This is a genomic window from Apibacter adventoris, assembly GCF_002964965.1.
Lineage (GTDB): Bacteria > Bacteroidota > Bacteroidia > Flavobacteriales > Weeksellaceae > Apibacter > Apibacter adventoris.
In genome coordinates, this window is sequence record NZ_PSZN01000006.1 from 1 (window position 1) to 57,671 (window position 57,671).

54 protein-coding genes and 1 tRNA gene (1 of these 55 running past the window's edge) are annotated in these 57,671 nt (G+C 27.3%); 30 read left to right on the forward strand and 25 right to left on the reverse strand.

The window, feature by feature from the left end:
* The first annotated feature begins 432 nt into the window (after window positions 1-432).
* Window positions 433-1,626 (forward strand): phosphoglycerate kinase, encoded by a 1,194-nt coding sequence (locus C4S76_RS03730; protein WP_105192808.1) that lies wholly within the window; start codon window positions 433-435, stop codon window positions 1,624-1,626.
* Between the two features lie 73 nt (window positions 1,627-1,699).
* On the opposite strand, the gene C4S76_RS03735 is transcribed toward C4S76_RS03730, so the two are convergent.
* From C4S76_RS03735 to C4S76_RS03750, 4 genes are all read right to left on the reverse strand, one after another.
* Complete coding sequence (locus C4S76_RS03735; RefSeq protein ID WP_105192810.1) at window positions 1,700-2,512, reverse strand: class I SAM-dependent methyltransferase; 813 nt, start codon at window positions 2,510-2,512, stop codon at window positions 1,700-1,702.
* 84 nt (window positions 2,513-2,596) lie between these two features.
* Window positions 2,597-4,465 (reverse strand): tRNA uridine-5-carboxymethylaminomethyl(34) synthesis enzyme MnmG, encoded by a 1,869-nt coding sequence (mnmG, locus tag C4S76_RS03740; RefSeq protein ID WP_105192812.1) that lies wholly within the window; start codon window positions 4,463-4,465, stop codon window positions 2,597-2,599.
* Window positions 4,466-4,495: 30 nt separating this feature from the next.
* Complete coding sequence (ybeY, locus tag C4S76_RS03745; protein WP_105192814.1) at window positions 4,496-4,915, reverse strand: rRNA maturation RNase YbeY; 420 nt, start codon at window positions 4,913-4,915, stop codon at window positions 4,496-4,498.
* Window positions 4,916-4,936: 21 nt separating this feature from the next.
* Window positions 4,937-7,150 (reverse strand): patatin-like phospholipase family protein, encoded by a 2,214-nt coding sequence (locus C4S76_RS03750; protein WP_181044049.1) that lies wholly within the window; start codon window positions 7,148-7,150, stop codon window positions 4,937-4,939.
* 136 nt (window positions 7,151-7,286) lie between these two features.
* On the opposite strand from C4S76_RS03750, the gene C4S76_RS03755 reads away from it, so the two are divergent.
* From C4S76_RS03755 to C4S76_RS03800, 10 genes are all read left to right on the forward strand, one after another.
* Window positions 7,287-8,432, forward strand: coding sequence for a glycosyltransferase (locus tag C4S76_RS03755; RefSeq protein WP_245915786.1), 1,146 nt, complete (start codon window positions 7,287-7,289; stop codon window positions 8,430-8,432).
* A 40-nt stretch (window positions 8,433-8,472) separates the two neighbouring features.
* Window positions 8,473-9,009: an acyltransferase gene (locus tag C4S76_RS03760; RefSeq protein WP_105192974.1), complete on the forward strand. Its 537-nt coding sequence runs from the start codon at window positions 8,473-8,475 to the stop codon at window positions 9,007-9,009.
* Complete coding sequence (locus tag C4S76_RS03765) at window positions 8,984-10,132, forward strand: glycosyltransferase (protein WP_105192818.1); 1,149 nt, start codon at window positions 8,984-8,986, stop codon at window positions 10,130-10,132. Before C4S76_RS03760 ends, C4S76_RS03765 begins: the two co-directional genes overlap by 26 nt.
* Before the next feature lie 2 nt (window positions 10,133-10,134).
* Window positions 10,135-10,683 (forward strand): serine O-acetyltransferase, encoded by a 549-nt coding sequence (locus tag C4S76_RS03770; RefSeq protein ID WP_105192820.1) that lies wholly within the window; start codon window positions 10,135-10,137, stop codon window positions 10,681-10,683.
* Window positions 10,683-11,747, forward strand: a complete 1,065-nt coding sequence (locus C4S76_RS03775) for a glycosyltransferase (RefSeq protein ID WP_317045835.1) — start codon at window positions 10,683-10,685, stop codon at window positions 11,745-11,747. Before C4S76_RS03770 ends, C4S76_RS03775 begins: the two co-directional genes overlap by 1 nt.
* A gap of 115 nt (window positions 11,748-11,862) precedes the next feature.
* Complete coding sequence (locus C4S76_RS03780; RefSeq protein ID WP_105192824.1) at window positions 11,863-12,783, forward strand: dimethylarginine dimethylaminohydrolase family protein; 921 nt, start codon at window positions 11,863-11,865, stop codon at window positions 12,781-12,783.
* A 9-nt stretch (window positions 12,784-12,792) separates the two neighbouring features.
* Window positions 12,793-13,746, forward strand: a complete 954-nt coding sequence (gene ctlX / locus C4S76_RS03785; RefSeq protein ID WP_105192826.1) for a citrulline utilization hydrolase CtlX — start codon at window positions 12,793-12,795, stop codon at window positions 13,744-13,746.
* A 44-nt stretch (window positions 13,747-13,790) separates the two neighbouring features.
* A tRNA-Met gene (locus C4S76_RS03790) sits at window positions 13,791-13,864 on the forward strand.
* A 435-nt stretch (window positions 13,865-14,299) separates the two neighbouring features.
* Entirely contained in the window at window positions 14,300-14,770 is a 471-nt protein-coding gene (locus tag C4S76_RS03795; protein ID WP_245915787.1) for a hypothetical protein, read from the forward strand.
* Window positions 14,771-14,774: 4 nt separating this feature from the next.
* Window positions 14,775-15,308: a DUF4352 domain-containing protein gene (locus C4S76_RS03800; RefSeq protein ID WP_105192828.1), complete on the forward strand. Its 534-nt coding sequence runs from the start codon at window positions 14,775-14,777 to the stop codon at window positions 15,306-15,308.
* A 359-nt stretch (window positions 15,309-15,667) separates the two neighbouring features.
* Here the strand turns inward: C4S76_RS03800 and C4S76_RS03805 are convergent, their stop codons facing one another.
* Window positions 15,668-16,213 (reverse strand): threonine/serine exporter family protein, encoded by a 546-nt coding sequence (locus C4S76_RS03805; protein ID WP_105192830.1) that lies wholly within the window; start codon window positions 16,211-16,213, stop codon window positions 15,668-15,670.
* Entirely contained in the window at window positions 16,197-16,973 is a 777-nt protein-coding gene (locus tag C4S76_RS03810; RefSeq protein ID WP_105192832.1) for a threonine/serine exporter family protein, read from the reverse strand. The genes C4S76_RS03805 and C4S76_RS03810 overlap by 17 nt, the downstream gene beginning before the upstream one ends.
* Before the next feature lie 183 nt (window positions 16,974-17,156).
* On the opposite strand from C4S76_RS03810, the gene C4S76_RS03815 reads away from it, so the two are divergent.
* The 4 genes from C4S76_RS03815 to C4S76_RS03830 all read left to right on the forward strand — a co-directional run bounded on the left by C4S76_RS03815 (window position 17,157) and on the right by C4S76_RS03830 (window position 21,224).
* Window positions 17,157-17,714 carry a DUF4136 domain-containing protein gene (locus C4S76_RS03815; RefSeq protein WP_181044050.1) on the forward strand — a complete coding sequence of 186 codons (558 nt, stop codon included), beginning with the start codon at window positions 17,157-17,159 and terminating at the stop codon, window positions 17,712-17,714.
* 210 nt (window positions 17,715-17,924) lie between these two features.
* Window positions 17,925-19,268, forward strand: coding sequence for a sugar porter family MFS transporter (locus tag C4S76_RS03820; RefSeq protein ID WP_105192836.1), 1,344 nt, complete (start codon window positions 17,925-17,927; stop codon window positions 19,266-19,268).
* A gap of 19 nt (window positions 19,269-19,287) precedes the next feature.
* Complete coding sequence (locus C4S76_RS03825) at window positions 19,288-20,289, forward strand: LacI family DNA-binding transcriptional regulator (RefSeq protein ID WP_105192838.1); 1,002 nt, start codon at window positions 19,288-19,290, stop codon at window positions 20,287-20,289.
* A 29-nt stretch (window positions 20,290-20,318) separates the two neighbouring features.
* Entirely contained in the window at window positions 20,319-21,224 is a 906-nt protein-coding gene (locus tag C4S76_RS03830) for a carbohydrate kinase family protein (RefSeq protein ID WP_105192840.1), read from the forward strand.
* Window positions 21,225-21,300: 76 nt separating this feature from the next.
* On the opposite strand, the gene C4S76_RS03835 is transcribed toward C4S76_RS03830, so the two are convergent.
* From C4S76_RS03835 to C4S76_RS03850, 4 genes are all read right to left on the reverse strand, one after another.
* On the reverse strand, window positions 21,301-22,941 hold the full coding sequence (locus tag C4S76_RS03835) for a fumarate hydratase (protein ID WP_105192842.1): 1,641 nt from the start codon (window positions 22,939-22,941) through the stop codon (window positions 21,301-21,303).
* 168 nt (window positions 22,942-23,109) lie between these two features.
* Window positions 23,110-25,302 carry a glutamine synthetase III family protein gene (locus C4S76_RS03840; protein ID WP_105192844.1) on the reverse strand — a complete coding sequence of 731 codons (2,193 nt, stop codon included), beginning with the start codon at window positions 25,300-25,302 and terminating at the stop codon, window positions 23,110-23,112.
* Between the two features lie 409 nt (window positions 25,303-25,711).
* Complete coding sequence (locus C4S76_RS03845) at window positions 25,712-27,127, reverse strand: glucosyltransferase domain-containing protein (RefSeq protein ID WP_105192846.1); 1,416 nt, start codon at window positions 27,125-27,127, stop codon at window positions 25,712-25,714.
* 63 nt (window positions 27,128-27,190) lie between these two features.
* Window positions 27,191-27,679 carry a metallophosphoesterase family protein gene (locus tag C4S76_RS03850; protein WP_105192976.1) on the reverse strand — a complete coding sequence of 163 codons (489 nt, stop codon included), beginning with the start codon at window positions 27,677-27,679 and terminating at the stop codon, window positions 27,191-27,193.
* 27 nt (window positions 27,680-27,706) lie between these two features.
* On the opposite strand from C4S76_RS03850, the gene truA reads away from it, so the two are divergent.
* From truA to C4S76_RS03875, 5 genes are all read left to right on the forward strand, one after another.
* On the forward strand, window positions 27,707-28,456 hold the full coding sequence (gene truA, locus C4S76_RS03855) for a tRNA pseudouridine(38-40) synthase TruA (RefSeq protein WP_105192848.1): 750 nt from the start codon (window positions 27,707-27,709) through the stop codon (window positions 28,454-28,456).
* Window positions 28,446-30,233: an ABC transporter ATP-binding protein gene (locus tag C4S76_RS03860; protein ID WP_181044051.1), complete on the forward strand. Its 1,788-nt coding sequence runs from the start codon at window positions 28,446-28,448 to the stop codon at window positions 30,231-30,233. The genes truA and C4S76_RS03860 overlap by 11 nt, the downstream gene beginning before the upstream one ends.
* A 51-nt stretch (window positions 30,234-30,284) precedes the next feature.
* Window positions 30,285-31,634 carry a DUF6056 family protein gene (locus C4S76_RS03865; RefSeq protein WP_105192850.1) on the forward strand — a complete coding sequence of 450 codons (1,350 nt, stop codon included), beginning with the start codon at window positions 30,285-30,287 and terminating at the stop codon, window positions 31,632-31,634.
* Window positions 31,635-31,718: 84 nt separating this feature from the next.
* Window positions 31,719-32,537: a 2,3,4,5-tetrahydropyridine-2,6-dicarboxylate N-succinyltransferase gene (locus tag C4S76_RS03870; RefSeq protein WP_105192852.1), complete on the forward strand. Its 819-nt coding sequence runs from the start codon at window positions 31,719-31,721 to the stop codon at window positions 32,535-32,537.
* Between the two features lie 20 nt (window positions 32,538-32,557).
* Window positions 32,558-33,640, forward strand: coding sequence for a glycosyltransferase family 9 protein (locus C4S76_RS03875; RefSeq protein WP_146105679.1), 1,083 nt, complete (start codon window positions 32,558-32,560; stop codon window positions 33,638-33,640).
* Here C4S76_RS03875 and C4S76_RS03880 read toward each other — a convergent pair.
* Entirely contained in the window at window positions 33,614-33,997 is a 384-nt protein-coding gene (locus tag C4S76_RS03880; protein WP_105192856.1) for a DUF423 domain-containing protein, read from the reverse strand. The genes C4S76_RS03875 and C4S76_RS03880 overlap by 27 nt on opposite strands.
* Before the next feature lie 31 nt (window positions 33,998-34,028).
* Window positions 34,029-34,652: an endonuclease III gene (gene nth, locus C4S76_RS03885; protein WP_105192858.1), complete on the reverse strand. Its 624-nt coding sequence runs from the start codon at window positions 34,650-34,652 to the stop codon at window positions 34,029-34,031.
* A gap of 192 nt (window positions 34,653-34,844) precedes the next feature.
* Between nth and C4S76_RS03890 the strand changes: the two genes are divergently transcribed.
* On the forward strand, window positions 34,845-35,330 hold the full coding sequence (locus tag C4S76_RS03890; protein ID WP_105192860.1) for a GyrI-like domain-containing protein: 486 nt from the start codon (window positions 34,845-34,847) through the stop codon (window positions 35,328-35,330).
* A gap of 26 nt (window positions 35,331-35,356) precedes the next feature.
* Here C4S76_RS03890 and C4S76_RS03895 read toward each other — a convergent pair whose 3' ends face one another.
* Window positions 35,357-36,223 (reverse strand): AraC family transcriptional regulator, encoded by an 867-nt coding sequence (locus C4S76_RS03895; protein ID WP_105192862.1) that lies wholly within the window; start codon window positions 36,221-36,223, stop codon window positions 35,357-35,359.
* 171 nt (window positions 36,224-36,394) lie between these two features.
* On the opposite strand from C4S76_RS03895, the gene hemA reads away from it, so the two are divergent.
* On the forward strand, window positions 36,395-37,654 hold the full coding sequence (gene hemA, locus C4S76_RS03900) for a glutamyl-tRNA reductase (RefSeq protein ID WP_105192864.1): 1,260 nt from the start codon (window positions 36,395-36,397) through the stop codon (window positions 37,652-37,654).
* A gap of 8 nt (window positions 37,655-37,662) precedes the next feature.
* The gene (gene hemC, locus C4S76_RS03905) at window positions 37,663-38,574 is read left to right on the forward strand and encodes a hydroxymethylbilane synthase (protein ID WP_105192866.1); all 912 of its coding nucleotides are present in this window, start codon (window positions 37,663-37,665) and stop codon (window positions 38,572-38,574) included.
* 11 nt (window positions 38,575-38,585) lie between these two features.
* Here hemC and ribH read toward each other — a convergent pair whose 3' ends face one another.
* From ribH to C4S76_RS03930, 5 genes are all read right to left on the reverse strand, one after another.
* Window positions 38,586-39,068 (reverse strand): 6,7-dimethyl-8-ribityllumazine synthase, encoded by a 483-nt coding sequence (ribH, locus tag C4S76_RS03910; RefSeq protein ID WP_105192868.1) that lies wholly within the window; start codon window positions 39,066-39,068, stop codon window positions 38,586-38,588.
* Window positions 39,068-39,778, reverse strand: a complete 711-nt coding sequence (locus C4S76_RS03915; protein WP_105192870.1) for a tetratricopeptide repeat protein — start codon at window positions 39,776-39,778, stop codon at window positions 39,068-39,070. Before C4S76_RS03915 ends, ribH begins: the two co-directional genes overlap by 1 nt.
* Before the next feature lie 42 nt (window positions 39,779-39,820).
* Window positions 39,821-40,480, reverse strand: a complete 660-nt coding sequence (aat, locus tag C4S76_RS03920; protein ID WP_105192872.1) for a leucyl/phenylalanyl-tRNA--protein transferase — start codon at window positions 40,478-40,480, stop codon at window positions 39,821-39,823.
* Between the two features lie 72 nt (window positions 40,481-40,552).
* Window positions 40,553-40,936 (reverse strand): DUF3127 domain-containing protein, encoded by a 384-nt coding sequence (locus C4S76_RS03925; protein WP_105192874.1) that lies wholly within the window; start codon window positions 40,934-40,936, stop codon window positions 40,553-40,555.
* Window positions 40,937-41,079: 143 nt separating this feature from the next.
* On the reverse strand, window positions 41,080-41,919 hold the full coding sequence (locus C4S76_RS03930; protein WP_105192876.1) for an OmpA/MotB family protein: 840 nt from the start codon (window positions 41,917-41,919) through the stop codon (window positions 41,080-41,082).
* Window positions 41,920-42,023: 104 nt separating this feature from the next.
* Between C4S76_RS03930 and C4S76_RS03935 the strand changes: the two genes are divergently transcribed.
* Complete coding sequence (locus C4S76_RS03935) at window positions 42,024-42,791, forward strand: alpha/beta fold hydrolase (RefSeq protein ID WP_105192878.1); 768 nt, start codon at window positions 42,024-42,026, stop codon at window positions 42,789-42,791.
* Window positions 42,792-42,800: 9 nt separating this feature from the next.
* On the opposite strand, the gene tsaB is transcribed toward C4S76_RS03935, so the two are convergent.
* The 4 genes from tsaB to C4S76_RS03960 all read right to left on the reverse strand — a co-directional run bounded on the left by tsaB (window position 42,801) and on the right by C4S76_RS03960 (window position 47,217).
* Window positions 42,801-43,469 (reverse strand): tRNA (adenosine(37)-N6)-threonylcarbamoyltransferase complex dimerization subunit type 1 TsaB, encoded by a 669-nt coding sequence (tsaB, locus tag C4S76_RS03940; protein WP_105192880.1) that lies wholly within the window; start codon window positions 43,467-43,469, stop codon window positions 42,801-42,803.
* Window positions 43,470-43,675: 206 nt separating this feature from the next.
* A complete protein-coding gene (locus C4S76_RS03950) occupies window positions 43,676-44,776 on the reverse strand; it encodes an LptF/LptG family permease (protein WP_245915788.1) in 1,101 nt (366 codons plus the stop codon).
* Window positions 44,773-45,906, reverse strand: a complete 1,134-nt coding sequence (gene tgt / locus C4S76_RS03955) for a tRNA guanosine(34) transglycosylase Tgt (protein WP_105192884.1) — start codon at window positions 45,904-45,906, stop codon at window positions 44,773-44,775. The genes C4S76_RS03950 and tgt overlap by 4 nt, the downstream gene beginning before the upstream one ends.
* A gap of 120 nt (window positions 45,907-46,026) precedes the next feature.
* Window positions 46,027-47,217, reverse strand: a complete 1,191-nt coding sequence (locus C4S76_RS03960) for an endonuclease/exonuclease/phosphatase family protein (RefSeq protein ID WP_105192886.1) — start codon at window positions 47,215-47,217, stop codon at window positions 46,027-46,029.
* Between the two features lie 78 nt (window positions 47,218-47,295).
* Here C4S76_RS03960 and C4S76_RS03965 point away from each other — a divergent pair, with 78 nt between their 5' ends.
* From C4S76_RS03965 to C4S76_RS03980, 4 genes are all read left to right on the forward strand, one after another.
* A complete protein-coding gene (locus C4S76_RS03965) occupies window positions 47,296-50,088 on the forward strand; it encodes a carboxypeptidase-like regulatory domain-containing protein (protein WP_146105680.1) in 2,793 nt (930 codons plus the stop codon).
* A 17-nt stretch (window positions 50,089-50,105) separates the two neighbouring features.
* The gene (locus C4S76_RS03970; protein WP_105192890.1) at window positions 50,106-51,452 is read left to right on the forward strand and encodes a DUF5689 domain-containing protein; all 1,347 of its coding nucleotides are present in this window, start codon (window positions 50,106-50,108) and stop codon (window positions 51,450-51,452) included.
* Between the two features lie 14 nt (window positions 51,453-51,466).
* Window positions 51,467-52,093, forward strand: coding sequence for a hypothetical protein (locus tag C4S76_RS03975; RefSeq protein ID WP_105192892.1), 627 nt, complete (start codon window positions 51,467-51,469; stop codon window positions 52,091-52,093).
* Between the two features lie 90 nt (window positions 52,094-52,183).
* The gene (locus C4S76_RS03980; RefSeq protein ID WP_105192894.1) at window positions 52,184-52,951 is read left to right on the forward strand and encodes an SDR family NAD(P)-dependent oxidoreductase; all 768 of its coding nucleotides are present in this window, start codon (window positions 52,184-52,186) and stop codon (window positions 52,949-52,951) included.
* Window positions 52,952-53,246: 295 nt separating this feature from the next.
* Here the strand turns inward: C4S76_RS03980 and C4S76_RS03985 are convergent, their stop codons facing one another.
* A complete protein-coding gene (locus tag C4S76_RS03985) occupies window positions 53,247-53,981 on the reverse strand; it encodes a shikimate dehydrogenase family protein (protein ID WP_105192896.1) in 735 nt (244 codons plus the stop codon).
* Window positions 53,982-54,093: 112 nt separating this feature from the next.
* Here C4S76_RS03985 and dapF point away from each other — a divergent pair, with 112 nt between their 5' ends.
* On the forward strand, window positions 54,094-54,882 hold the full coding sequence (gene dapF, locus C4S76_RS03990; protein ID WP_221404982.1) for a diaminopimelate epimerase: 789 nt from the start codon (window positions 54,094-54,096) through the stop codon (window positions 54,880-54,882).
* A complete protein-coding gene (gene mltG / locus C4S76_RS03995) occupies window positions 54,879-55,901 on the forward strand; it encodes an endolytic transglycosylase MltG (protein ID WP_105192898.1) in 1,023 nt (340 codons plus the stop codon). The genes dapF and mltG overlap by 4 nt, the downstream gene beginning before the upstream one ends.
* A gap of 19 nt (window positions 55,902-55,920) precedes the next feature.
* Here mltG and C4S76_RS04000 read toward each other — a convergent pair whose 3' ends face one another.
* Window positions 55,921-56,814 (reverse strand): pseudouridine synthase, encoded by an 894-nt coding sequence (locus C4S76_RS04000; RefSeq protein WP_105192900.1) that lies wholly within the window; start codon window positions 56,812-56,814, stop codon window positions 55,921-55,923.
* 189 nt (window positions 56,815-57,003) lie between these two features.
* A protein-coding gene (locus C4S76_RS04005) for a UbiA family prenyltransferase (protein ID WP_105192902.1) crosses the window boundary here: on the reverse strand, window positions 57,004-57,671 show its 3' portion. Its footprint extends 229 nt past the window's final position; 668 of the gene's 897 nt are visible here — the last part of the coding sequence; the start codon falls outside the window, past its right edge; it ends in the stop codon at window positions 57,004-57,006.

A 57,671-nucleotide genomic window follows, 5' to 3' on the forward strand; every position in this document is an offset into this window, starting at 1 on the left:
AAAATAAAATTAAAAATATTTTCATAAAATATGATTTTTGATATTATTATATAATTTATTTTTTATCCAAATTTATTTATATATATTACTACTAAGTTTTGAAAGTTATTTATTTCAGTTATTAACATTAAATCTATAAACAAATAAGTTATTAAAATTTATAATTATTTGTTAAAATATATGTAAATTATTAATATACAAATTATTATACTTGTATACATGTTAATAAATAAGTTAATATCACCTTTAAAATTATTTTTATAAAATTTATTAACATATAAACATCTATATTATTACTATTACTATATATTTTGTTTTTAATTAAAAAAATTTATAATAATAATAGTACAAATGTGGATAAATTTCAGCCTTTAAAATTTCTATTTTACTTTCAATGAAACTATCTTTGTATTAAATATTAAAAGGTAAAATATGAAAACAGTTAATGATTTTAATTTTAATGGAAAAAAAGCATTAATTCGTGTAGATTTTAATGTTCCACAAGATGAAAATCTAAAAGTTACAGATTCTACTAGAATAATTTCAGCAAAACCTACAATAGATAAAGTATTAAATGATGGTGGATCTGTTATTTTAATGACTCATTTAGGAAGACCTAAAGGACAGGTTACTGATAAATACTCTCTAAAACATATAGTAGATAAAGTATCAGAAGTATTAGGTACAAAAGTAAAATTTGTTGATGAATGTGTTGGATCAAAAGCTGAATCTGCAGCTTTAGCATTAAAACCTGGTGAAGTTTTATTGTTAGAAAATTTAAGATTTCATTCAGAAGAAGAAAAAGGTGATGTAGATTTTGCTAAACAATTAGCAAAATTAGGAGATATCTACGTAAATGATGCTTTTGGAACTGCACATAGAGCACATGCTTCAACAGCTGTAATAGCTCAGTTTTTTCCAAATGCTAAATGTTTTGGTTTATTAATGGCTAAAGAATTAGATGCTATTCAAAAGGTGCTTAAAACAGGAGAAAAACCTGTTACTGCAATATTAGGAGGATCTAAAGTATCTTCAAAAATTACAATTATAGAAAATATACTTCCGGTAGTTGATAATTTAATTATTGGTGGCGGGATGACTTATACTTTTGTCAAAGCTTTAGGTGGAAGTGTAGGTAAATCAATATGTGAAGATGATAAATTAGATTTAGCTTTAGATATATTAAAAAAAGCTAAAGAAAATAATGTAAAAGTTTTCATTCCTGAAGATTCTGTTATTGCTGATGATTTTTCTAATGATGCTAAAACTCAGGTTGTTGAAACAAAGAATATTCCGGAAGGTTGGGAAGGACTTGATGTTGGTCCTAAAACAATTAAATCTTTTTCTGATGTAATTTTACATTCAAAAACTATTCTTTGGAATGGACCATTAGGTGTATTTGAAATGCCAAATTTTGCAGTTGGTACTAAAGCAATTGGGGATGCTATTGCAGAAGCTACAAAAAACGGTGCTTTTTCTTTAGTAGGAGGTGGAGATAGTGTAGCTTTTGTTAAACAAAATGGTTATACTGATAAAGTTAGTTATGTTTCAACAGGTGGTGGTGCAATGTTAGAATCTTTAGAAGGAAAAGAATTACCGGGTGTTGCTGCTATTTTAAACAATTAATTAAATATTTACATAATATAATAAAAAGAGACAATGTTATCATTGTCTCTTTTTATATAATATTTATACAATTTTATTTATTTAAAATATATATGAGTGAAGAATAATTTTTATTTTTCAAAGCTTTTATATTAGATAGTATACCAATAAATGGAAAACGTAATAAACTAAAATAGTTTTTAGAGTAATTTTCACTAATTAATGAAATATAAAAACTATCAAAGGGTAGGGGATAAGTGTGGATTACATCAAACTGATTTAAATTAAAAAAGTTTATAGCTCCTTCTTTAGAATAATGATAAATATGTCTTGGAACATCCCATGCTGCCCAATTTTCTTTATAATATTTTGCATCATAGGATTTATAATTTGGAATAGCTATTATGAGTATTCCATTTTTTTTTAATTTATTTTTTAATTCATTTAAAATTTTTTCTGGATTTGATATATGTTCTAATACATGCCAAAGTGTAATAATATCTATAGAATTATTTTCAATATCGTTTAATGAATTAATTGTATTTTCTTTTCCAATTTTATAAATAGCATTATTTAAAGCTTTAGAATTTGGTTCATATCCTATAATTGAATAATTATTATTTTTCATAAATTTCAGGAAAGACCCATCTCCACAACCATAATCTAGAATTTTACCAGTGTTTTTATATTTAGAAATTATTTTAAGTTTATATTTTTCATTTAATTTTTGAGTATACTGATATATTTTAGATTTTAATGAATTATCTTTTGAATGTGATAAGTATTTATTACTTTCATAATACTTTTCTAAATTTTCAGGTATATTTTGTGTTTTTAAAACACCTTTATATTGAGTTTCTTTAACTTCAAAAATTTCTTTTGTTAAAAAATGATCTTTAATTTTCATTATTTATTTTCCTTGAAATTTAAACTTAAAATTTAAATGTTTCACGTGGAACATTTAAATTATATATTTTTAATTTTTATTTTTTTATCTTCCCATATATATTAATAGTACATTAATATCAGATGGCGATACTCCACTTATTCTACTAGCTTGACCAATAGTTTCAGGTTTAAATTTTATTAATTTTTGTTTTGCCTCTGTAGAAATACTATTTAATTTTGAATAATCAAAATTAGATGGTATTTTTATATTTTCTAGTCTATTTAATTTTTCAACATTTTCAAGTTCTTTATCTATATATCCTTTATATTTAATTTTAATTTCAACTTGTTCTAATATTTCATCTGAATAATTATGTGTATATAAATAATTTTGAATATTATTAATTTTTTCTAAATCTTTTAATTTTATATTAGGCCTTACTAAAATACTATCTGCTTTTACCGTTTGTGTAATAGGAGTAGATTTTTTATCGATTAATATAGGATTTGTTTCCTCTTGTTTTATAGAAGTTGATTTTATAAAAGCTATACACTCATTAGTCTTTTTTAATTTTTCTTCTAAATTTTTCATTCTTTTTTCTGAAACTAAACCTATATTATAACCTAATGGAGTAAGTCTTTCATCTGCATTATCTTGTCTTAAACTCATTCTATATTCTGCTCTGGAAGTGAACATTCTATAAGGTTCTTCAGTACCTTTTGTTATTAAATCATCTATAAGTACGCCTATATAAGCTTCATTTCTTTTTAAAGTAAAAGAATTTTTTTCTTGAATTTTTAAGGAAGCATTAATACCTGCAATCAAACCTTGAGCAGCAGCTTCTTCATAACCTGTTGTACCATTTATTTGTCCGGCAAAATATAAATTATCTATTATTTTTGTTTCTAACGTATTTTTTAATTGTGTTGGAGGAAAATAATCATATTCTATAGCATATCCCGGTCTAAATAGTTTAGCATTTTCAAAACCCGGTATTAATTGTAATGCTTTTATTTGTATATCATCAGGTAAAGATGTACTAAATCCATTTATATAATATTCAATAGTTTTCCAACCTTCTGGTTCAGCAAAAATTTGATGTCTTTCCCTTTCAGAGAATCTATTAATTTTGTCTTCAATAGAAGGGCAATATCTGGGACCGGTACTTTTAATTGTACCATTAAATAAAGGTGATCTTTCAAAACCTTCTTTTAAAGTTTCATGTACTTTTATATTTGTATAGGTTATATAACAGCTTCTTTGTTTTTTTAATCTTGGTGTATTGGTATATGAAAATTTTTGTGGATATGTATCTCCTTTTTGTTCTTCCATTTTAGAAAAATCAATGCTTCTACCATCTACACGTGGAGGAGTACCTGTTTTCATTCTTCCAGATTCAAAACCTAATTTTATTAAACTTTCCGTGATGCCAAAAGCTTCCTTTTCACCCATTCTACCACCTCCAAATTGTTTTTCACCTATATGAATTAATCCATTTAAAAAAGTTCCATTTGTAAGTATTACAGATTTAGAATAAATTTTGACTCCCATAAATGTCTTAACACCCAAAATTTTATGTTGATCTGTGATTATTTCCGTAACCATATCCTGAAAAAAATCTAAATTAGAAATATTTTCTAATTGATTTCTCCATTCTTCTGAAAATTTCATTCTATCTGATTGAGCTCTTGGACTCCACATAGCTGGACCTTTAGATAAGTTTAACATTTTAAACTGAATCATAGTTTTATCAGTAACAATACCCGATATACCTCCTAAAGCATCAATTTCTCTTATAATTTGTCCTTTTGCAATTCCTCCCATAGCAGGATTACATGACATTTGACCTATAGTTTGAAGATTCATAGTTATCAATAAGGTTTTAGATCCTAATTGTGCTGCAGCTGCAGCTGCTTCACAGCCTGCATGTCCTGCACCAACTACAATTACATCATATTTTTCTAATATCATATTTTATAATGTTTCACGTGAAACAAATATTTATTGTAAATTTTTATATATGTTTAAATAATAATTTTCTTTTTCTCGCATTAATTTTGAGTCTTCAATTGATTTATCTTTATAACCAATTATATGTAAAATTCCATGTACTAAAATCCTATTCAATTCTTCTTCAAAATTTGATTTATTAATATTTGAATTTTCTTTGATTCTATCAATAGAAATAAAAATATCACCAGAAATAATATCATTTTCTCTATAATCAAATGTAATAATATCAGTATAGAAATCATGATTGAGATATTCAATATTAATTTTTAATAACTGTTCATCAGAACAAAAAATATAATTAATATTACCTAATTTTGTATTTTCATTTATAATGGTATTATGTATCCATTTTTTTCTTTTTCTTTTATTTCTTAGAATAAAATTATTTTCTGAAAAATAATGTATCATTGTATTTGTATTATATTTAATTTAAAACCAATAACCTAATCCTACGCTAAAAACTCCTTTTTTTTGATTTACAGAATAAGTGTATAATAAATTAATTGGGCCAAAAGGACTATCATAACCATAGCCTATTCCATAACTGGAATATTTATAATTAAAATATTTTATATCTTTAAAATAGTTTTCTACATTGGCATAATTAACATATAATTTAGCATAATGATTCTTTAATATTTTATAATTTATAGAACTGTATAAAGAAATAAGATGATTTCCATTTGTATATGCAAAAGGTAATCCTAAAAATCGTTTAAAATTATAGAGTTCTTGCTCAAAATATCCTCCAATGTAATATTTATATTGCATTGCCGGACTATTAAAAGAAGTTCCTAAAAAATCTTGGTTTTCAATAAATAATTTTTTTGTTATAGGTATTGAAAAGTTTAAATCTCCTTTTATAATGGTAAAGTCATTAAAATTTGGTGCATTAGAAACTAATATTTGCTTAGCAATAGCATTTATTTTAAAACCTCTAGAAGAGAAATTTGCGTTGTCTCTTGTATCAACTTTGATATAAAAATATGGATTTATAAAATAGCTTTCATCTTTTAAGAAAGTTGGATTAGATTTAAAAGGAGAAAAATTGATATAACTATATTCTAAACCTAATCCTACAGCATATTTTTCTTTAAGAGTTGATTGAAAATATATTTGCTGATCAAAATTTCGTATTCTGTTTATAATATATTTACTTTTCTTTAAATCAGAATAATTAAAATTAAAAGCATTAAAATTTGTATTAAACCCTATGCTAGGATAAACTCCATTATCAATAAAATAGTTAATATAAGTTCTAAAATTATTACTAAAAACTATATCTGTTGATAAGGAAGAATTTTTAAATAAAAGCTTATATAAAGTTATATTTGTAAGAATAGAAGCTTTATAAACATCGTCATAATGTATTCCTAATTTAAGTGAATTGTTATTTTTTTCATCTAAAAACAGTGTTAGTTTTATACTATCATTTTTTTCCTTATTATTTTGAATTTGATAATATACTCTATTAAAGTTTCCTGTTGAATACAAAGCGGAAATTCCTTTACTTATGTCTTTTATAGAAGTATTACCCGGAATTTCAATTCCAATTTTTCTCTTAATATATTTAGTATCATACGAGTTTTTACCTTCAATATTTAATGTAGTAACATATAAATTTTTATTAACTGGTATTTCTTTTGTATTGTTAATCGTATCTTTATTATTTTGCAGTTTAGCTATTTTTTTTAATTCTATATATGCTTTTTCTGCAGCAAGTTTACCTTTTAGTAATATAGAATCCTTCTTATCAAAATCTGTAACGCTATAATCTTTCAAGTCAGGTTTTATTAAAAGATTAACATAACTTCTTTCAAAGTCAGTTTTCATATTTATTCTATAACTAATAATTTGATTTATCACATTTATTAATGATTTAATATCTTCAGCTTTTTGTAATCCGGATCCTAAATCTACACCGATAATTATATCTATACCTTTGTCTTTTAATGCTTTAGCAGGGAAATTATCAACTATACCACCATCAATATATAATTTATTATTTATTTTAATAGGTTCTATCAAAGAGGGATAAGCTGCACTCGCTAATACACTTAGAGGTAAAAATCCATTTTCCATCTGTTCTTCATCTCCAGTTTCTAAATTAGTTGCTATGCAAAGGAAAGGAATTGGAAGTTTAGAATAATCCTTTATATCATGTACATTGCTTAATAAATTAGTTAATAACAATAAAGAACCTTGCCCTTTACTAATAGCTGTAGGCAAAGTAAATTTTAATTTATTATCAAAGGGAAGTGTAAATAAATATTTATCACGATATGATTTATCTATAAATGGAATGAAACTACGATCTTTTTCCTGAAGAAAAAGCCCAACAAAATCAATATTTTCAATAGCTTTTTTTATTTCTTTGGGAGAATATCCAGCAGCATATAATGAACCTACTATTGCTCCCATACTGGTTCCGCTTATATAATCGATTTTAATACCGGCTTTTTCTATAGCTTCAATAACTTCTACATGTGCAAAACCTTTAGCACCACCACCACTTAATACCAAACCAACTTTAGGATTTTTTTTGATATGTGTTTTGTCAATGATTAATGTCTGTGCTTTATAATTAATTAAAGCTATTAGAAAAACAATAAAAAAAATACTTATTTTTTTCCTAAAAATCATGATAGCAAATATATAAATAATAGTTTGAAGAATATAAGTTACAATAGTGTATAAAATTAATAATATTTGCATAGAACTTATAAAAAAGATGTAACTATATATAAATACTAATTTTTATCTTTGTTAATTATTTATAATGCAGAAAAAAAAAATAAAAGTTTTATTTAGATTAAGATCTATGGAAATGGGAGGGGTTCAAAAAGTAATTTTGGATCTTTTAAATAATTTATCAAAAGATAAATTTGAATTTACATTGTTACTTAATTTATATCAGGGAGAACTTAGAAATGATATACCGAAAAATGTAAAACTTTTATATCTAACAAAAGGAAAAGAAGATTTTAGTAAGAATCCATTATTAAAAAAGATTCAACTTGCATTTAGACTATTAAAATTATATTTATATAAAAAATTTCCTTCATTTCAACTTAAAGAAAAATATGATATAGAAGTAGCTTCAAGTTATTCAGAATATGATATGACTTTAAATAGTTCAAATAAAAATTCAAAAAAAATTGCGTGGTTTCATTCAGAAGTTACTTATGAAAGATTAAGATCGAAATCATGGGATTATATAAAAAAAATGAAAAAATTTGATTATGTAGTTTTTTGTGCCAATCAAATTAGGAATCTAATAGAAGAAAAATATGGTATAACTTTTTCTAATAGTTCGGTTATTTATAATGCAGTACATGTTGACGAAATAAAAAAAAAGGCAGAAGAATATAATGTAGATTACGGGAAATTAAAAAAACCAATTTTTTGTTCCATAGGACGTTTACATAGTAGAAAAGGATATGAAATACTTGTAAATGTTCATGCTAGACTTATAAATGAAAATTATATACATTCAATAGTAATAGTAGGAGATGGTGAAGAAATGGATAGATTAAAAAAGCAAGTAATTGCTTTAAAGGTTGAAAAAACATTTAAACTATTAGGAACGAAATTAAATCCATATCCTTACTTAAAAGCAGCAGATTATTTTGTTTTACCCACTAAATCTGAGGCATATCCTTTAGTTATAAATGAAGCATTAGCACTGGAAAAACCAATTATTAGTACTAGAGTAGGAGGAATACCAGAAATGATAGATAATAATATTAATGGTTTATTAGTTAATTGTAATGAAGAAGAAATATACCAAGGTATGAAGAAATTTATTCAGAATTCGAAATTTGTTGATGATATAAAGAGAAATTTAGAAAAACCTGAAGAAAAATTTAATCCAGATAGTATTTATCAAGAAGTTGAAGAATTGTTATTACAATTATTAAACTAGTCAATATACGATGAAAAATTTTATACAAGTTTTTTTTTATATGATTAGAAAAATACAAAAAAAATTTTCTGATGAATATTATATAAAAAAATCTATAAAAAGAGGTTTAAAATTAGGTAAAAATGTAATTTTTGTAGATATGCCCAATTTTGGTTCTGAGCCATTTCTTATTGAAATTGGAGATAATACAAAAATAACATCAGGTGTAAGATTTATAAATCATGATGGCGGTAATTATGTTATAAAAAATATGTTGAAATATGAGGATGCAAGAAATGTAGGTAGAATTAAGATAGGGAATAATTGTTTTATAGGGAATAATTGCATTATTTTACCCAATGTAAAAATTGGTAATAATTGTATTCTAGGAGCAGGTGCTGTATTGACTAAATCTATGCCTGATAATACAGTTTATGCTGGTAATCCGGCGAAATTTATTTGTACCATTGAAGAATATGCAGATAAAATGCTTAAAAACACAACAAAATATCCAAGAGAATTAGAAAAAAATAGAAAAGAATTGGAAAAATACTGGGCAGAAAAATTACCATATGAGTACAAAAAAGATACTTATTAGGATAGGTTCACTCCGTCATGGAGGCGCTGAAAAAGTATTAATCACTTTTTTAAAAAACATACCCAAAAATAAATATCAGATTGATTTATTATTAAATCTTAAATCAGGCAAATACCTTTCCGAAGTACCAGATTGGATTAATTTGTTTTATCTTAATGAAGGAGAAATGATTACAACCAATAAGCCTTGGGAAATACCCCAAAAAGCTTATAGAAAAATATATCAAGGAATTTTAAAATTATTTCCTAAGTTGCTTTATAAATTTATACTAAAAAAAGAAGATTATGACATAGAATTGATTGCAAACCACAGTTTACTACAAGAGGTGCTCAAAAGCCCTGTAAAAACATCTAAAAAAGTAGTCTGGGTCCATAATGATCTATTTAGCATACCAGAATATAAACCAAACAAACTTATAAAATTTTTTAAAGCTGATAAAATTTGGGTTATTTCAGATAAAATAAAAGATGATTTTCAAAAACTTGCAAGAAATTCCATAGAAAAAGAAAAACTAATTAAAATTTATAATCCCATAGATTCTGATGAGATAGTAAACAAAGCAAAGGAAAAAATTGAATTTGATTTTTCAGAATATCAAGAAAAAACATTTGTAGCCATTGGAACTGTTTTTCCGCAGAAAGGATTTGATAGACTTATAAAAGTGCATAAAAAATTATTAGAAGAAGGTTTATATCATAAAATAATTATAGTGGGCGATGGGTATGATTTTATAAAAATTAAAAATCTTATAAAAAAATTAAACCTAGAAAAAACAATAAAAATGGCAGAATTTCAAAAAAATCCTTATCCATTTCTGAAAAATACAGATTATTTTATTCTTTCTTCCCGATATGAGGGATATCCCACAGTTCTATTTGAAGCATTAACACTAAAAAAACCAATTATAGCAACAAATGTATCAGGAGTAAAAGAAATTTTACATAAAGGAGAATTAGGTATGATAGTTGAAAATTCAGAAGATGGAATTTATAATGGAATGAAGAAATTTTTGACAGATTCTCACATACCAGATCGATATATAGAAAAAATGAATAAAAAAGAATTACCATTTTCTTTAGAAAATGCAGTAAATTCGCTTTTAAAAATATTAGATAATCTATAACTATGACACGAACTATAATACAAAAAGATTATTATAGAATTCATGGAAAATGGCCAGGAAAGTTTATTTGCAGAGGGATGATAGATCCTAATTTTAGGTATTTATATATATTTAGGAAAGCATCAAAATATAGAAAAAAAACTGTGTTGGGAGTTTTTTATAGAATATTATTATACCATTATCAAGTAAAATATGGCTTTCAAATATATCCTGGGACAAATATTGGTGAAGGATTCTACTTAGGTCATTGGGGAACAGTAATAATAAACCCTAAAGTAAAAATTGGTAAAAATTGTAATATTGCTACAGGAGTAACTATTGGTCAAACAAACCGTGGAGATAAAAAAGGAGTTCCCATATTAGGAGATGAAGTATGGATAGGAACTAATGCTGTTATTGTTGGAGACATAAAAATAGGTAGTAATGTTTTAATTGCTCCTAATTCTTATGTTACAAGGGATGTTCCGGATAATTCTGTAGTTGTAGGAAACTTAGCCAGAGTCATGCAAAATGATGAAGCTACTTTAGGATACATTAATAACAAAGTATAGTGAAAGTTATTTTATTTATTCTTCCAAATATGAAAATGGGAGGAGCAGAAAGAATAATAATGACACTAATTAACTCTATTGATAAAACAAAATACAAATCTAAACTCCTTCTTATGAGAAAAGAAGGATACTATTTAAAACTTTTAGATCAAAATACAGAAATTATTGAGTTAAAAAAAGATAGGATTAGAAATGCTTTTTTCCCAGTAATAAAAGCTATTCGAAAATACAAACCTGCAATTGTATTTGGCGGTTGGGGAGAAATTTCTGCTTTTTTATCACCTATAATACCATTTTTTCCTAAAGCTCATTTTATCACAAGAGAAACCAATATAGTATCAAAACATGTAACAAGGCCGGAAATTAAATTTTTTTATAAATTTTACAATAACTTTTCTACAATTGTTGCCCAAAGTGAAGACATGAAATCAGATTTAATTAAAAATCTGAAGATAAAAGAATCCAAAATTGTTAAAATTAATAATCCGGTAGATTTTGATTTAATAGAATCCAAACTAAAAGAAAAAATTGAACTTCCATATTTAAAAGAAAATAAAAATGTTATTGCTATTGGCAATCTATCCAAAAGAAAAGGATTTGATAATCTCTTGAAAGTATTTATGTATTTAAAAGAAGAGAATATACATTTATATATAATAGGAGAAGGAGATGAAGAAGAAAATCTTAAATTACAAAAAGAACAAAATAAACTAAATAATGTTCATTTTTTAGGAAAAAAGACAAATCCTTTTCCCTTTATAAAAAATGCAGACTTATTTGTACTTTCTTCACGTTACGAAGGATTTCCAAATGTTTTGTTAGAAGCAGGAGCTTGTGGTATATTTTCAATTGTAAATAATTGTAAAGGAGGAATTAATGAAATTATACAACCTAATATTAATGGAAAAATAGTTAATATCGAGAATTTTCATTTATTTGCAAATGAAATTAAAAGAGAAGTTAATATTCAACATGAAAAAAATATAATAAAAAAGTCTATTAAAGATAGATATTCAAAAGAAAAAATCATTAGACAATATGAAGATCTCTTTTCTGTCATTTAAAATTATATTTTAAATACCACATAAAGTTTCTTAATAAAAAACATATTTACACAACAAAAATACCTACTTTTGGTATAATATTTCCTTATCTTTAAAATAATCTTGATTGAATTTTATGCAATTATTAAATATAAATGATGAAACATCAGAATTAGAAACTGTTGTATTAGGTCAACCTCATTCTATGGGTAAAACCCCTAATTTAGAGGAAACCTACGATGCAAAATCTTACGAAAACGTTACTAATAATTCATATCCTCAAGAAGACGACATTATTTATGAAATGACTTGTTTTGAAAAAATATTAAACGACCATAAAGTAAAAGTGTTACGTCCCAGAATACTAAAAGATTGCAATCAAGTCTTTGCAAGAGATGTCGCTTTTGTAATTGAAAATAAAGTTATTATATCTAACATAATTCCCGATAGAGCAGACGAGCAAGAAGCCTATAAAGAAATATTTGATATGATTTCTTTTCAAGATATATATAACTTGCCTGAAAAAGCACATGTTGAGGGAGGAGATATAATTCTTTGTAATGATACTATTTTTTGTGGGGTATATAAAGGGGATGATTATTCTTCACTTAAAACCGCAAGAACCAATGCATATGCTATAGACTTTCTAAAAGAATTATTTCCACATAAAACATTTATAGATATATCCTTAAAAAAAAATGACAAAGATCCTAAACAAGGAATATTGCATTTAGATTGTACATTTATGCCGGTTGGAAAAAACAAAGCAATTGTGTATAAAGAAGGTTTTATAAATCTTAAGGATTATCAATTTATAGTAGATTTTTTTGGAAAAGATAATATTTTTGAAATTACTCAACAAGAAATGTATTATATGAATACAAATATATTTTCAATTTCTCCGGAAGTAGTTGTTTCAGAAGAAAGATTCATTAGACTTAATAAATTTTTAGAAGAAAAATGGAATCTAACTGTAAAAAAAGTTCCATATTATGAAATATCCAAAATGGGAGGACTGTTAAGATGTTCAACATTACCTTTAAAACGTAAAAAATAAATAATGAAGATGAAAAATAAACAGATAACAAATACTGTATTAATGATTGAACCTATTGTTTTTGGATTCAATGAAGAAACTGCAACAAATAATTTTTTTCAAAAAAAAGATTCTGATCCTAAGAAATTGATACAGGACAAAGCTTTAGAAGAGTTTACTAATATGGTTGATAAACTTAGAAAACATTATATTAATGTTATAGTTTTTAAAGATACAAAAGAACCATACACTCCTGACTCTATTTTTCCCAATAACTGGATCTCTTTTCATGATGATGGTAATGTATTATTATATCCTTTATATGCACCCAATAGAAGAAAAGAAAGAAGATTAGACATAATAGAAGGTTTAAAAAATAAAGGTTTTTTAATAAAAAACATAGTTGATTTTACAGAATCAGAAAACAAACAGATTTATTTAGAAGGTACAGGAAGTATTGTTTTAGATAGAACAAATAAAGTTGCTTATATTTCAGTTTCAGAAAGAACTAATGAAGGATTATTCTTAGAATTTTGTGAAAAAATGGAATTTACACCTATTATTTTTCATGCAACACAAAACATTGAAAAAAAAGAATGTCCTATTTATCATACAAATGTAATGATAAGTATTACTGAAGATTTTGTAATAGTGTGTTTAGATTCCATTAAAGACTTAAAAGAAAGAAAATTAGTTTCAGATATTTTACATAGTTCGCAAAAAGAAATTATCACGATATCTGAAAAGCAAATGATGCATTTTGCTGCTAATTGTTTACAATTAGAAACAGAAAATTTAAATAAATATTTAGTAATGTCTTCTACAGGTTATAAAAGTTTAAATATGGGGCAAATAGAAAAAATTAATAAATACAGCAAAATATTAGTGATAGATGTTCCTACAATTGAAAAATACGGAGGAGGAAGTGTTAGGTGTATGATGGCAGAGATTTTTTTACAAAAAATAGATATTGGAAATAAATAATTTTGTAGTTTAATGAAAATCCTACTATATTTGCACACTCATTTGGCGAGGTAGCTCAGGTGGTTAGAGCGTTGGATTCATAACCCAAAGGTCGGCAGTTCAAGTCTGCTCCTCGCTACGAAATAAACCCATAACACATTAATTAGTAATGTTTTGTGGGTTTTTTGATTAAAATATTTTCGATATATTATTAAAAATTTTATGGTATAGCAATTAGATAAAGAAAATTTTTTATCTAAAAAAGGATTTTGATTTGATATTATATTAATAATATATTTTACTTTTGTAAAGTAGAAACTTTAAAAGATTAGAAGTTATAAGAAAATAAAAATTTTAAAATAAAAAAATTAAGCGTTAGCTTTAGTGATAACCAGAAAATCGCCAGTTTTCAAACATTTCACACACTAGCTATTCAAAGTGGCGTGGGATGTTTTTATTGAGTGTGTGGGTTCTGGCGAGCCTTTGGTGTCAATAAGTTCAGTTCCCACGCTTTTTTATTTAAATAAATTCTGCTTTTTGGGATTGGAAGCATAAATTAAAATTAGAATTTTCGTTGAAAATAATCAATAATTCTTTTACTAAACATAAAATATGCTTATTAATTGGAAGTAGTATTAGTTTATTCATAGGTATCCTAATATATATATTCTTTAGGAATTTTCCTTTAAGAATTTTTTCATGGAGTGAACTAGTAGGAATACAACAATTTTTATATAAATTAAGAGAACATAACATTTCTTACGTCAGATATATTCCTGATTGGATGTTATTTTCTTTACCAGATGGACTATGGATTTTTTCTTATACCTGTTTTACACTTTACATTTGGAAAAATATAATATCTGTGGAAAATGTAATCTGGTTTATAATAATTCCTTTTGTAGCAATAGGGTCTGAATTACTACAGTTATTTCAATTACTCTCCGGGACTTTTGATATAACAGATTTGTTATTTTATTTATTAGGATTTCTCCTTCCTTTTATACTTTTCAAAAAATCAATTATATATAAATTTAAAATTTAAAATCATGAAAAAACATTTTAAAACATTAATTTCAGCTTTAGCTGTTGTATTCTTTTCATTTATTGCTTTTGCAAGTCTGGACGATGATAAAAAAGATTCGGAATCTTCTTCTATAGATAATTCTTTCAATTATATAAAATTAGGAGAGCCTCTACAGACAAAGTATTTTGAAGTAACAGTGAATAAAATAAATATAAAAGATAAGGTAGATACCGGAAATCAATTTGCAGACCTTGACAAAGAAGAAGGGAATCTTTATTTAATTTTAAACACTACCTTCAAAAATATAAGTGATGAAAGCAGGATGTTAATGGATGGAGAAGTGTTGATTAATTATAATGGGAAACAATATAAATTTGATCACTCAGAAACAATACTATTAGATGGTTGGGGATTGTCACTTAAACAGATTAATCCATTAACTAAGAAAACAACTAATTTAGTATATAAAATTCCGGCAGAAATAAAAGGAGATGTTTATTATAGACCTGGACGTTCTGATAAGAAAGATTTAATAGTATTGGGAGAAATTGAATAGAAAAGAAGAAAGTACAAGAAATACGAACAGAAATGTTTGTATTTCTTGTAAGTTTGTTATGCTTTTTTATTTTAAACTCTGTGGTTATTATAAATAATTATATGAAATTTTATAATTCACCTATTTTAATCAGAATAGATTTATTATTTTAACTCTTTTGAGTTTAAAAGAAATAATTTTAGTTCAATAAATTTATTATAATTTATTGAACTAAAATTGTAATCGTATTTATCTGGTTAATTTGTAAATAATGAAAATTATTTCCACAAAATAAATATAAATATAAATTATAAATACTTCTCTATAATAATTTATTAGATACATACATATTTATCGTTTTATAAATAAAGATATAAATTTTAAATATTTTTATTTTTATTTATAAAAAATTGGTTTAAACTGGTTTTTTTGACAGAGGCAGTTTTAAATATTAATAGAGGAAAAACTACTCCAAAGGCAAGAGATAATAATGTAAAGCCTGTACGAGCAGATTTTTCAATCATTTCAACTAAATATTCAAATTGAAGAACCTCTCCTTCCTTTAAAGAAATAACTTCAATAAGAGAAATCATAAATTCGTAACCGGGTTTTCCTGGGATTATATTTATAACGGCTGGTATAGTAAAAACAATAGGAGGTGTATGTACTTTATGAGCAAAGTAAACACCTAATACACCTACTAAACTGGCAGCAGTAAAACTTGCAAAAACAATTTGATCTTTAAAATAGATTAGTAGAAAGGCTCTACAACTAAATCCTATAGCTCCGAGCACTGCTACGACCCACATAGAACGTTTAGGGGTTCGAAATATAACGGCAAAACCAATAGACACCCACATAGACCAAAATATCTTTTCACCTAAAGATACTTGCGTAGACGAAAAAAAATCAATTAAAAAATTCATAACCAAATATAAATAATGATAAAAATAAACCGAGAGCAATCATAAATATTAATACAGAACCTTGAATACCTCTTGAGATACCCTGAGAAATATATCCCTCAAGAATATCTATAAAAGAGTTAATTAAAGGAACTCCCGGAATTAAAAATAAAACACTGGCTGCAAATGCACTTTTTAAATCAGAATCAGTAATAATCCTACATATGTTTACTGTAGAAACAGCTGTAAAAGAAGCTGTTGCAAAAACAATGAAAATGTTAAAATGTTTTTCTGTTAAAAATTGCCTAACAATTAATCCTAAAACAGTAGCTATAAAAGTAACAAAAAATTCTAACCAGCTTCCTCCAAGAATCCGGCTCAAACTAGCTCCTGCAAGACCTACAAAAAACCATATGGCAGGCTTAGGATAATGAGCTATTTTTTTAATTTTTTGGAGTTGTTCATATACTTTTTGAAGATCATATTTTTCCTGAATAGTTTTCCAGGAAAGGATACTAATTTCAGAAACTATTTCAAAATTAACCCCAACATGAGGAATAGCTCTTACAATAGTATGCATTTCATTAGTTGTTCGGTCTCTAACACTTAAAACAGCACCGGATAAAGAAATGAATAAATCTGCTTCAAAATCTAAAGCATCAGCAATACGTTGCGTATTTTTCTTTATACGAGAAGTATTAGCTCCACTCATCATTAAAGTTACAGCTACATCTGATAGCAATTCACTTGCATATTTAATCTTGATAGACGGTTCGTCCATAAATTTAAATTTTAGATAAAAAATTTTTGCAAAAATATAAAGTTATTACCTTTTGTATCTCATAAAAGTTAACAAACCTTTACAAATATGACAAGAATCACAGAAATAGAATGAACAAAAAAAATGTATTATACTTAGAGTATTATTATTAAATTTGCTTTAATAATGAAAATAATTAAATACATGAAAATAATTATTGTATTAGGACTTTCTTTTTTCCTTTTTATAAATTGCCAGTCAATAAAACCTACTGTAGATTACGATACAAATACAAATTTTACTAACATAAAAACCTATGATTATTATACAAATAACAGCATTCAATTAAATCAAATTGATAGTTTAAATTTCATGAGAAATCTTGATAATTCTTTAATTACTAAAGGGCTACAAAGAACTTCAGATAATCCAGATATTTATATAGCTGTTATGGTTTCAATTGCCGAGGGAAATGATGTTAATACCGTAAATTTAGGTGTTGGTGGAGGTAGTGGATGGTTTGGTTTGGGAACCAATATAGGAATTCCCATAAAAAAAAGAATTATAAATTACACATTTCAAATAGATATGGATAATGCCCAAACTAACCAATTAATCTGGACTTCTAAATTCTCAAATACAGTAGATTATAATAAATATTCCAATTCTAAAACAACTTTATTTCAAGAAAACATTAATGCGTTAGTTAAAAATTACCCTCCTAAAATAACAAAACCTAAAAAGAAGAATTATTATAATTGATATAATAAGTAAAAAATAATAGTTTAATTACATAATAAAAAACCCTTTAATATATATTTATTAAAGGTTTTTTTTATGTTCTAATGAGATAATTTTATTAATTGTTTTTATATTTTTATTGCTTTGTGATTAAATACATGAAAATAATATGTGTTTAAACGTTTAAATTTTTTATTTTTGCATATTTAAAATGTGAAATATTTTTATACGATGAATAAATATTTATATTGGATAACTTTTGTTGCTGTAAACGGAGGTTTAATATTTGGTCTTAATATGGCTGGAATTTCTGGCGCCAATGATATGATTAAAAATGAATTTTCCCTTACTGATAGTGGATTAGGGACTGTTGCAGCCTTATTAACCATAGGTTGTTTATTAGGTTCTTTGTTTACTGGGAATATAGCAGATAGGTTGGGAAGAAAAACAGTTATGATTATTACTGCAATTTTATATATTTTATCTGCTTTAGGATGTGCTTTAGCAACATCATCTGCCATACTAATATTTTTTAGAGTTTTATCAGGTCTTGCTGTAGGATCAACCTCAGTAGTTGGGCCTATGTATATTTCTGAAATATCTCCTGCAAAAAAAAGAGGTACATTAGTTTCCCTAAATCAGTTTGCCATTACAATTGGTATTTTATTAGCATATGTTTTTGATTTTTTGTTAATTAATCTGGGCGATGATAGTTGGAGATATATGCTTGTGATGCCTGCTTTATTTGGATTTTTATATTTGGTTTTTCTTTTAATCGATTTTCCAGAAAGCCCTCGATGGTTAATTTCCAAGAATAAAGTTGAAGAAGCCATTAAAATTTTAAGAAAAATTGGAGGTGATGAGATGGTAAAAACCGATTTACCAGAAATGAAACAAATAATTAATTCAGAAAAAAATAGAGAAAAAATATCTATTGGCAAATTGTTTAAAGGAAGTACGGGAAAAGTGGTTTTAATAGGAACACTTATAGCTGCTTTTCAACAAATTACTGGAATAAATGCAATTATTATGTATGCTCCAGATATATTTCAAGCAGCAGGATCTGCTCAAAATGATTCTTTATTTCAATCGATGATAGTAGGGTTAGTTAATTTTTTAATGACATTTATAGCCTTAAGGCTAGTAGATACAAAAGGTCGTAAAACACTTTTATTATGGGGAGCTATAGGTATGGCTATATCACTAGGCTATTTAACCTATGAATTTTCAAAACCTATACAAAATGGTTTTGGGGTTCTTATTGCGTTACTAATTTATATATCTTTTTTTGCAGCTTCTTTTGCTCCTGTAATGTGGGTAATTATATCAGAGATTTATCCTAACAAAATTAAAGGTATAGCAATGTCTTTTTCTACTGCAATAAGCTGGCTTTGTACATTTTTTACAATACAATTTGCTCCTATCATTAAAGGAATAAGTTTTGAATATTTATTCGCTATTTTTGAAGTATTTACGATATTAGCATTTATTTTCGTTAAAATTTGGATACCAGAAACTAAAGGGAAATCTTTAGAACAAATTGAGAAAGAATTAGGGCTGGATAATTCCAGATAATTAATAAACTGAAATCTAAATGAAAAGAGCTTCAATTAAAGATATAGCAGAAAAGGCAGGCGTATCTATTGCTTTAGTATCCTATGTACTTAATGATAAATTTGTAAATCGCATAAATAAAGAAACAGCAAAAAAAATAAAAGAAATTGCTGCAGAACTAAATTATAAACCAAATAAAATAGCTCAAAGTCTTAAATCTAATAAGACCAATACAATAGCTTTATTGGTTGCAGACATAGCTAACCCTTTTACTTCTCAAGTAGCAAGAATTATTGAAGATGAAACCTCCAAAAGAGGATACATGCTATTAATTGGAAGTTCAGATGAAAATGAAGAAAAATTAAAACAACTTATAGATTTATTTCAAAAAAGACAAGTAGACGGATTTATAATAGCTCCAGTTGAAAACTCAGAAAATATAATTAATAATTTGGTAGAAACTAAAGCTCCGGTAGTATTAATTGATAGACCTATAGATAATATGGAAATAGATTCCATAGTCACTAATAATTTTGAAATATCTTATCAAGCTGTTAATTACTTAATAAATAAAGGAAAAAAAAACATTGCGATTTTTTCATATAAAAAAAATTTAGAAAATTTAAAAAATAGAGTAGAAGGATATAAAAAAGCGTTAAAGGATAGTAAAATATATCTGGATTCTGAAAAAATTATTTATATAGAAGAATCTAAGACACAATCAGAAGTATATAAAGCTATTGATGAACTGAATTTAATGACTACTGATGCTCTTTTTTTTACCAGTAATAAATTGGCTATAGCAGCATTAAAAAAATTATCAACATTAGATATAAAAATTCCTGAAGAGCTTGCCCTTGTAACCTTTGATGAATCAGAGGCATTTGATATTTTTAGGGTCCCTTTAACACATATAAAGCAGCCAATTAAAAAAATATCTAAAAAAGCAGTTGAGCTTTTAATAGAAAAAATTGAAAAGACAAACTTATTACAACAACAAATAGTTTATAATTCTGAAATAATAATAGGAAAATCTGTGTAGATAAAATTAACAATAAAAAACATAAAGAAATGATAAATGAGAGTACAAAAACCATAGTTTGTTTCGGAGAAATATTATGGGATATTTTTCCTAAAGGGCGAAAAATAGGAGGAGCTCCTTTCAATGTTGCCTATAATCTTAATAAAATGGGGATTGACGCTAGAATGATAAGCCGTGTAGGAAATGATGATTTAGGAAAAGAATTACTTGAGAAAATATCTAATGCAAACATAAGTGTAAATGAGTGCCAAATAGATCCCAATCATGATACAGGTACTGTTATTGCTAAAATTGATCAAAATAATGAAGCTCACTATACTATTGTAGAACCCGTAGCCTGGGATTTTATAGAATGGAAAGATCAATATGTGAACTTAGTAAAAAATACTGAGGCTTTTGTTTTTGGCAGTTTAGGAACAAGAAATAATATTTCAAAGCAAACACTCCAAAAATTATTAGACATTGCGCCATATAAAGTATTTGATATAAATCTTCGTCCACCTTTTATTTCTCAGGAAGATATTGTTCAGTTTATGAAAAAATCGAATTTAGTTAAAATGAATAAATCTGAATTAAGACAGCTTTTAGATTGGATCGGAGTAGAATATGTTACAGAAGAAAAAGCAGTACAATATGTTAGAAAATATTTTAATCTTGAAGCAATAATCATTACTAAAGGTAGTAAAGGGGCTGTGTATCATGATAAGGATAACTATATCTATGCAGAGGCTATTAAAGTAGCAATAAAAGATACAGTAGGCAGTGGAGATTCTTTTTTAGCCGGATTTTTAGCAAAAAAAGTAAAAGGAAGTTCTGTTAATGAATCTATAGAAAATGCTATATCTTTAGGTGCATTTATAACTAATAGCGAAGGGGCTTGTCCGGATTATTCTTTAGAAACATTTGAAAAATTTAAGACCAGTCATAAATTATAAATTTAGATAATAAAAAAACAGCTCCATTTATGAGCTGTTTTTTTATTTACTTTAAATAAAGAAAAAATTAGATTTTTTAACAGTTTGAGCAATTTGGTTGATTAATTTGTTGAAAAAAATCGTTTCCCTTATCATCTACAAGTATAAAAGCAGGAAAATTCTCAACTTCTATTTTCCAAATTGCTTCCATGCCCAACTCAGGATATTCAACACACTCTAGACTCTTAATACTGTTTTGAGCAAGAATTGCTGCAGGTCCTCCTATACTTCCTAAATAAAAACCCCCATGTTTTTTACATGCATCAGTAACCTGTTGGCTTCTATTACCCTTAGCAATCATAATTAGACTTCCTTTATGAGATTGGAAGGAATCAACATAAGAGTCCATTCTTCCTGCTGTAGTAGGACCCATAGATCCACAAGCATATCCGTTAGGTGTTTTAGCCGGACCAGCATAATAAATAGGATGATCTTTTATATATTGAGGAAGATCTTCTCCTTTATCCAATTTTTCTTGTAATTTGGCATGAGCTATATCTCTCCCTACAATTATTGTACCTGTTAAAGATAAACGTGTAGAAACAGGATATTGAGAAAGTTCAGCTAAAATATCTTTCATAGGACGGTTTAAGTCTATTTTAATTCCTCCAGCTTCTCCTTTTTGTCTGTATTTTTCAGGAATTAACCGAGTAGGGTTATCTTCCAATTTTTCTAACCAAATACCCTCTTTATTTATTTTTGCTTTAATATTTCTATCTGCAGAACAAGAAACGCCCATACCTACAGGGCAAGAGGCTCCATGACGAGGTAGGCGTATAACACGTATATCATGAGCAAAAAACTTACCTCCAAATTGAGCACCTAATCCAAGTTTTTGAGCTGCTTCCAAAAGTCTTTGCTCCATATCTAAATCTCTAAACGCGCGTCCACCCTCATTTCCAGAAGTAGCCAGATTATCATAATATTTGGTTGAAGCAAGTTTTACTGTTTTTAAATTAGTTTCTGCTGATGTTCCTCCAATTACAAAAGCAATGTGATAGGGAGGACAGGCAGCAGTTCCTAAAGATTTCATTTTTTCCACTAAAAATGGGAATAATTTTTCAGGAGTTAATAAAGCCTTTGTTTCTTGATATAGGTAAGTTTTATTAGCAGATCCACCTCCTTTTGCAACAAATAAAAATTTATATTCATCACCTTTTACTGAATATAGATCAATTTGAGCGGGAAGATTACATCCTGTATTTACTTCCTTATACATATCTAAAGGCGCATTTTGAGAATAACGGAGATTATCATAAGTGAAAGTGTTAAATACGCCTTTTGATAAAGCTTCTTCATCATTGCCCCCGGTCCATACCTGTTGACCTTTTTTTCCAACAATTATAGCAGTTCCAGTATCTTGGCAAAAAGGTAATATTCCCTTAGCTGAAATTTCAGAATTTCTTAGAAAGGTAAGAGCAACAAATTTATCGTTTTCGCTCGATTTAGGATCAGACAATATTTTTGCTACTTGTTGTTGATGTTCCGGCCGAAGTAAAAATTCAACATTATGAAAAGCATGTTGAGCTAATAGTGTAAGTCCTTCAGGATCAATTTTCAGTATTTCTTTTCCTTCAAAAAAAGTAGTTGAAGTATAATCTTTAGATAGTAAGTAATACTCGGTTGTATCTTTTCCCTGTTCAAAGGTAGCCTGATACTTAAATTCTGGTTTTGCCATATTTTACAATAATTGGTTTTAATTAACGTTTGTAAGGGGGCAAAAATAAATAATAACAAAGTAATAAAATATGATTTTTGATAGTCTGAAGTCTATTTATATACATAATAAATAAAAATGGATCCATAACACTATGGATCCATTTTTTATTGAAACTTTTTAAGTAATTTATCTTATTGTAAATAATAATTCTCTGTATTTAGTAAGAGGCCACATTTCATTATCAATAAGCATTTCCAAAGCATCAGAATGTTCCCTTATTAAACTGAAAATAGGTTTTACTTTATTACAAAATGCTTCAGCCTGTTTAGCCGGGTTTGTAATATTAATGGCTTTATCCCTTTCAGTAAATAATTTATCAACATTACTTTTAATCTCTGTAATATGTGTAGATATTCTTTTAATTAAATCCAGTTGTTCCGTACACATAGACTTCATTTCCTTTTCACCGAAAATCTCTTTAAGACCTTTAGCATTTTCAATAAGTTTTGTTTGATAATCTACGGCAACAGGTATAATATGGTTTCTGGCAATATCACCTAGTACTTTAGCCTCAATAGAAATCATTTTAGAATATTTTTCTAATTTAATTTCATTTCTAGCTTCAATTTCTTTATGGCTTAATATTTCTAATTCTTCATAAATAGAAATAAATTTCTTTTCTAATTCAAATTTTAAAGCTTCTGGAGTAGTTTTTCTATTTTCCAAACCTCTTTTTTTGGCTTCTTTTACCCAATCATCGCTATATCCGTCACCTTCAAAAAGAATATTTTTAGACTCTTTAATGTAGTCTCTTAAAACATTAAAAATAGCTTCATCCTTTTTCAATCCTTTTTCAATTAAGGTATCTACTTCTTTTTTAAATTTTCTTAATTGATAGGCAACAATTGCATTTAAAACAGTCATAGGTTCACCACAATTAGCTTGAGAACCTACTGCTCGGAATTCAAATTTATTTCCTGTAAATGCAAATGGCGATGTTCTGTTTCGATCAGTATTATCTAATAATAACTCTGGGATTTTACCTACTACATTTAGTTTTAAATCTGTTTTTTCATCAGGAGATAGTTTTCCTTTAGTTACCTTTTCCAATTCGTCTAATACATTTGTTAATTGGGAGCCTATAAAGACAGAGATAATAGCAGGTGGAGCTTCATTAGCACCTAATCTATGATCATTACCTGCTGAGGCGATAGCAGCTCTTAATAAATCTCCATTATCATGAACAGCCTTAATTGTATTTACAAAAAAAGTTAAAAATTGTAGATTTTTTTTAGGATTTTTTCCTGGGCTTAAAAGATTATCACCCGTATTGGTACTTAAAGACCAATTATTATGTTTTCCACTTCCATTGACACCATCAAAAGGTTTTTCATGCAAAAGAATATTTAATCCATGCCTACGGCTTACCTTTTTCATAACATCCATTAATAAAGAATTGTGATCTACAGCTAAATTAGCTTCCTCAAAAAGAGGTGCCAGTTCAAACTGATTAGGGGCTACTTCATTATGTCTGGTAGTTACAGGAATTCCTAGTTTCATACAATCAATTTCTAATTCTTTCATGAAATTTCTTACTCGAGTAGGAATGGAACCAAAATAATGATCTTCTAATTGTTGTCCTTTAGCAGGAGCATGCCCCAAAAGAGTCCTTCCGGTAAGCACTAAATCCGGACGTGTTTGGAATAATGATGAATCAATTAAAAAATATTCTTGTTCCCAGCCTAAAGTTGAATGTACTTTTGTAACATTTTTGTCAAAATAAGATTGACAAACATCTGTAGCTGCCTCATCAACCGCTTGTAAAGCTTTTAATAAAGGAGTTTTATAATCTAATGTTTCTCCAGTATAAGAAACAAATACAGACGGGATACATAAAGTGGTATCTATAATAAAAGCAGGAGAAGTAGGATCCCATGCAGTGTATCCTCTAGCCTCAAAAGTATTTCTTATTCCTCCATTAGGAAAGCTGGAAGCATCTGGTTCTTGTTGAATTAATAAAGATCCATTAAATCTTTCAATAGCTCTGCCTTCGCCAATAGGTGTAAAAAATGAATCATGCTTTTCAGCAGTTTCTCCTGTTAAAGGCTGAAACCAATGGGTATAGTGCGTAACGCCTTTAGAGAGGGCCCAATCTTTCATTGCTACAGCAATTTGATCAGCAATCTCACGATTGATTTTCTTACCAAATTTGATGGCATCTAATATGCTTTGATAAGCATCTTTCGTTAAATATTCTCTCATAGTTGATTCTGAGAATACATGTTCACAATATAATTCAGATAATTTTTTAGGAACTTCTATGCGTCTAGGTTGCAAATAAGGAAGTTTTTTTAGAGCGGAAAATCGTAAAGTTGACATAAAGATATATTTTTTATAGGGTAAAGGTAAAAATAAAATTAAAAAAAATCAATATATCCCCATAATTTAACATGTGTTTTTTTAATTTATATTATTTTGTTTTTAAAAAAGATTTATTGTAATTATTTATAAAAAATATATTTACATAATAGTTATTTTATTTATATAATACGTAGCGTATTTATAAATATAATTCCATCAATATCAAACATATAAATTTATGCTCAGAATTTTCTTAATACTAGTTTTAAATTTTTAAGGTATTTGAGATTATTTTGAATATAATTCCTCAAATTGGGAATATTGTTTTACTGATAATCAATGATATTTATTTTTCTCTAAATGTAACACGTGTTTGTATTATAGAATTTAGATGTGTTTAATAAAATATTTAAAATTGAATAAATAATTAATTTTTACTTATTATTAATATCAAAGAATCATTTCCTCTAATTGTTAGATTTTGATTCTCCCATTTTATATCAAATTTTATCTGCTCATTTTTATTATTGAATTTGTCCATTTCTTTATTATTGGGTCTTTTATAACCATAATAGCTGTTTAGCCTAATATGATTATACCAATTAGAAGGTTCAATTCTTCTTATAATAGGAAAAGATTTATAAATTATTTTGTTATTAGTAGGGATAATATGTCCAATAATTATGCGTTTAGTATTAGAATTCTGATTTTTAAAATTACTATCAATAATATTATTAATAGAAGCCATATATTTTTCATGATTATTTAAAAATATACAATAACTTGACATAGCAAGGAAGGAATAAATAAGCAATATGGAATAAGATATTAATTTTAAATTAGAATATTTTATTTTATTTAAAAAAATTGCCGGAACATATAAGACTAATGAGTATCCTATTAATGTTCTAGGGTCAGTAACTGTTGGGGTAATAAATAAGTTTACTCCATCAATAAGAAAAAAAATTAATATACTGCTTATTGTTAATTTAATAATTAAAAAATAATTTTTATTTTTTAAGATATAATATATTAAACTAATTAAAGATAATATAATAAAAAGAGAAATAGATATTAGATATTTTATGCTAGTAATTGGTGATAGAGAATCAAGATAAATAACTAAATTATTTTTTAATAAAACAAAAAAGTCTCTTTTTAAAAATATAGTTTCAATACCCCTATAAGTTATGGGTATATTAAAAACAATAAGAGTTATTTTGTATAATATACATGCAATTGCAAATGACAAGAGTGATAAGAAAAAGAAATTTAAAATTTTAAAATTTTTATTTTTGTCATTTTTTGAGAGGCAATAAATAATAGAAATTATGAGGTATGAAGAAGTAGAAGCTTGATAAAGGGCCATTGAAAAATAAATAGCAAGAATTGATAATGTTAAAAAATAAAATTTTTGTTTAAAGAAAAAAGGGATAATTAAAACAAAAAATGATAGAGACATATTAATATCATATCTATATGATAAATTATGTAATAAAAAAGGAGAGCACAAAATAATAAACGATGAGAGCTTCAAAGTTTTATTTTCTTCAATATGAAGTAAATTACTCATTAATAAGCCAGAAATCCCAAATAATGCAAATGTAAATATTGAAGAAAAAGGAAACCAGCTAAAGCAATATGTTTGGTTAAAAGAAAATATACTCAATAAGATAGATCCTATAAACCTGCCATGCCCGTTATTTAAACCTACACCATATAAGTCTCTATGAAGATCATCTTCATAAGGAGTATTAGCTAATAAAAGGGGCAAAACAAATAAAAAAGAAAAAAAAAGATTATAAGCAATGGACTTCTTATGTTTTTCAAATAAATAATTCATTTGTGAGCAAATTAAAATAATGGTTAAATATAATTGTTTAATTTAATAAATAACTAAATAAGTTTAAAACTCAATTATTTCCAAATTTTGTATTTTATTTTTATCTATTTCAAATCGAAGCATAGTACGTACTTTGTGAAAACCATAAATACCTATAGCTCCGGGGTTCATGTGTAGTAAATTTAGTTTTTTATCATTCATTACTTTTAATATGTGGGAATGTCCACAAATAAAAAGTTTCGGTGGAGATTTATATATTTTTTCTCGTATGGCTGGTGCATATTTTCCTGGATATCCACCAATATGGGTAATCCATACATCTACATTTTCACAAAAAAAGCGTTGATTTAGAGGGAATTCTTTTCTTATTTCTGTGCCATCGATATTTCCATATACAGCACGCAATACCGGAGAAACTTTTTGTAAAGCTTCAGAAACTTTTATATCTCCAATATCCCCTGCATGCCATACTTCATCTGCTTGTGAAGCATAATGTATAATTTTTTCATCGATATAAGAATGACTATCTGAGAGAAGTAAAATTTTTTTCAATATTTTTGCATTAAAAATACAATAAATTTGCGTTATTTCATACAATTTTCTTACAATGGAACTCATTATTATGGATATCAACGTCAACCGGAGCAAATTTCCATACAAGAAATAATAGAAAAGTCGCTCAGCTTGCTACTTAATAAGGAAATTAAAACTATTGGAGCAGGAAGGACTGATACTGGGGTTCATGCAAAAGAAATGTTTGCACATTTTGATTATGATGATGATATTCCCAAAAACTTGGTTAAAAGATTAAATTCTTACCTACCTTCAGATATTGCAATTAGAAATATTTTTAAAGTTTCAAATTCAGCCCATGCTCGTTTTGATGCATTAAAACGGACCTATAAATATTACATATCTACTTATAAAAATCCTTTTAAACAAGAGTTTAACGCTCAGTTTTATTATTATGATTTTAGAATAGATAAAATGAATGAATCTGCCCAATTGCTATTGCATTATAAAGATTTTACAAGTTTTTCTAAACTACATGCAGATAATAAAACGAATAATTGTAATATTTATAAAGCTTTTTGGGAACAGAAAGAGGAAGAGCTTATTTTTACTATTTCTGCGAATAGATTTTTACGTAATATGGTACGGGCAATTGTAGGAACTTTAATAGATGTAGGTAGAGGAAAGCTAGATGTTGAAAATTTCAGACAAATTATTGAAAAAAAGGACCGTAAATTTGCCTCTACTTCTGCTCCGGCTCAAGGACTAACCTTGGTGGAAATTGAATATCCTGAAAGTATTTATTATGAAAAATAGGCCCAAAAATAAAATTTCTGAAGTAGGTACAGGGCAAGCGCTTTCCCGTTTAGTAAAGTTGGGTAGCCAAAACACATTTTGGTTTTATTCTACAATATTTGTAGCCATAATTTTGGCGTTTGTTTCCTCTTATCGCCCAGTTTTAATTAGTAGATCTATTGACATAGATATTTTAAAAAATAAAAGTTATTTAGATTTATATCAAACTTTATTATTTATTTTTTTATTGCTTATAGCCGAAGTCGTTTTTCAATTTTTATTAGTGTACTCCTCAAATTTTGTAGCACAGAATGTAATACGAAGTTTAAGGATTAAATTGTATAAGAAATTGATTTATTTTAAATCGGCTTTTTTTGATAGAACGCCTATAGGAGTATTAGTAACGCGATCAGTTTCAGATATAGAAACTATTTCTACAATTTTCACTGATGGTATTTTAATGGTATTAGGAGATATTTTACGAATTATTTTTGTTGTAGGAACAATGTATTGGATTAATTGGGAATTAGCAACCATAGCCATGTTTATTTTTCCTATTATGCTGATAATAACCAGAGTTTTTCAAAAAGCGATTAAAAAGGCTTTTTCAGAAGAAAGAACTCAAACTGCCAATCAAAATACTTTTGTACAAGAAAGATTAACAGGAATGACAATTGTTCAGGTTTTTAATCAACAAAAAAAAGAATATAATAATTTTTTCAAAATAAATGAGAAATTAGAAAAAGCATATTTAAAGACTGTTTTTTACTTTTCACTTTTTTTCCCTATTGTAGATATTATTACAGGAATTGCTATTGGGGTCATGATCTGGTATGCAGGATATGATGCATTGACTGCTCATAATATTTCTCCGGGAGTTGTGATTGCCTTTACTACTTCATACATTAATATGCTTGTTCGACCAATGCGACAGATAGCAGATAGGTTTAATACAATACAAAGAGGGATTGTTGGTGCAGAAAGAGTTTTTACAGTTTTAGATTCCAATCATGAAATTCCTGATAAGGGAAATGTAAAAAAAGATTTCATTAAAGGAGATATCCGTTTTGAAAATGTATCTTTTTCCTATAAAGAAGGAGAAGAAATATTACAAAATTTGTCTTTTAATGTTTCCAGCGGAGAAAAGGTAGCTATTGTTGGAGCAACCGGAGCAGGTAAATCTACAATTATAAATTTATTAAGTCGCTTTTATGATATTTCAGATGGGCATATTTACATAGATGGAACAGATATAAAAGAGTATAAATTACAGAATTTGCGTTCTCATATTGCCGTAGTTTTACAGGATGTATTTTTATTTAATGATACGATATTGGAAAATATTTCTCTTGGAAATAAAAATATAACATATGATGAGATACGTAAAGCGGCTAAAGAAATACAAATTGATAATTTTATTATGAGCCTTCCAAATGGATATAATTATGAAGTGAGTGAAAGAGGGTCTTCTATTTCCTTAGGGCAAAGGCAATTAATATCTTTTTTGCGTGCTTATTTATACAATCCTTCTATTTTAGTCTTGGATGAGGCTACATCCTCTATAGATACGAAATCCGAGGAATTATTACAAAGAGCTACAGATAAACTTACAGGTAACCGTACATCAATTATTATTGCACACCGTTTGGCAACCATAATAAATGCTGATAAAATTATTGTCATGGATCATGGAAAGATAATTGAAATTGGAAAGCATAAAGATCTTTTAGAGAAAGGGGGATATTATAAAAAATTATATGATGCCCAATTTTTTAATAATAAAAATTATATTTGTTAAATAAAATTCTTGTAATAAGAATATCAAAACAACGAAAAAACAACTACTAAAATGAAAAAACAACTACTAAATTATAATTTTTTACTTAATAAAAAAATAATATTTTGGATAATTTTATTTTTAGTTTTCTTTTTATTTAATCGCAGGTTTAATTTTGGATTTTTTCCTGGTAATGACGATTTAGCTTATAAAAATATAGGAAATGAATTTTTATTTTGGGATTATTTAAATTCTAGATATATGAATTGGTCTGCAAGATTATTTCCAGATGCTGTTACTTATTATATCTTTCATTTTAATGTTAACATATGGAAAATTTTTAACACTATGTTTTTGCTTTTACTATGTTATTCAATGATAAGGTTTTTCAAGTATCAAGTTTTAATTTATGATATGACAGTTATAATTTCTTTATTATGGTATTCATCTTTTTCAATTTTTGAGACAGCTTTTTTTTGGGCAACAGGTTCAATAAACTATTTATGGCCTATATCCATGGGACTTTTTGTATTAATTCCTTATTCAGATTACTATTTTAGAAATAAAAAAATCAAACTTAATAATAGTAATATTTTAGTAAATATATTAAGAATAATAATAACACTTTGTCTATCTATATCTAATGAACAAATTTCAATTTTTATTATTATAATAATGATTTATTTTCATTTGTTTATTTATAACAAATATAAACAATTTTCTATCTATTTAATTTTAATTACGGTTATTATGATAATTGGTATATTGTTTATGTTATTTGCCCCAGGTAATGCAGTAAGATATAAAAGTGAAATAATTAAATGGTATCCTGGTTTTGATAAAATTCCGTTATCTTCTCGTATAAAAATTGGAGTTATTTGGTTTTGTGAAGTAGTAATTGTTAACTTGAAATTTATTTTTATTATATTAAGTATTTTAACTTTTAATTTAATGAAAGATTCTTTTTTGAAAAAACTCTTTTTGATATTTATTTTGACAGTAGTATCTTTATTGCTATTAAAAAATCCAATATTATTTGAATTTGAAACAATTAATAATATAAGTTTTAAAAACCCCAATTTTAATATTTTGTCCGGGCGTTTTTTATTTACTATTTTTCCTTTTGTTTTATGGTTTTCTTTTTTAGGCATGTTAATAACATGTTCTTATTTGGTAAGTAAAAAAAATAAATTTATACTTACACTATATTTAGCAGGAATATTGACATGTATTATGATGACTTTCTCTCCTACTCTATATGCTTCTGGCACAAGAGTTTTGTGCTGCTTTTTAGTTTCTTTAGTATCTATAGGTTTTTATTTATTTCAGGAAATAATTAATAAATATTCGACAAATAGAAATTACTATTTGATTCTTTTAGGTATATTTTCTATTTTTTCATTTTATGACGCTCTTTTTTAAATTAGAGACTTATAGTGAATATAAATGAAAAATAACACTTAAGACTAGTGTGAAATTATTAAATTTGCCATTTAAAATAAGAATATGAAAGATTTACAACATACTATTGAAAAAGTTTGGGAAGACCGTTCTCTGTTATCTGAGAGCAAATACCATACGGCAATTAATGAAGTGATAGAGTTATTAGATTCAGGGAAATTGAGAGTAGCAAAACCTTTAGGAGATGGAAAATGGCAGGTAAATGAATGGATAAAAAAGGCAGTAGTATTATATTTCCCGATTAAAAATATGGAAACGTTTGAATTAGGTATTTTTGAATTCCATGATAAAATTCCATTGAAGAGAGATTATGCGGCAAAAGGAGTAAGAGTAGTTCCCGGGGCTACAGCAAGAAAAGGTGCTTATATTTCTAAAGGGGTTATTATGATGCCCTCATATGTGAATATTGGAGCTTACGTTGATGAAGGAACTATGGTAGATACCTGGGCAACAGTAGGAAGTTGCGCACAAGTTGGAAAAAATGTACACCTAAGTGGAGGAGTAGGAATTGGTGGGGTTTTAGAACCTTTACAAGCAGCTCCGGTTATTATAGGAGATAATTGTTTTATTGGTTCTAGGTGTATAGTAGTGGAGGGAGTACATGTTGGAGATGAAGCAGTTTTAGGGGCAAATGTAACATTAACGGCATCAACTAAAATTATAGATGTTTCAGGCTCAGAACCTATTGAATATAAAGGTTATGTTCCACCAAGATCAGTAGTAATTCCCGGTTCTATAACTAAAAAATTTCCTGCTGGAGAATACGGTGTATCTTGTGCTTTAATTATAGGTAAAAGAAAAGAAAGTACAGATAAAAAAACATCTTTAAATAATGCTTTACGAGAACATAACGTCTCTATATAGTTTATGAAAAAGTTAGGCTTGTGAAAGCTCTGATTATACAGTATAACAACATAGGAGATGTTTTAGTTTCCAGTGTAATTGCTAATAACCTAAAAAAAATATATCCACATAGTAAGATTGATTTTTTATGTTATAAGAGATACATGGGAGTCTTACAAAAGAATCCTAATATCGATAGAATTATAGCTATAGACAGTAATCGTGTAAGGTCTTTATTTTTTTTATATAAATATATTAAATTAATAAAAAGTGAAAAATATGATATCTTAATAAATTTATCTCAAAATTTGAGTAGTTTTTTATTTACTATATTTTCTAAATCGCAAAGGAAATATGGTTTTTCGCAAAATTTATTTAATAAAATTTATGATAAAACATTTACAAAAGTTATCGTTCCTGTTACACAAACCTGTAATCTATTAGAAAACAGGTTAGTTGTAATAGAGGAATTTTTAAAAGAAAATCCGGTTCCTATAGATCCACAAGCAAAAATATATCTTACAGAACAAGAAATAAAGGAAGCCAAAGAAAAAATGATTAATTCCGGGATTCGATTTACCCGACCTATAATTATGTTAGGAGTATTAGGTTCTAATGTTAAAAATACATGGACTTTAGGTAATATGGCTAAATTTATAGATTTTATATGGGTAAATTATCGAGCAGATTTATTGTTTAATTATTTACCCTCACAATATAAACAGATAAATGAATTACTTTCATTACTTAATACAAACACAAAGGTATTTGTACAGCCTGTAGGAAAAACAGTAAGGGAATATGCTTCTTTTATGCAAAATTGCACTTTATTTATGGGCAATGATAGCAGAGCTGTTTTAATTGCGAAGGCACTCCAAAAACCTACATTTACTATTTATCCTCCATATGTTCATAGAAAAGATGTAGCATGTTATGAAAATACAAGTCTCCATCAAAGCGTCCATTTACAGGATTTTTTACCTAATTTATTTGATGATTTTTATCAAAGTGAGTTGAAAAAAGATTCCTCAAAATTTTATCTTATGCTGTCTAATGATTTTGTTATCTTAAAAGTTAAGCCTTTTATTAAAGAGCATTTATCTATATTTAAAAAAGTAAAATAATAAGCATCCCCACCCTAAAATCATAAATACTCCTCCAATAGGGGTAATAGGTCCAAGAATTTTTAAATTTATATTCCAGTATTCTGAAAAAGATAAAAAATAGATACTCACAGAAAATAGAAAAGTTCCGATAATAATTCCCCTACCGGCCCATTTTTCTAATCCTGTAGTAAAAGATAAAGAAAACCCTAAGATCAATAAAGTTAATGCATTATACATTTGATATCTGACACCGGTTTCGAAGCTTAATAACTTTTCTGAAGAAATCAATTTTTTAAATGCATGGGCCCCTAAAGCTCCTAAAATTACAGAAGTTAATCCATACAATGCTCCGAATAATAATACAATGTTTTTCATACTTTAAAATTAAGAATAAAAATATTAAAAATTAATTTTCAAATAGATATCGAGTAATAAAGTCTTTTTCTAAATTCCAACCTCTTGCCGGAGAATATTCCCGTCCATAGAAAATAATTTGTATATGTAACTTATTCCACAATTCTTTGGGAAATAAACGTTTTGCATCTTTTTCAGTTTCTTCTACGTTTTTTCCATTAGTAAGTTTCCAAAGTTTCATAAGTCTATGTATATGAGTATCTACAGGAAATGCAGGATGTCCAAATCCTTGGCTCATTATAACCGAAGCTGTTTTATGACCAACTCCTGGTAATGCTTCCAATTCATCAAAACTTTCAGGAACTTCACCATTATATTTTTCTACTAATATATTGGCTAATTTATGTATGTTTTTCGATTTAGTATTAGATAAACCTATTTCTTTAATATATTCTTTAATTTCCCATTCTGGTAATTCTGCCATTTTAAAAGCATTTGGAGCAACTTTATAAAGAGCAGGTGTTACCTCATTTACTTTTTTATCGGTTGTTTGTGCTGATAATAATACTGATATTAATAATGTAAAAATATCCTGATGTTCCAATGGCGCGATAGGGTTAGGATAAAGTTTGTTTAATTCTTTTATAATATATTCGATTTTTTCTTTTTGCTTCATTAGGTTGTTGTTTTATCAACTTTTAAAAGTAATAAATTTATTAATGAGATTTATTAGTTAAAATTTAATACTTCTTGATTTATATTCAATGTGTGTAAAAAAAATGTTTTTTTATTTTTAGTGATTTTTTATAAATATAATTCATAAAGTATGAATACATATTTTTCATATATTTACTTATAATTAAAATAAATGCACTTAAATCCACAAATAAAGATATTATATGAAAAAAAATTAATTGGTTTAAATATAGAAATATCATTTTCTAATAATTTGACTTATGATTTATGGCAAAGTTTTATGAAAAGAAAAAAAGAAATTAAAAATGTTTTTTCTCAGGATTTATTTTCTATGCAAATCTATCCTGAAAATTTTGATTTTAATCCAACAGTTAAATTTATAAAATGGGCTGCTGTAGAAGTTATTCAAATAAGTAAAATTCCTGAAGGTATGGATAGTTTTATTTTTTCTGGGGGACTATATGCTGTTTTTCATTATATAGGATCTAGTGAAGACATTTCTATATTTAAAACTATATTTAATGAATGGCTTCCTAAATCTAAATATATTGTTGATAATAGAAGACCCCATTTTGAGGTTTTAGGACAAAAATATAAAAATAATAATTTAAATTCAGAAGAAGATATTTACATTCCTATTAAGTTAAAAACAAATTAAATTTTAATACTTATAATAAAAAAAAATTATTTCATCATCCATTGCTTAGGGGTAATTCCATATTTTTTTTTAAAAGCCTCAATAAAATGACTGGGATTTTCATACCCCAAATCATACGCAATTTCTTTTACCTGTTTAACTTTCATATCTAATTTATCTTTTCCAATTTCCAATTTTGTATCTAAGATGAAACTTGAAATTGTTTTGCCATAAAGTTTTTTAAATCCTTCCTTAATTTTGTATTCACTTAATCCTACAGTGTATGAAATTGATTTTAAAGTAGGAGGGGAAGCTATATTATCCATGAGCAATTTTTTAATTTCATTTAATTGTAAAACCAATTTATCATCCATTTTTTTGTTTTCTTGTTTTTTTTTATTACTACTGGAAAAGTAATGAATAAGTATTTCGTGGAGTTTTAAAGTCAGATATAAATTTTCAAATTCACAATCTAAAATATAGTCTTCTAGTTGCGAAATAATAAGTTTTTCCTGAATACTTAAAGGTTTTTCAATATAACTGTTTTCATAAATTTTATTTTTAATAAATGGAATTTTTTCAGAATACCCTTTAAAATAAGATATCAAATTTTGAATAGTTATAACAAAAATAACTAGCTTGGATTTTTTAGATAAGCTTATATTAATGGGGATATCAATGTTAGGATTGTAGAGTAATAAAGAATAACCATCTTTCAATAAATATTGATTTTCATTTTCAAAATGAAATGTAGCTCTCCCTTTTGTACAAAAATAAAATTGTACAAACCGTTTATCTACAGGCTTAGAAATTGTATCGGTTAAAACAGTGTAATTGTCAATTAGTGCGAGATAAATATCAGATCCTATTTTATTTTCTCTAATCCTACTTTTAAAGGTATTTTTTAATTCCATGATCCTATTTAAAAAAACAAGTAATAATCAATATTTATATGAATAGGTACTACAAAATTGGTTATTTAGACTTATTCCAAACTTTGTAAAATTGATTTTTACAGGCATTTTTTTGTAAATATAGGTATTTTATAAATTTTGTGAATAATATATTTGTGTGCATTTAATAGCATGGAAAAAAATAAGCTAAATAATAACAAATATAATTTTTATGCAATTAGTCTAAGTTATGAAAAGGCTGAAGCAAAAATTCGAGGAAAATTTAGTTTTCCTTCAGATTTAGTTGAATCATTCTGCAATAAGATTAATTTGTTTTTTCCTACAACTAAATTATTTATACTTTCTACATGCAATCGTACAGAATTATATGTACAGTCTGAAAGTGTGAATGATGTAATTACATTATTTTGTCAACACATTCATGTATCTGAAGAGGATTATAAAAAATATATTTCTGTTTATAGAGAACAAGATGCTATTAGTCATTTTTTACGAGTTTCAGCAGGCCTAGAAAGTCAAATATTAGGTGATTTTGAAATTATTGGTCAGGTAAAAACATGGTTTAAAAGATTTAAAAAACACCATACAACCAATGCTTTTTTAGAAAGGTTAGTAAATACAGGCATACAAACATCTAAAAAAATTAAAAGTACAACTGCATTAAGCAATGGAGCGACTTCTATGTCTTATGCTGCTGTGCATTATATATTAAATAATTATTCCCAACTTTCGGATAAAAAAATTGCATTAATAGGCATTGGAAAAATAGGGAGAAATACTTGTGAAAATTTATTAAAACATATAAAGAAACCACAAATAACACTCTTAAACAGAACTTTTACCAAAGCCAAAGAGATGGCAGATGCATTTAATTTACAGGTAAAAGATTATTCTGAATTACATACCGTTGTTAATGAATCAGATATTGTTATCGTTTCTACAGGAGCCCCTTTCCCAATTATTAGAAAAGAAAATTTTATTCCTAATAAATCGGTCACTTTAATAGATTTATCTATTCCTGCTAATATTTCTGTTTCACTTAAAGATTTCCCTCAGGTCACCCTATTAAATGTTGATGATCTTTCTCAAATAATCAATAAAACTTTTGAGCAAAGAAATAAAGAAATACCTAAAGCAGAAGCTATTATTAAAGAAATGATGAAAGAGTTTATAATTTGGGTTGAAAACAGGAAGTATGTGCCAGTTATACATGCGTTTAAAAATGATTTAGAAAGAATTAAAGATTATCAAGTGAAAACTTTAAAAAAAGATCAGATAGAGGTATCAAATGAAGAAATTGTACTTTCAGAGAAAGTTGTACAAAAAATAACAAATAAGTTGGCAAACTATTTAATAAAAAATCCCGAGAAAGCAGACGATACTATAGGCTTGTTTAAAGAAATGTTTCAACTACAAATTTCTAATTTCTAAAATTTTTTATGAATCTGATTCGAATTGGTACCCGAAAAAGTCCCTTAGCAATGTGGCAAGCATATGCCGTAGAACAGAAATTAAAGAAACAAGGTTATTTAACAAAAGTAATTCCTATATCTTCACATGGAGATAAAAATTTAATACAACCTTTATATCGAATGGATATAGTAGGTGTTTTCACCAAAGATTTAGATATAGCATTATTAAATAATGAAGTGGATATTGCTGTACATAGTTTAAAAGATGTTCCGACTATTTTGCCGGATTCTATTGAAATTGCGGCTTTTTTAGAAAGAGATTATGAACAAGATATATTAATAAGAAATCCTGGCAGTTCTAAAAACATTGGAAATTTTAATGATTTATATGTTGGTTGTAGTAGTTTAAGAAGAAGAGCTTTTTGGAAATCTCAGTATCCTAATGTAATATTTGGTGATATAAGAGGAAACATCCAGACCCGATTAAATAAATTAGAATCTGAAAATTTTGATGCAACAATTTTTTCCCTAGCAGCTATAAAAAGATTAAATATACCTTTGTCTTATGAAATTTTAGACTTTATTATTCCGGCCCCATCGCAAGGTGTAATTACAGTAACATCATTAAAGACAAATACAGAAATAAAAGAAGCAGTAAATAAAATAAATCATAAAAAGACACAAATTTGTGTACAAATAGAAAGAAGTTTTTTAAATGAATTAGAAGGAGGATGTACAGCACCTGTTGGGGCAATAGCTAAAATAGAGGGAGAAAACGTGCATTTTAAAGCAGGAATAGTATCTTTAGAAGGAAATGATAAAGTATTATTAAATGAGGTATTCCCATTTGTTAATAGCGAACTGCATGGGAAAAAATTAGCTGATAAAGCTAAAAAAATGGGTGCAGATAAAATTATTGAAGAAATAAAAATAAAATAGTTTCACAAATACTAACTTTCTTCTTTTAACGCTGCCATTCTTAAAGCAACTACTCCGGCTTCAACTCCTTTATTACCAAATTTACCGCCGCTTCTGTCTAAAGATTGTTGAATGTGGTTATCGGTAAGTACACAGAAAACAACAGGAGTGTCCATATGTGTGTTTAAATAAGTAATTCCGTTAGTCACACTTTGACATACATAATCAAAATGAGCAGTTTCACCACGAATAACACAACCTATAACAATAACAGCATCATATATATTTTTTTTACACATTTTGGTAGCTCCATAAACCAATTCAATAGAACCAGGAACAAATATTGTATCGATATTACTATCTTTAGCTCCCAGATCTATAAGAGTTTCTACGGCTCCTTTATGCAAATTATGAGTTACTTGTGAATTCCAGTCAGCTACTACAATTCCAAAACGATATGGATGAGCCGATGGTAGTTTGTTTTTTTCGTATGCAGATAAATTATTTGTAGCCATTATTGTTTTCCTGTAGCGTATTTAAGTCTTTCAATATAGGCTTCAACTTCCCCATTTTGTTCTATATCCGGGTATTTATCATGAATAGATTGGAAAAATTCTAAAGCTTTTTCATTTTGATTTAAAGACATTGCTAAAATCCCTGCTTTTTTTCCAAATTGATAAGCTGTAGCAGCATTATTACTTTCTTTTGCAGCTTTAGTTATATAATTCATGGCTTCTGTTGTATTATTAAGCTCTACGTAGGTATCTGAAATTGCTCCGTATTTTACAGCTTTTAAATCTTTATCTGGAGAATCAAAATTTTGGAAGTATTCTAAGGCTTTTTGATAATTTCCTTTTTTAAATTGTGTAACTCCGGCATACAGGTAAGCTAATTTTCCTGCTTTAGTATTACTATATTCTTCAGCAATGTCAACAAAACCAGAAATACCACTTGCTTTACCTCCTAACGCTTGATCAATTTTTCCTTCATTATATAAATTTTCTGCATCTACCATTAAATCAGAAGCTTCTATATTTTTAGGAGTAACTACATAATTATCATAAATCACATAACCTAATGCAGCTACAATCACAATACTGAAAAGAATACCAATAGGTTTAGCATATTTTTGTAAAAATTTTTCGCCACTTAAAGCAGAAGTATTTAGAGAATCTAAAATCTCCTTTGTTTCATAGTTTTGATTTTTCCTTCTTCGAATTGACATGGTGCGCCTGATTATGATTTAGCGAGCAAATATAGGTATCTATTATTTGAAATGCAAATTTTTAACAGCTTCATCGTCTAGTAGTTCCTTAAATTTCTCTCGAGGAATTTCAACAGCACCTAATTGTGCTAAATAAGAACTATATATTTGACAATCAATTGCTTTGTATTTTTTTGTATATTTATTGACAAAATAAGAAAATCCACATTTTGAAGCATTACTTACAAGAGAAAACATACTCTCTCCGCAAAATATTGTTATAAGGTCTATCCCATAAAAACCACCTACTAATTGATTATCTTTCCAAACTTCTACACTTTTAGCAATTCCTCTTTTGTGTAATAGGCAATAAACCTCAATCATTTCAGAGGTAATCCATGTTCCGGATTGTCCTTTTCTTTTTATTTTAGAACAATATTGTATTACCTGTTCAAAACACTGATTTTCAGTAAATTGAAAATAATTGTTTTTTAATAATTTGTGTGTGTTTTTTGAGATTTTTAAATGTTGTGGATAAAGTATAAATCTGGGATTTGGAGACCACCATTGTATAATTTCTCCGGAGTTATACCAAGGGAATATACCTGATTGGTAAGCAAGTAAGAGTCGCTGAGGAGATAAGTCTCCTCCAATTGCCAATAAACCGTTTGGATCAGCATTTGAAATATCAGGGAAAATAAGTTTTTGATTTAATAAATACATTTTTAAAAAATAAAGCACCTAAAAAGTGCTTTATATAAATATTATTAAATTAATTTGTTTCTAATTTATTAATTAAAAAGGTAAGTCATCATCTTCATCTTCTATTACAGGAGATATAGGTGAAGTGGAATTAGGAATTTGTTGAGATAATGGATTGTTAGGTTGTTGAGAAAAAGTTTCCGATTGTAATTTTTCTATTCTCCAACCAGTAAGGCTATTAAAATATTTTGTTTCTCCTTGAGGATTTACCCACTCTCTTCCTCTTATATTTATAGAAATTTTCACATCATCTCCTATCTTAAATGGATTGATGATCTCTGTTCTGTCGCCTAATAATTCTACTAAAATATGTTGAGGATATTGTTCTTCTGTAGTAATTACAACCTCTCTTTTTTTAAATCCGCTATCAAAGGTTTGTATGTCAGAAATTAATTTAATTTTTCCCGCTATTTCCATCATTAATTAATTTTTTATATAGAACACAAAAATATAAAAATAAATTTTAGGTATAAAACAATGTTAATAAGTTTATTGTGAAATAAGAAGAGCCCTCATAAAGGACTCTTTCTATATGTATAAATTTTATTAGTTTATATTTATTATTTCATTTTTTGATCCATAAGTTGCATAAATTGATCTAATTTAGGAAGAATAACAATTTCTGTTCTCCTATTAATTGCTTTATTTGCAGGGGTATCATTTGAAACTTTTGGTTGATATTGACCATGTCCACCAGCTAACATTCTGGCAGGATCTACACCAAATTTAGATTGTAATAATTTTACAATAGATGTAGCTCTCATTGCACTTAAATCCCAGTTATCTCTTATACAACCGGAAGCAGAACTTCTAAATGGATCTGTATCTGTATATCCTTGTACTTGAATGTCATAATCTTTATAATCATTAATAATCTTAGCTACTTTGTCTAATACATTTTCTGCACTAGGTAATACCTCATAACTTCCGGATTTATACAACATTTTATCAGATAAAGAAATAAATACAACTCCTTTTTGTACTTGTACATCTACATCAGAATCGTTTAAATTATCTAATGAACGTTTCAATTTGTTAGATAAAGCTAAATTTAGTGAATCATTCTTCGCTCTAGCTTCTGTTAAACGTTTGATGTAATCATTTGACTCTTTAATCTGTCCGATTAATTTTTCAATATTAATACTTCCTGATTTTCCATTAGCCATACAATCAGCTAAACTTTGTTGAAGTACTTCATTTTGTTTCCTTATTAAGTCCATTTGCTGATCTAAAGAGTTGTTTCTTTCCTGTAGAGTAGCTATAGTTCTGTCTTTATCAACATTCCTTTGCAAACAAGACTCATAGTCAGCTTTCGTTTGTTCAAATTGTTTTTTACTTACTCCGCAAGAAGTAGCTATTAAACCTATAGAGGATAAAAGCATTAATTTTACAATTTTCATAATTAATTTTTTATATATTATTAGGATAACATCAAAAACAAAGCCAAAATGTTGTAATTTTGTAGTTTATTAGTCATTTAAAAATAAAACTAAAAAACACATAAATGCTATATTTCACAGAAAAAGGAAAAGGAAATACAATTGTTTTTCTCCACGGATTTTTAGAAAATCATAAAATATGGGAATATTTTAAAAATGAATTATCAGTTAATTATCATGTTGTCTGTATTGATCTACCTGGACATGGTAACTCTGCCAATCTGACAAATGAAGTCAATAGAATGGAAGATATATCAGATAGAGTTAATGAAGTATTAGATTTTTTGAATGTAAAACATGCAATAATTATCGGACATTCTATGGGTGGATATGTATCTTTAGCTTTTGCTGATAAATATAAAACAAAAGTAAATGGATTAGGACTTTTTTATTCTACTCCGTTAGCAGATGATGAGGTTAAAAAAGAACAGAGATTAAAAGCTGCGGAGGTTGCAACTAAAAATCCTAAAGAATTTTTCAGACTTTCAATTCCAAACCTTTTTGCACAAAAAAATTTGCCCAGATTAAAATCTGAAATTGAAGAAGCTATTTCATGGGCTACTCAAACTTCATTAGTGGGAATTTCTGCATCTTTAAAGGGAATGAGATTAAGGTTAGATCGTACTGAGGTAATTAAGAATTTAGGGAAACCGGTTTTTGTTATTGCTGGAGAATATGATAATGCAGTAAAGACAGAAGAATTAAAAAAAGCAATCAAAGATTTTCCAAATGTTTCATATTATACTCTTCCTACAGGGCACATGGGTATGTTGGAAGCTCCAGAAGAAAGTTTACAAGTAATTAAAGCGTGGCTTAAAGAAAATAATTTATAAAAAATAAATTTATTTACCCCATTCTTTTAGATAAAGAGGATCGAAGTAAGCAACATTTTCAAATCCTTTTTGTTGATACTTTTCGTAAGATAATTGACTCATATTTTTAGCAGATGGATAGGATAATATAAAAGAAGCTTGTTCAAAATTTAAATTATGATCTTGAAAAAAATTTTCAGTTTTAGCGGTAGCATCACCAATAAAAAGAATTTTTTTATTTCTATAATTTTCAAAAGAATGTTTATTTAGGATATGAGGATGTGTTTTCTCTATCATATCCCCTTCAGAACTAAAAATGGTTGTATATATTTCCATTCTACGAGCATCCATTATAGGAATGATAAATTCATATTCTTGTTTGAAGTAAGGATAAGCTAAGAAATGTAAAGAATTTAGCGCAATTAAAGGGATATCATTTCCAAAACAAAGTCCTTTAGCGGAAGCCAATCCGATTCTTAATCCAGTATAAGATCCCGGCCCCATTCCAATAGCTACGGCATGGATTTCTTTTAATTCTAATTCTGCACCTTCCAAGGCCCATAAAATAAAAGTATGTAAGTTTTCACTATGTTTAAAATCAGGAGAAATTTCTTCACATAAACAATTTAGTTTTCCATCTGTGCCTATTGAGACAGAGCAGTTTTTAGATGAAGTTTCTATTTGAAGTATATGAGTCATTATTTTTTCCTTTTTATATAATTTACTATAATCTGAATAAGAATAGCAATAATACCTATACTAAGATAAATAGACGCAAAAAATTTATTTTGCTCTAAATTTCCATTTTTATTTATGTACCAAAAAAATGCTCTTATAATAAAATAAATACCTATAATAAATGCAATAAAATTCGCTAAAAAAAATTTTTTCATATAAATTTATAATTAGGCATATGCACGTTTTAGATATAAAATAAAGGTGATAATACCAAATATGAAATTGGGCAGCCATACGGCTAACCAAGAGGGCATAATACCTTTAGAAGAAAATATTTGTAAAGCCTGAAAAGAAAAAATATATAAAAAAGCACAAGCGATTCCTATGGCTAAATTTATCCCTATACCTCCTCTTTTTTTAGTTGAGGAAAGTGATAAAGCAAGAAAGGTGAGGATAAGAACAGCAACAGAAGAGCTGGTTCTTTGGTATAATTCATTTAAGTAAATATTCACATTATTAGCTCCTCGCATTTTTTCTTTTTTTATAAAATCATTTAATTCAGGAGTGTTCATAGTTTCTGCTACGAAAGCTTCAGGAAGCAGTTCATCCGGGGTAAAATTAAAATGTTTTTTTAATGAAGGGCCATTATGTAGTGATATGATTTTTCCTTGAGGCGAGATTTCTTTTTCATAAAAATCTCTCAAAATATATGAAGAATCTATATCTGACCAACTTATTTCGGTAGCTCTTATTTCGTGTAATAATATTCTCTTATCATTAAATTTTTGATAGACAAAACCTGATCCAATTTTAGATTGTCTGCTATAACTATTTACAAAAAGATATTCTGAGGGTGATATTTGAGATGAAATATTTTGATTGGCATAATGAGCTTCTCTCCTATTCCCTGTAAGTGTTTTAACATTAAATTCATTTTTTTTAATATTTGCCCATGGCAATAAAAAGTGATTAGTTAGTAATGAAGCGGTTGCAATTACAATTCCTACAAATAAATAAGGTCTTGAAAACCTAAAAAAACTAGTTCCGGAACTTGTAATTGCCACAATTTCTGTATTGTTGGCTAAACGAGAAGTAAAATAAATTACAGTTATAAAAACTAATATGGAGGCAAAAATATTAGCAGCCCAAATAACATAATAAGGATAATATTGAATTAAAGTATCAGGAATGGAAAAATTGTTTTCACTAAATTCTTGATAATGGCTTTGTATATCAATAACTACAAAAATTGTAATTAAAAGTATAAGCATAAAGAATAAAGTTCCTACAAAATTTCTAATTATATATCTGTCAAGAACCGTAATCATAACCTTGTTTTAAGAGTAGGGATTATAGATTTTTTCCAAGTATAAAAATCTCCGTTTATAATATGTTTTCTTGCGGTTTTTACTAAATCTAAATAAAATGCAAGATTATGTATAGAAGCAATTTGTTTTCCTAAAAATTCATTGACAGAAAATAAATGTCTGAGGTAGGCCTTTGTATAATCATGGTCTACAAAAGATGTTCCTTTTGAATCTAATTCAGAAAAATCTTCAGCCCATTTTTTATTTTTAATATTAATAACACCATTCCAAGTAAATAACATTCCATTTCTTGCATTTCGAGTAGGCATTACACAATCCATCATATCAATTCCTAAAGAAATCGATTCCAATATATTCCAAGGAGTGCCCACACCCATTAAATATCGAGGTTTATCTTTGGGGAGTATATCAGTAACTAAATCAGTTATTCTGTACATTTCTTCTTCAGGTTCTCCTACACTTAACCCTCCAATAGCATTTCCGTCTGCATTAACAGAGGAAATAAATTCTGCAGAAATTTTTCTAAGTTCATCAAAAGTGCTTCCTTGAACAATGGGAAATAAATGCTGTTTATATCCGTATAACTCAGGATTTTCATTACACCATTTACAACATCTTTGCAACCATTGGTGAGTAATATTCAAGGATTTTTTTGCATAACTATAATCACAAGGATAGGGAGTACATTCATCAAAAGCCATAAAAATATCGCCACCAATAAATCTTTGGATTTCCATTGATTTTTCAGGAGTGAAAAAATGATATGATCCATCTATATGGGATTTAAATTTTACTCCTTCTTCTTGAATTTTACTTCGAGTTTGAGATAAGGAAAATACTTGAAATCCACCACTATCTGTAAGGATAGGTCTATCCCAATTTATAAATTTATGTAACCCGCCTGCTTTATATAGAATGTTCGTACCCGGACGTAAGTATAGATGGTAAGTATTTCCTAAAATAATTTGAGCTTGAATATCCTCTTTAAGTTCTCTTTGATGTACAGATTTTACAGAACCTATGGTACCTACAGGCATAAAAATAGGAGTTTCAATAATTCCATGTTCAGTAGTGATTATTCCTGCGCGAGCTTTAGAATTTCTATCTTCGTTACCTAATTTAAAAAACATAAGTGCAAATATAAAAGAGATTTATCAATAACATAAATTCAAGAGAGTATTTTAACATAATAATATAATTTACTATATGTTAGGATATACTAAAATGTATTTATAAATGTGCTAATGCATTTATTTTAATTCAGTTACAAATATTGAATATATAGGATAGTGGTCACTGTATCCACCTGTATAATTATCTCCTGAAAATGATCGGAAAGGATAACCTTTTTTAGCTCCTTCCTGACTTACGAGATAAGCTGGAGAAAATACATTCATCTTATAGAATGTATATCCATCTTTGTTATTAACAAATGCCGGTGACAAAATTTGTTGATCAAAAAAATTGAAGGTATCTTTATAAGCTAATGTTCCCATTCCTTTTTTAAATAAATATTCAGCAGGATTATAGTAAGTGTCTTTTTTTACCTGATCCTTTTTAAATACAGTATGGAATACTTTTTTTATACTTGGGCTATTAGGATCATCATTAAAATCACCCATAGCCAACATTTTAGCAGAAGTATTTATTTTTAAAATACTATCCATAGCTGTTTTCACTACTTGTGCTGCTGCCATTCTTTTAGGTAAACTTTTTTGTTCTCCCCCTAATCTTGAAGGCCAGTGATTTACAAAAAAATACATTTTTTCTCCATCTAGTAATCCTTCAACCAATAAAATATCTCGAGTATATTCACGATAACCTGCTTCATTTCTTAAATAGACTTGTAGTCTTTTTCTATTTATAGGAATGAATCGTGTTTTATCATACAATAAAGCTACGTCTACACCTCTTGCATCAAATGAATTATAATGTATAAAATCATAGATCTTTCCGTAGTTTTTCATTCCATTACAAAGATCTTTAAGAACATGTTCATTTTCAATTTCGCAAACCCCAATTATAGCTGGCGTAGATTGAGTCTCAGTTTTACCCGTTTCGGAAAAGACTTTTGTTATATTTCTGATTTTTTCATTATATTTTTTTGAATTCCAAAGTTTACTTCCTTTATAGTAAAATTCATCTGTAAGGATATGCTTTCTAATAACATTTTTACCTTTTAATTTATTAAAATTGAGTTCTCCTCTATAAATTTCCAATCCCGAAGTTAGAGCACTGTCTTCAGGGACACTAATTTGATATCTTTTATCTTCAGGTGATAGATTCCCATTAATAATATCTGCTGATTTTATTGTATCATATAGATTTTCTACATTATAAAACATTATAGTAGCTGTTTTATAACTTTTTTGAGCATTCATTTCTGAAAAAATGTTAATAAAAAGGCTAAAAATGATAATTTTCATCAAAAAATCCTTCATAATGGTAATTTTTTTTATTACAAAAGTAATAATAAATAATTATATTTGCATAGGTGAGTATAACAAAAATTACTAAGTATGATTAAATTTAGGCTGAGTTGTTTGATAATTTTTATTAGTCAAATAACATTTGCACAAACGATGGTTTTCGGCTATCTTAAGGGGCTGGATGATAAGCCATTGAACCGGGCTACAATAAGCCTGGGAGAAGACAGAATGCTGCATACAGAATCAGACCAAGTAGGGTATTTTCAATTTAAAGATGTTTCGGCAGGGACCTATCTTATTATTATAAATAAATCAGGATACATACCCACTACCTTTACCTTTGTTGTTTCTTCTAATGAATTAAAAAAAGATTTGGGGGAAATTAAACTGGAATACAGTCCTTCTCAAATGAATGCCGGGATAATTACATTAACAGATGATGAATTATCAACAGATGAAGGCTCTTCTTTAGGGCAGACGGGCATAGGTTTGTTGCAATCTTCCAAAGATGTTTTTTCTAATACAGCAGCATTTGAATTAGGAGCATATTGGTTTAAGGTACGAGGAATAGATAATCGCTATAATAACATTATGTTTAATGGAATTCCAATGGCAAAAAATCAAACAGGAAGACCAGAATTTAAAAATTGGGGAGGATTAAATAATGTAATAAGATCTCCCTATGAGTTAGCTGAAAATAATACGGTTTCTGATTATTCTTTTAGTGATTTAGGTGGAACAACCTATTATGATACACGGGCTTCAAATTATAGAAAAGGTTTAAATTTATCTTACTCATTCGGAAATAGAACCTATCAGCATCGTGTTATGGCAACTTATTCTACAGGAATGTTATCCTCAGGCTGGGCATTTACTTTTTCAGGATCCAGAAGATGGATGGATGAGGGTGTAATTGATGGGACTTATAATGATTCTTATGCTTATTTTGCATCTATTGAAAAAAAATTATCAGATAAACATAGGATCAATTTTACAGCGTTTGGGACTCCATCCAGAAAAGCAGGTTCAAGCCCCAATACACAAGAAGTGTATGATTTAAGGGGTAAAAATTATAATTCTTATTGGGGCTGGCAAGATGGAGACAAAAGGAATGAAAGAGTAAAAAGGATTTTTGAACCTATTTTCATGCTCACACATTATTGGAATATAAATAATAAAACAAAATTAACCACTACAGCCTCATATCAGTTCGGATATAATAAAAGTTCACGTTTAAATAGATATCAGGCAGAGAATCCTTCTCCTACATATTATAAAAATCTTCCAAGTTATTGGCTTGCAAAAGGGAATGCATCGGAAAGTAGTGCGCTAATAAATTCTTGGCTGAATAATGATCTTTCAGTTACTCAGATAAATTGGGAGAACTTATATAATGCCAATAGAAGTGCTCCTTTTTATTTAGATCCATATTCAAATCAGGAAGGGAGAAGAGCTTCTTACTTCTTAGTTGATGATGTAACTAAAGATAAAACTTTTAATGCCGCAACTCATTTACAAACCCAATTTTCTGATAATTGGAAATTTTATGTAAATGTAAATTACCAAAATTTAGTTTCAGATAATTATAGAGAAGTAAATGATTTATTAGGGGCTGATTTTGTACTTAATAAAACATCATTCCTTAAAGGAGATGGATCTGCAACTTCTATTGATGATTATAATATTTTAAAACCAGGAAGCGTAGCCAGAAAAGGAGATAAAACAGAATATAATTACAAATTCTATAGACAAGAATTAACTACAAATTTCTCTACTAGAATTAATATTAACAGATGGCAGGTTTCAACATCTCTATTAGTCGGATGGAATGAATCTTATAGAGAAGGTAAATATATGCATGGCTTATATGCAAATAATTCTTATGGAAAAAGTGAAAAAGAAAACTTTATAGAAGTGGGGTTAAGAAGTGGAATTACTTATAAAATAAATGGAAGAAATTTTATAATTGTAAATACATCTTATTTTGAATCTTCTCCAGCATTAAATGATATTTTTCCTAATGCCAGGTTAAATAATGATATATCACCCAATATTACTAAACAAAAAATCAATGCTAATGATATAACTTATACTCTTAGAGCCCCTTCAGTGAAAGGTAGGTTGACAGGTTACTATACAAAAATAAAAGATGCGACAGAAGTTTCAAGGTATTATGCACAGGGAGTTGGTTTAGATGGAGGAAATGATGCTTTTATTTCAGAAGTGCTAACCGGAATAGAAAAAGACTTTTTAGGGACTGAATTCGGAATTGAATGGAATATTACTTCTACATTAGTTTTGAGTGGTATTGCTTCCATAGGGCAATATACCTATAAAAACAATCCTAATTTATATGTATTTAGTGATCTTTCTTCCTCCATTAAAGATTATGGGAAATCATATTTGAAAGATTATAAACTAGCAGGAACTCCTCAAAAAGGATACTCATTAGGATTAAAATATAATTCTCCTAAATATTGGTGGGTCGGAGTATCAGGAAATTTTTTACAAGATAACTATACAAACGTTTCAGGATTATCTAGAACTATGAATTTTATATTGTCAGATGTTAATGATCCTGACTCTGTATATCCAGGAGTTACAGAAGAAAGCGTAAGAAAATTATTGAAACAAAAACAATATCAGGATGTATTTATGCTAAATGCGAATATTGGGAAATCTTTTCGTTTAGGTAAATATAGTATGGGTATAAGCGCTTCAGTAAATAATATTTTGAATGAAAGAGGATATGTAACTAATTCATTTGAACAAGGGAGAAATGCAAATTATGAAGATATGGTATCACAACCATATTTTGCTAACAGTAAATTATTTTATGATCAAGGAAGATCTTATTTTTTCAATGTATATTTAAGATTTTAACCTAAAAAAACAGTAAAATGAAAATATTTAATATAAAACATCAAATAATTCTTTTATTTATTTTTTCTTTCTATTTAATGGGTTGTGTTCATGATGATGACTACAACAGCCCTCCTCAAAATAAAGGACAAGTATTAACCCCAACATTAAGTATTGCTGAAGTACACACAACAGCTCCTGTTTATACAGGAAATACGGTTAATGATACTATACCAGAATCTATTCCTTTTAAAAAAGGAGATATTTTAGAAGGATATGTAATTTCTACAGATGAAGGGGGAAATATTTATAAAAATTTATTTATAGTTTCTGAAGATGGCAAACAAGGAATAATGTTAAGTATAAATAAATCTAGTACTTACAATATGTATCCATTAGGGTCAAAAATCTATGTAAAATTAGACGGATTATATTATGGAAAACAAAATGGAATGGTGCAAATTGGGATGAAACCTACTCAATCTAAAAAATACATTGTTGACCAAATAAACCCTAATATAATTTCATCTAATATTATTTTAGGAGTGGATAAGAAATCAGAAGAAGAATTAGTTATTAAAACAAATTCTGCAGGAGAACCATTAACCACAAATGATGTAAAAAATAATGAGAAATATTTAAATACTTTAGTAGAGATCAGTGATGTAGAGTTTAATGAAGCAGGATCTACTTTTGTCAGAGGAAATCTAAATACTAACAATCAGGTAGATACTATTAAAGTGACAAATTTTACTGTAAGAGTTAGTAATTATGCGGCTTTTGGAGGGAATATAATTCCTTATGATAAAGGAAAATTACGAGGAGTAATGACTAGATATGATGGGAAATATAATACATATCAATTATTAATAAGAACCATTAATGATGTAAAAGAATTTCCAAAAACTATTTATGCTGAGACATTTAATAATGTAAAAGATATTGCAGGAAAACCAAAAATAGGAGTAGCTACAGGGTATGATAATAAAATGGTTACATATAGTGATCCATATGGAAAAACAGATATCAGGACATCAGGAACAGCATTTCAAAGTCCGGCAATTTGGTTTCCTTCCAATACTAATGCTTCGTTGGTAATTGATAAAATAGATACCCAAGGATATACAAATATGAAACTTTCATATAGATTTAATGCTAATATTTTTGCTGCAGCAGATAAAGCTTATGTGGATGATTTAGTAATAAAATGTAATGATATTAAAATTCAACTACCACATAAAGAATTAAATGTTTCAAATAACAAAAATATCTATTATACAGTAAAAGTTGCCATTCCAGATGGAACTACTAAAATTGAATTTTTAGGGCAATCCGAAAAAAATAAATTAGGAATGAGGATTGATAATATTAGAATTGGAAATTAATTAAAACTATAAAAATGAAAGTAAAACCATTATTTATATATTTTTTATTTGTTGTATTAACTATTACTTCTATAATTGCATGTGTAGACAATGATGATTATTCTACGCCCTCTTTACCTCCAAAAGGTTTTTTTAAAGAAACTTTTGATAATGTAAAACAAGCAGATGGAAGTGATGTGGGGAATACAAATGCTACCCGTCCTAAAATAGAAAATGCTATTAACTATGATAATAGCCCTTCTGTTAAATATTTAGATCCGCAAGGAAAATCAGATATAAGATTTGTAAGCTCTATTAATAACGGAGCATTGTTTGTATGGATCCCCTATAATAATGGAACGCCGGCATCTTTAATATTGGATAACTTACCAACTAAAGGAAGAAAAAATATAACTTTAAAATATAAATTTAATGATAGTTCGGTTTATAGCTCAGGAAGTACTTCCAATGCTAACGTTATTATTTTAAAATGTAATGATGTTAAAATTACGGTACCAGATATTCCTATTAATACAAATAAAGGAGCAAACAAATTTATAAGTGTTAGGGTTTTAATTCCTAATGGAACTACTAAAATAGAATTTTCTAATCCTACGAAAAACGGACTTAGAATCGATGATATAGAATTAATAGAAAATTAAATTGTACTAAAATTTATAGTTAAAACCTATCAAAACGACTATCATTAAGATAGTCGTTTCATTTTATATTTGTAACTTTAAAATAAAAAAATGGAATTAGAAAAAATAGCGTTAATTACGGGTTCAACATCAGGAATAGGACGAGCTACAGCAGAATTATTGGCAAAAAACGGAATTCATTTAATTCTTTGTGGGAGAAGAGAAGATAGATTAGAGGAAGTAAAAAATGAGTTACAAAAAAATGTTAATGTTATAACTTTAAAGTTTGATGTAAGTAATAGAAAAGAAGTTTTTTCTGCAATTGATAATTTACCGGAAGAATGGAAATCTATAGATATTTTAGTAAATAATGCAGGAAATGCACACGGATTAGCTACTTTTCAAGATGCTTCATTAGATGATTTTGATTCTATGATAAATTCAAATGTTCGTGGAATATTAAATGTTTCTAAAGCTGTAGTACCTTTTCTTATAAATAGAAAATCTGGTCATATAGTAAATTTAAGTTCTATTGCAGGAAAACAAACCTATCCTAAAGGTTCAGTATATTGTGCTTCTAAACATGCCGTAGAAGCAATTAGCCAAGGTATGAGGATGGATTTACTTCCCTATGGTATAAAGGTTACGAATATAGCTCCGGGAGCTGTAGAAACAGAATTTTCATTGGTAAGATTTAAAGGAGATAAAAAATTAGCAGATGCTGTCTATCAAGGATTTGAACCTTTAGTTGCTGGAGATATAGCAGATGCTATTTATTATGCAGTATCTCGTCCGGCTCATGTGCAGATTGCAGATATGACAATTTTTCCTAAAGCACAAGCTTCTGGAACCTTATTTGAAAAAAATAATAAGATATAATATAGAAGTATAAGCAATGAAAAAAACACAAATAATGTAGTTGTGATTTTGCTTTATCTATCATCAAATATACAGACTTACATAATAAAAACATTACAGTTTGTAAATAATGTAATTTCAAAGTGAACTTTTTGCCAAATAAAGAGTTAATAGGTTATTAAGACCTTTTCGGATTTTAAAATTTTGGTAACAATTTTTTTGTGTAAAAGCTATTTATGGCAAATTCTAAATTTAACATATAAGTTCACACATAAGATAAAAATATCTTTAATTTCAAACGAAATAAATAGCATTATCAATAATAATAGTTCGACCTATCATTCCATATATCCCATGCAGCTTCAGCTTGAAGATGAAGCATTTCCAATCCGTTTTTTGTTTTTGCCCCCTTTTCTTTTGCCAGTTTCAGCAGTTTTGTCTCCTCAGGATTATAAATAAGATCATAAACTAAATGTTTATGAGTGAGAAATTCTATCGGAAAAGGAGGATGTTTATCAAGGTTTGGAAATGTACCTACAGGTGTAGTGTTTACTATCAGTAAATTCTCAGATATAGTATTTTGGGTTAAAAAATTGTAATCTTTTTCACCAGTTCTTGAAATAATATGATATTCAATGCCTAGACTTTTTAAGACAAAACCAACAGCTTTAGAAGCTCCTCCACTTCCTAAGACTAAAGACGAAGTATGATAAGGTTTCAGAAGTGGTAATAAAGAATTTTTAAATCCCAGGGCATCTGTATTAAAGCCTACTTTTTTTCCATTAGAAATTTTAACTGTATTCACAGCACCTATTTTTTCAGCTTCGCTACTTAAATTATCTAAAAAGGGAATAATATCTTGTTTATAAGGTATAGTTACATTAAATCCTTTTAGGTCAGGAATATCAAAAAGAGAAATAATATCTTTTTTGTCCGCAATATCAAATACAGAATAACTATAATTAGCAAGTCCCATATTATTAAACTTATCAGTAAAATAACTTTGCGAAAAAGAATAAGAAATATTTCTGCCTAAAATGCCCAGTTTCATAATTTTTGGTTTAATCAAACGTTTTAAAATAAAAACAAATATAAGGTAAAAGAAAAAAGAAGTAAAATTTGTTATTTAAAAACAATGTATTTTTGTAAACAGAACAAAAACAATGAATATAAAATTTTATAAATATCAAGGGGCAGGAAATGACTTTATTATGATTGATGATAGGAGTTTAAATTTTCCTAAAGATAATATCCAACTTGTTAGTCATATGTGTAATCGTCATTTTGGAATTGGTTCTGACGGGTTAATATTGTTGCAGAATGATACATTATCAGATTTCCGAATGGTTTATTACAATTTAGATGGAAACGAAAGCACGATGTGTGGAAATGGAGGAAGATGTATAGTTGCCTTTGCAAGGGACTTAGGAATAATTGATAAAATAGCAACATTTAATGCTATAGACGGAGGACATATTGCAGAAATTAATCATGATATTATAAAACTTAAAATGATTAATGTAAAAGAATATACAGTTTCAGATCAATATTCTTTTTTTCAGACAGGCTCTCCCCATCATGTACAACCAGTGAATAATTTAAAAAATTATGATGTTTATAATGAAGGTAAAAAAATCAGATATGCTGATATGTATAATTCTACGGGGGGAACAAATGTGAATTTTGTTGAGCCTATATCAAAAAATGAAATTTTTGTGAGAACATATGAACGAGGAGTAGAAGATGAAACCTTAGCATGTGGTACCGGAGTAACTGCTGCAGCATTAGATTTTGCTGAAAAAAATAATATTAGAATGGGGGAATTAAAAGTAAAAGTTTTAGGAGGAGAATTAAAAGTATATTGGTTTAAAAAACACGATTACTATCAGGACGTATGGTTAGAAGGACCTGCAAAAAATGTTTTTAAAGGAGAATTAGATTTGGATTTATGAAAAAAACCTCAATTTTTTTAGTAGTTATTTTTATGATTCTTATATTAGGAATTATAATAGGTTATCCATACTATAAAAATAATTACTCATCCAATGTTAATCAGACTACAGTTATTTATATTCCAACCCATGCAACTTATGAACAAGTAAGGGTACTTATAATGCCCTATCTTAAAGATATTAAATCTTTTGATAAAATTGCAAAATCTCAAAAATATCCCGATAAAATAAAAGCTGGTAAATATAAGATTAATAAAGGCGAAAGTAATAAAGAAGTAATACGAAGGTTATATTTGGGAGAACAAGAATATGTACACCTTAGAATTAAAAGTTATGATGATGTTTATGAATTAGTGGCAGATTTAGGTAAGAATTTAGAAAGTGATTCCCTAACTTTCATAAATTATTTAAAAAAAGAAACAACTCTCAAAGGTTTTTCAAATGTGGAGGAACTTAAAATATACTTTACACCAGAAACCTATTATGTGAATTGGAATACCTCTCCTAAAGAACTTTTTTCTCGTTTTGAAAAGATACATGATCAATTTTGGACACAGGAAAGAATGAGAAAAGCACAGAACTTAGGTTTAAATCAATTGCAAGTATATATCTTAGCCTCTATTGTGCAGAGAGAATATATGAGAAAAGAGGAATTACCGGTAATAGCCAGTTTATATTTAAATCGTTATAGAAAAGGAATGAAGTTACAATCAGATCCAACTGTAATTTATGCAGAAAGGAAAGTACAAGGATTCAGGTTACAATTAAAAAGAGTAAAAAATGTTTCTGTAGATTCACCCTATAATACTTATAAATATAAAGGGCTTCCCCCTTTACCTATATGTATTCCCAATGATTTTGTAATAGATGCAGTTCTAAATCCTGCACAAACGGATTATTTATTTATGTGTGCAAATCCAAAAAAGAAAGGATACCATTTATTTACTAATAATGCACAAGAACATATGAAGAATGCTAAAGCCTATACAGATTGGCTAGATTCTATAGGGATAGAATAAAAAATGCTTTAATATACAATTAAAGCATTTTAAGATTATTAATTTCTAATTCTGTAAGAATTCTCCAATATCCCCGTTTCAAATTCTTTTTAGTTAATCCGGCAAACATTACTCGGTCTAGTTTTTCCACTTCATATCCCAATTTACTGAACATTCTTCTGATAATTCTATTCCAACCAATATGAATTTCGACACCTACTTCATTTTTGGGACATCCTTCAATATATGAAATCTTGTCTACCTTAGCCAAACCTTCTTCAAAATGTAACCCTTCGATTAATTTTTCAAAATCAGTCAAAGAAACTTTTTTGTCTAATGTTACGTGATAAATTTTCTTTACTTCATGAGAGGGATGAGTAAGTTTTTTAGTTATATTACCATCGTTTGTTAATAATAAAACACCTGTTGTTTGTCTATCTAATCTTCCTACAGGATATAGACGATAAGGAGACGCATTTGTCACTAAATCTAAAACAGTTTTTCGTGCTTTTTCATCTTTTGTAGTAGAAATGTATCCTTTAGGCTTATTAAGTAAAACGTAAACATTCTTTTCTGGTCGAATATATCTCCCATCAAAAAAAACCTCGTCTCCGGGCATAACCTGATAACCAAATTCTGTTATAATATTACCATTTACTTTTACTACACCATTTTGTATAAATAAATCAGCCTCTCTACGACTACATACTCCAGAATTTGCTATATATTTATTTAAACGAGTTCCTTCTTTTTCTTCTTTTTTTTGAATAGATTTTTTTCTAAAAGTAGGTGATGATTTAAATGTTTTTTTTGTATAATTATCTTTTTTATCTTCCGACTTTATGCTATTTTTTTTATTAAAAGATTCTTTATTAAAAGTTTTTTTTTCATTTCTTCCTGTCCCTTTACGGTTATGGGGTGAATTGTTTCTCATTTTCGATTTGGAATATAATTTAATTATTAAAGAAAAAAGATAACTAGATTTTTAATAATTTTTGCTATTATTAGTATTTTAATAGGCAAAGATACTAGATTTTACTGATAAAGTAATAGCTATTTTACTAAACACAATTTTATTAATCTACTTTTGTTCATAATATAAATTTTAGGTTAATAAATTTTGCTAAAGTAAAGAAAGAGGATTTCCGTCTATGAATAATAAAGAAATAGTGCCTAAAAAAATCCAAAATTTAATCATTAAAATAAAAATTTGTATCCATTTACTTCGCATAAACCAAATTCCAATTATAATAAAAAAACTTAAAAAACCTGTTAGAAGATAATATAATCTTATTTCTTGCAAATGAGGTTCAAAAGTTAGGCAAATAGATAAAATAGTTAATAAAAATAATAAAACATCCAAATATATTTTTGTGGGTATAATGCCCAATGAATTGGGAATAGTGGAATAATTAAATAAATGATCAAATTTATAGGAATGAAGATCTTTACAAATATCTCTTATAAGTATAATTAAAAATAAAAATCCGGCTAGATATAAAATATATTTTGAAAAATTTTCATAAAAAAGAAATAAAGCTAAAAAAGGGAATATCATTAATATAGAGGAAGTTATATTGTTTATAAAAATAATTTTGCTAAGTTTATGGCTATAAAACCATATTAAAAACTGATAAATTAAAAAAAAGATAAAAATTCGGTAAGATAAGAGAGCTGCAATAATTAAAGAGATAAAATTAAAAATAATATAAAGTCTGAGTGCTGTTTTTTGATTAATAAACTGTAATAACATAGATGTAATCGGCTTATATAGCTTATCCTTGTCTTGAT

Excerpts from the sequence above, each read along its gene's own strand:
- C4S76_RS03825 (WP_105192838.1), top strand. The coding sequence starts at position 19,288 with ATGAAAAGAGCTTCAATTAAAGATATAGCAGAAAAGGCAGGCGTATCT.
- C4S76_RS03960 (WP_105192886.1), bottom strand. The coding sequence starts at position 47,217 with ATGAAGGATTTTTTGATGAAAATTATCATTTTTAGCCTTTTTATTAAC.
- C4S76_RS03735 (WP_105192810.1), bottom strand. The coding sequence starts at position 2,512 with ATGAAAATTAAAGATCATTTTTTAACAAAAGAAATTTTTGAAGTTAAA.
- hemC (WP_105192866.1), top strand. The coding sequence starts at position 37,663 with ATGAATCTGATTCGAATTGGTACCCGAAAAAGTCCCTTAGCAATGTGG.
- C4S76_RS03815 (WP_181044050.1), top strand. The coding sequence starts at position 17,157 with ATGAAAATAATTATTGTATTAGGACTTTCTTTTTTCCTTTTTATAAAT.
- C4S76_RS03780 (WP_105192824.1), top strand. The coding sequence starts at position 11,863 with ATGCAATTATTAAATATAAATGATGAAACATCAGAATTAGAAACTGTT.
- C4S76_RS03755 (WP_245915786.1), top strand. The coding sequence starts at position 7,287 with ATGCAGAAAAAAAAAATAAAAGTTTTATTTAGATTAAGATCTATGGAA.
- C4S76_RS03845 (WP_105192846.1), bottom strand. The coding sequence starts at position 27,127 with ATGAATTATTTATTTGAAAAACATAAGAAGTCCATTGCTTATAATCTT.
- hemA (WP_105192864.1), top strand. The coding sequence starts at position 36,395 with ATGGAAAAAAATAAGCTAAATAATAACAAATATAATTTTTATGCAATT.
- C4S76_RS03860 (WP_181044051.1), top strand. The coding sequence starts at position 28,446 with ATGAAAAATAGGCCCAAAAATAAAATTTCTGAAGTAGGTACAGGGCAA.
- C4S76_RS03970 (WP_105192890.1), top strand. The coding sequence starts at position 50,106 with ATGAAAATATTTAATATAAAACATCAAATAATTCTTTTATTTATTTTT.
- C4S76_RS03895 (WP_105192862.1), bottom strand. The coding sequence starts at position 36,223 with ATGGAATTAAAAAATACCTTTAAAAGTAGGATTAGAGAAAATAAAATA.
- C4S76_RS03770 (WP_105192820.1), top strand. The coding sequence starts at position 10,135 with ATGACACGAACTATAATACAAAAAGATTATTATAGAATTCATGGAAAA.
- C4S76_RS03930 (WP_105192876.1), bottom strand. The coding sequence starts at position 41,919 with ATGAAAATTGTAAAATTAATGCTTTTATCCTCTATAGGTTTAATAGCT.
- ctlX (WP_105192826.1), top strand. The coding sequence starts at position 12,793 with ATGAAAAATAAACAGATAACAAATACTGTATTAATGATTGAACCTATT.
- C4S76_RS03925 (WP_105192874.1), bottom strand. The coding sequence starts at position 40,936 with ATGGAAATAGCGGGAAAAATTAAATTAATTTCTGACATACAAACCTTT.
- C4S76_RS03865 (WP_105192850.1), top strand. The coding sequence starts at position 30,285 with ATGAAAAAACAACTACTAAATTATAATTTTTTACTTAATAAAAAAATA.
- C4S76_RS03915 (WP_105192870.1), bottom strand. The coding sequence starts at position 39,778 with ATGTCAATTCGAAGAAGGAAAAATCAAAACTATGAAACAAAGGAGATT.
- C4S76_RS03980 (WP_105192894.1), top strand. The coding sequence starts at position 52,184 with ATGGAATTAGAAAAAATAGCGTTAATTACGGGTTCAACATCAGGAATA.
- ribH (WP_105192868.1), bottom strand. The coding sequence starts at position 39,068 with ATGGCTACAAATAATTTATCTGCATACGAAAAAAACAAACTACCATCG.
- C4S76_RS03975 (WP_105192892.1), top strand. The coding sequence starts at position 51,467 with ATGAAAGTAAAACCATTATTTATATATTTTTTATTTGTTGTATTAACT.
- C4S76_RS03750 (WP_181044049.1), bottom strand. The coding sequence starts at position 7,150 with ATGATTTTTAGGAAAAAAATAAGTATTTTTTTTATTGTTTTTCTAATA.
- C4S76_RS03880 (WP_105192856.1), bottom strand. The coding sequence starts at position 33,997 with ATGAAAAACATTGTATTATTATTCGGAGCATTGTATGGATTAACTTCT.
- C4S76_RS03890 (WP_105192860.1), top strand. The coding sequence starts at position 34,845 with ATGCACTTAAATCCACAAATAAAGATATTATATGAAAAAAAATTAATT.
- C4S76_RS03820 (WP_105192836.1), top strand. The coding sequence starts at position 17,925 with ATGAATAAATATTTATATTGGATAACTTTTGTTGCTGTAAACGGAGGT.
- tgt (WP_105192884.1), bottom strand. The coding sequence starts at position 45,906 with ATGTTTTTTAAATTAGGTAACGAAGATAGAAATTCTAAAGCTCGCGCA.
- C4S76_RS03810 (WP_105192832.1), bottom strand. The coding sequence starts at position 16,973 with ATGGACGAACCGTCTATCAAGATTAAATATGCAAGTGAATTGCTATCA.
- ybeY (WP_105192814.1), bottom strand. The coding sequence starts at position 4,915 with ATGATACATTATTTTTCAGAAAATAATTTTATTCTAAGAAATAAAAGA.
- aat (WP_105192872.1), bottom strand. The coding sequence starts at position 40,480 with ATGTATTTATTAAATCAAAAACTTATTTTCCCTGATATTTCAAATGCT.
- C4S76_RS03985 (WP_105192896.1), bottom strand. The coding sequence starts at position 53,981 with ATGAAACTGGGCATTTTAGGCAGAAATATTTCTTATTCTTTTTCGCAA.
- dapF (WP_221404982.1), top strand. The coding sequence starts at position 54,094 with ATGAATATAAAATTTTATAAATATCAAGGGGCAGGAAATGACTTTATT.
- C4S76_RS03965 (WP_146105680.1), top strand. The coding sequence starts at position 47,296 with ATGATTAAATTTAGGCTGAGTTGTTTGATAATTTTTATTAGTCAAATA.
- C4S76_RS03935 (WP_105192878.1), top strand. The coding sequence starts at position 42,024 with ATGCTATATTTCACAGAAAAAGGAAAAGGAAATACAATTGTTTTTCTC.
- C4S76_RS03765 (WP_105192818.1), top strand. The coding sequence starts at position 8,984 with ATGAGTACAAAAAAGATACTTATTAGGATAGGTTCACTCCGTCATGGA.
- C4S76_RS03830 (WP_105192840.1), top strand. The coding sequence starts at position 20,319 with ATGATAAATGAGAGTACAAAAACCATAGTTTGTTTCGGAGAAATATTA.
- tsaB (WP_105192880.1), bottom strand. The coding sequence starts at position 43,469 with ATGACTCATATACTTCAAATAGAAACTTCATCTAAAAACTGCTCTGTC.
- nth (WP_105192858.1), bottom strand. The coding sequence starts at position 34,652 with ATGAAGCAAAAAGAAAAAATCGAATATATTATAAAAGAATTAAACAAA.
- C4S76_RS03760 (WP_105192974.1), top strand. The coding sequence starts at position 8,473 with ATGATTAGAAAAATACAAAAAAAATTTTCTGATGAATATTATATAAAA.
- C4S76_RS03840 (WP_105192844.1), bottom strand. The coding sequence starts at position 25,302 with ATGTCAACTTTACGATTTTCCGCTCTAAAAAAACTTCCTTATTTGCAA.
- C4S76_RS03870 (WP_105192852.1), top strand. The coding sequence starts at position 31,719 with ATGAAAGATTTACAACATACTATTGAAAAAGTTTGGGAAGACCGTTCT.
- C4S76_RS03835 (WP_105192842.1), bottom strand. The coding sequence starts at position 22,941 with ATGGCAAAACCAGAATTTAAGTATCAGGCTACCTTTGAACAGGGAAAA.
- C4S76_RS03730 (WP_105192808.1), top strand. The coding sequence starts at position 433 with ATGAAAACAGTTAATGATTTTAATTTTAATGGAAAAAAAGCATTAATT.
- mnmG (WP_105192812.1), bottom strand. The coding sequence starts at position 4,465 with ATGATATTAGAAAAATATGATGTAATTGTAGTTGGTGCAGGACATGCA.
- C4S76_RS03805 (WP_105192830.1), bottom strand. The coding sequence starts at position 16,213 with ATGAATTTTTTAATTGATTTTTTTTCGTCTACGCAAGTATCTTTAGGT.
- C4S76_RS03950 (WP_245915788.1), bottom strand. The coding sequence starts at position 44,776 with ATGATTACGGTTCTTGACAGATATATAATTAGAAATTTTGTAGGAACT.
- mltG (WP_105192898.1), top strand. The coding sequence starts at position 54,879 with ATGAAAAAAACCTCAATTTTTTTAGTAGTTATTTTTATGATTCTTATA.
- C4S76_RS04000 (WP_105192900.1), bottom strand. The coding sequence starts at position 56,814 with ATGAGAAACAATTCACCCCATAACCGTAAAGGGACAGGAAGAAATGAA.
- C4S76_RS03800 (WP_105192828.1), top strand. The coding sequence starts at position 14,775 with ATGAAAAAACATTTTAAAACATTAATTTCAGCTTTAGCTGTTGTATTC.